Below are 57,671 nucleotides of genomic sequence, written 5' to 3' on the forward strand. Positions count from 1 at the left end.
TCCGCATAGGAACGGCGGTACAGGCGCTTGCCATGGGTGCTCCGCCATAACCGAGCTGCGCGGTAGGTCAACTGCGCCAGGATTGAACCACGGGTGCCCAGAGCGGCCACAATATCCCGAGCGGTAGCTGAGCCGCTACGGTGTGTGCTCAAAAGCACCCAGCACCGCCGCAGGTACCCCGGCGGGCCCTCAAATATGGGCAACCCGTCCAGCCGAAGATCCGCAGGTCCAGTTCCCGCACAACGCAGGCGAGACTAGACGCCCCTCCTGTTACCCCAGAGCATAACGTGCAATTGCGGCAGCACGCGCGCTTCGAACCACTTGTCGCGTGTCACCTTTTCAACGAGCCACTCCATGCGTTTCATTATTCCTTCCAGATCGACAGGCGCGCCTTCATCGCCAGGGCGCGGTGGCGTGTGATTGCCGGGTTGCAGATAGACCGGAAGGCGTGGAAATCGCGCGGCGGTGCCTTTGGCGTAGTCGTAGTCACGCTCGTCGAAAACAACGAGCTTGAGCACGACCTGCGGCTTCTCCTGCGCCGCTTCTATGCACGCCTCGAATGCAGCCCAATCGGTGCTCATTTCGCTTGATGGCGGCTTTGGGCTGAGGACCAGCACGTCAAGATCCGCAAACCAGTCCCTGACCACCGAACCTTGGGTTTCCAGCGCAAATCGGTAACCTTCACCATGGCCCCGCTCGATGAGCGCATCGAGCGGCTGAATGGCCGGATTGCCGCCTGACAGCGACACCATCACTGGCCGACCACCGGAAAGCGCAACGACGCTTTGCCACACCGCATCGATTGTCATCATCTTCCATTGGTAGCGGAATTGATTGTCCACCGCATGGAGGCTGTCGCACCAGGAACAGCGGTAGTCACACCCGCCGGTCCTTATGAAGACTGTAGGCAAACCGATTAGCACTCCCTCGCCCTGGACGGTGGGCCCAAATATCTCGCTCACACGGATTGCGGGGTGCATGTCCGTCACGGCCGGTATTCCGCCCAGGTTTTCGGGGTTTCGCTCACCCGCACGGCCGCGGTTTCCGGCAGACGTGCCTTGCACCATTCATAAAGATGTCTGGCCAGGTATTCCGCCGTGACTTGCTCATGTCCCAGCACGTCGTTGAGGTGCTGATGGTCGAGGCTCTCGTCGATATAGCGTTTGAGCGGCGCCAAATCGTGATAGTCGCGCACGAAGCCGTGTGCGTCCAGTTCTTTCGCCGAAAGCTCCACTTCGACAATGTAGTTATGCCCGTGCAGGCGCGCACACTGATGGTCCGAAGGCAAAGAGGTGAGCTGATGCGAGGCCGAGAAGTGGAATTCCTTGGTGATGCGGAACATCAGGCGCTCCTCCTCCGCAGCGCCTCGAGCCAGAAGTCGGCGTCTTCGTAGTAGGTTGGATCAGCGTGCCCCGCGAGATGAAACGCCTCGCGCCGCTCGACGCAGGTCCCACACCGTCCGCAGTGACGCTCGCCGCCCTTGTAACATGACCAGGTCTCCGCAAATGGCGTTCCGTGTCTTGCTCCATCCCCGACGATGTCCGCCTTCGTGAGGTTCACGAAAGGCGTATAAAGGCGAATCTCTGCGTAGCCGTCCAGCGCGCGGTCTTGCATCATCTGGAAAGCTTCGATGAAGGCCGGACGGCAATCTGGATAGATGAAATGGTCGCCGCCATGTACGGCCATCGCCACCGCTTCGGCCTTGTGTGCGGCGGCGAGACCGAAGGCGATTGCCAACATGATGGCGTTCCGGTTCGGCACCACCGTGATCTTCATAGTGTCTTCGGCATAGTGGCCGTCGGGCACGTCAACATTATCGGTCAGGGCTGAGCCGAAAAGGCCGCGGCCGACCTCGGAGATGTCGATGATCTGGTGCATAGTGTTCAGTCGCTCCGCGCAGAGAGCCGCGAAGCCCAATTCTTTCCTGTGCCGTTGGCCGTAATCGAAAGACAGGAGGCCGGCGAGCTCGTGCTCCGCTGCCACTCTGTGAGCAAGGGAAACGGAGTCCAATCCGCCGGAGCAGATGACGAGAGTCTTCATCGTGGTATCCTTGTTTTGACCGGGTAAGGCTGCGACCGGAGATTTCTCTGCGCTCCCCCTACCCCAGCGAGTCAACTTTGTGAACCCCGTGGAGTCTGCTGCGCTGACGTGCCGTGGTGCAGCAGGTCCCGACAGCGGGGCTAAGCCTCTTCAGTGGACGTTCAGACCCAAGCGTATGCTCAGCAGGACAAATGCGAAGCGACCTCACGACATGGCGACGAAATCTGCGTTCGAGTAGCGGATGCTCGCAGAGGCCAGGGTAGATTGGCGAAGCGAGGAAGGAATGGCGTCCACGGTCGTAGCGCAGAAGGCCAAGTTCAAGGACAGTGCGCGCGCCTCGCTTCAGGATCAGTCCTAACCGGAACTCGCAATCCATCGGTGGCCGAGCGGCAGCCCAACAAGGGATTGGTCGTGCGCCGACATCTGTGAACAAGCCGTGTGCGGCGTTGCAATCACCACTGTATTGCGCGCAATTGCCTAAATGGCGTTGGATGAACTGGATTTGGCGATTTTCCAAATGGCGGTCGAAAGCGTCCGCTCGCTCTCCCTAAGCTTCAACCAAAAAGCCGCGGAGATCGCCGCGAGGAGCCACGGTATCCTGGTTTTCGACGTGCGGGTCGACGGTGACTCGGAGGTCCAGAGGGTCGCAGCCATCCGATATCGAGGCGACCAGACTGGCGTGGTCGCGTTGGACAGACAGGGCCTTGTTATCCGCCATTGCATGGTCAATGGCACCTTCTCACATTTCATTGCGCCGTTGGAGAACTGGACTAGCATGCCCCTGTCAATGCAGGCCAAGATCGATGTCACCGTCGATGCCGGTCTCTTCCTAAGCGCCTTGCGAAATGCCGGTCATATGCTTGGCAGCTAGCATATGACCGGAATGCATCTGTGGATTTTTGCATCCTGGGCATTCGAGCGGCTGCCCACCGTGGTTCTGTAGCGCGCGGATGTGTCAGGGCCCGGGGAGAGCGCGACGATCTGTTGCTCGCGTTCGTGACATCCTCACGACATGAGCATTGCCTTCTCCTTCACGTTACACGATAAATACCGCCGGTGCTCCCTGTTCGCCGTCAGGTCGCGCTTCTATAGTTCATCGAGCAGGAAAAGCGCGCGATCGGCGCTTGCCCGAACGCTGCACCGAGACACGTCTCGCTAGTGTGCCGACGCGTTGAAGCGCCGCGTTGATTATGGGTCTTAGAGATCGAGCGCTCGGGCTGCTTCTCGAGATCAACACCGCCACCCCTTTCTGTGACTTTGCGCTGGAGCTGATTCGGGTACAGAAGCGCGACATATGTGGAACGGCTCCGTTGGCTGGCGGAAAAACAGCGTGACTGCGGACGACGCATGGTTCCAAGTTGGACCGCGGCAGCCGGTCTGACGCAATTCGGCCGGGCGCTCTATGAGCTCAACATTGACATCATCTGCGCCAACTCCCCCAGGCGAAGGGACGCGTTGAGCGCGCCAACCAGACGCTGCAGGGTAAGCGCTGTTCTCAGGCCGCGGCCCTGAGTTCGGGAGCCGGGATGTAGGCCCAGGGCAGCAGGTCGTCGATCTGGCTGTTCGGGTGGCCATTGACGATCCTGGTGAGGACATCGGCGAGATAGCCGAGGGGCTCGACGCCGTTGAGTTTGCAGGTTTATGCCGACCGCCGAACTATGCCGAGCGCCTCTTCCGAGCATGGCGGTATGAAGCGCTTTGCCCGCCATTTCGACCAAGAACCGGTCGTTGACACTCGGCATAGTTCTGATGCTCAAAGGGCGTTCAGGAACTCAAGAAGCCTGTCGTTTGGTCGAAATCGTTCGGCCTTTGCGCGTTCGTATGGCTTCAGCTTGGCAAGTGCGGATTCCTTCAGCTCAAGATGTGCGTGAAGATAGGTCAGCGTCGTTTCCATCGCCTCATGGCCCAGCCATAGGGCGATGACCGAACAATCGACGCCCGCCTGCAGCAGCTCCATGGCAGCGCTGTGCCTCAAAACATGGGGCGACACCCGCTTCGAGCGGAGGGGGACGCAGTGTTCGCGAGCCTTGGCAACATATTTGTTCAGCAGCGCCTGCACGCCGTCGGCGCTCAGCTTGCCGCCGTGCGTGTTCGGAAAGAGAGCCGTTGCGCCCCGCTTCCTGGGCTCGTTGAGCCAGCCCCGAAGGGCTTGCTGTGCAACCTTGGTGAGCGGCGTACTTCGCTCCTTGCGGCCCTTGCCAACGCATCGCACGTGGGCACCGTGCCCCAGCATCACCGAGTCCCGGTCGAGATCGATGATCTCCGAGACCCGCAACCCCGTTTGCGCGGCCAGCAACAGCAGAGTGTGATCACGCCGTCCCAGCCATGTGCTGCGATCCGGACAGGCCAGGATCGCTTCAATCTCGGGCCTGGTGAGAAACTGAAGCTGTCGCTTGTCGCATCGCTTGCTCGGGATCGCGAGCACGCGTTGAATCTGGGCGCTATGGGCCGGCTCCTCGAACGACGCATATCTGAAGAAAGACCGAATGGCCGTGAGGCGGAGGTTCCGGGTCCTCACTGAGGCGGATCGCAGGGTCTCGAGGTCCTTCAGGAATGCGCCGATGAAAGGCGCGTCCAAATCCCGCAGTGTCAACTGCGACGGAGACCTGCCAAGGCGTGTCTGCGCGAATGCAAACAGGAGCCGGAAGGTGTCGCGATAGGAGGCGATGGTGTTGGAGCTTACGCCTCGATGTCGCATGAGCCGATCGGTGAACCACCGCTCGATCAGCACGGCCAGATCGTTCGAGGCACTCATGAGCGAACCTCCCACCGCTCATCCAGCAGTCGCGCGGCATGGGTCATTAGCTCCGGCGCGGCGGATAGATACCAGTAGGTGTCGCGAACATTGGCGTGGCCGAGAAAGGTCGAGAGGACCGGCAGTTCCCGCTCGACATCTTCGCCCGCACGATACCAGTTGGTCAGGGCCTGGACGGCGAAACGGTGACGAAGATCGTGAATCCGCGGACCATTGCGCTGCCCCCGCTGCCGCAGACCGATCTGTCGCGACAGCTGCCAGAACACCCGGTGCACGTATTGGTGCAGCAATCTGCCGCCCTGCTCGGCGACCAAGAAATAGGGGCTACGAGGGGCGACGAGATGCGCGTCGCGTCGCGCGGCATAGTCCGACAGCACGGCGACCGTCGTGGCATGGAGCGGGACCAGCCGCGACTTGCCGAACTTCGTCTCCCGAATGGTGAGGATACCTTGGTCGAGATCGACGTCGTCTCGGCGCAGGTCGAGCGCTTCGGAATGGCGTAGCCCGGCGACCGCTATCAATCCGAACAGGCAATGATATGTCCAGCGACGCAGCGCGTTGGCCGGCGGCAGCGACAGTGCCGCCGCCAGAAGCGCCGTGATCTCAGCATCGGTATAGATGTAGGGCTTTGCACGCCGCGCCGGCGGCACAGCGTCTTGAGGTGGCACTTCCGTCATGGGGTCGAAATGAGCGAGGTGCTGAGCGAAGCAGCGCACATCGGTCAGGCGGATGGACCAACTCGGTTGTCGGCCGATCAACGTCACCCACTTCATCGCCAGCGCCGTGGTGACGGTCTCGGCGCCGCAAGCCTCCATAAAAGTGACGAAATCCGACAACCGTCGAGCGGGGCCATGATACTTGTATCCCAATCCCTGGCGCATGCCCACATAGCGCTCGAGCGCTGTTCGAAGACGGCTCATTGGACACCTCCCGGCCACGGCAGGCTCAGCTCGCGCAGCTTCTCGATGTCGAGCTTGGCATAGATCCTTGTGCTGTCGATGCTCCGGTGACGAAGCAACTGGCCGATCTCGGCAAAGCTGGCCCCCGACCGCAGCAGGTCGGTCGCAAGGCTGTGGCGGAAGAGATGCGCGCCGTGGTGCGCATAGCCGTGAATACCCGCCCGCTCGAGGGCCTCCTTCGCGATCATCGTAATGTCGCAGCCTGAGGCAAAGCCGACGTGCGGAGCAAGCATTCGCAGAAATAACCGGCGACACGGTGAAGCGGGTCGCCCATGCCGGATGTAGGCGACGATAGCTGCACCGACGTCGTGGCGTAGCGGCATCATCGCTTGCCGCCGCCCCTTGCCATGGACGAGGACACTGCCCGACTGCCAATCGATATCGTCAAGACTGAGCGCGGCAACCTCGCTGGCGCGCAAGCCCAGCTTGGCCAGCGCCATCAAAACCGCATAGTCGCGAAGCCCCATTGCCGTGGTCCGATCGCAGGCATCGAGAACCACCTGAACCTTCTGTGGTGGCAGGAAGGTTGGTAGGCCAGCAAGCCGCCAGCGACGGATCGACGGCACACAATTGGCCAAGGCCACCGAAATGAAGCCCTTCAGATGCAAATAGCGCAGGAAGGCGCGCACCACCCCGCACATTGCCTTGCCGCTGTCGGCGGAGCCATCGAGAGCATGTCGCTCGACATAACCGATGACGATCTCCGGGGTGAGCGCTGCAAACCCATCTGCGCCAGCCGGACAGACCTCCTGCAGAAATCGGCGCGAGAGCAGCTTGTGGCTTTCCACCGTCGAGCGGGCGAGCCCCCTCTCATTCGTGAGGTAAGCCGCGAACACATCAACAATCTGCTCGTACTCCGTGCGCTCAATCGGAAGGGCGGTTGGTATCAAACCTTCTTGCCGTAACGCGGCAAGCAAGCGCCGGAGCGCCGATCGGTCGCCCGAATCGATGCTCCAGTGCTTGGAACGGTGCTCAAGAAACCGCTCAACATGAACTTCGCTTAAATCCTGGAGATCGTGCCCGTTGCCGACATGCCAGTCTCTCAGCTCACGAAATAGGCTTAGCGATCGCCAGGTGCATTGCCGACCGAAGCCTTCGTCCGACAATCTGCCCGCATAAACGCGTGCAAACTCGCCAAATGGCCCGTGAATCAGCTTCCGATACAGTGTGCTGCGTTGCAGATAGTCACTTGCGTTCATATGTCCTCTCCTTCGCGTCTAATTGCGACGGAGAGAGCCTAAGCTATGCCGATCCAGCTACCGCTACGTTGAGGAAAGTGTTGGTAAAAACTTGCTCACTCGGCATAGTTCGGCGGTCGGCATAAACCGCCAAGATGAACCGGGTCGATCCGCACGCCTGGCTCACCCAGACCCTCGAGCGTATCGCCAATGGCTGGCCAAACAGCGATATCGAGGCGCTTATGCCTTGGAACTACCAGCGCTGAACGGCATCAGCTACCCGCTTACCCCGAACCGGCTGGAGGCAAGCCCGCAGCGTCCGCGGCGGCGCTGAACGGCCTCAGCTGCCCGCTTACGTCTGACGATTGCACTAACCGATTTTAGCGCTCGTCTGTGCTGGTTGGGTCGCCGACCCCTCCCTATTCAAGACCGCGAGTCATTGCCCTCCGATTCTTGTCGCACGCCGTTCGCCGCTAATGCCACTGCTTTGAGCGGCGACTTGTCTGCCGCCTGCAGGCGCAGCCTTTCGAGATCGTCGCGGCCAATGTCGAAGGTTTCGTCCAAGCGGCGAGTGCCGCATCGACATCCTCGGGCCGGAAGCCGACGCGCTCTACTGGCGGCCGGTCCGCGGTGCCGTGATTGTTTGTGGCGGCCACGTGGACATGCGGATAGTTGCGCCGTGACAGCGGAAAATAAAGCCGAGCGCCACCAGTACCGCCGAATTCAGCGCCACCGGCACGAAAGGGAACAGGAAGCCGGCGCTGACCACGGCCGGTCCGCCGAGCACGGGAGTCAACGCCGTCGCCCGGCGGATGCAGGCAGCGCGTGAAGACGTGGTGGCGATCGCCAGGGCCACAGCGAAGCCCGACGCGATCACTGGGTCGTGCACGAAATGCGCTACCGTCACGCCGACCAGTGCGAAGATCGAATTGCCGCCCATAATCGACCAGGGCTGCGCCACCGGGCTCGACGGCACGGCAAAGAGCAGCATGGCGGAGGCACCCATTGGGGCCACCAGCAGCGCCATAGGGGCCGCGCGGCGATTGGCCCGCAGCCAAGAGTGCTGCTTCATTGAGGCCGGACACATGGATTGCACCCGACCGTTCTGTTCAGATCGTCATTTACGGGGTCGATAGGCGCCCGGCGCCACGGATAGCCGTGACGGCTCCTCCCCCGCAAAGTTATCTTGTGCGTTCAGGGAGCCACGGCGCCTGGGTTGGTTGATGAACACCGTCCGTTCGCGCAGGTGGGGTCGAACTAGTTCGTGGCGAAGAGGAGGCAAACTCCTCACCCAGCAGTTGCCGGAGTTCCCCTGGCTCGAATGCCATCATTGGTGGGGAGGCAGGTTCATCGTCCAACAGCTGCCGGGGCTCCTGCTCGTGCGGCAAGCGCCGCCTCAGCCGCTCTTGCAGCGCCTGCCGGTCGGCGATGAGGTCGTCGAGGGGCAGCGGTCCGTGGTCCGGCCGCTGCCCGGCCATCAATTGTCCAACCAGCGCCCACGTGCCGTCCAACACAGACACGCCGCAGTCGTAATCATTCGGCTGTCGGGTCATGGGGGCTGGCTCCCAGGTGGCGTTCAGCACCCTGGCGAGCTGTGTTGCAGGCTCGTCGTTGTAGCCCCGTCGCTGGAGGGAGTCGTAATGATAGGCGACCCGCATTTCCGGGTTGCGGCGATCAACCAGCAGCAGCGACCAATGAGTGCCCGGGTTAGTCGGAGTGCCATTGTTCACTGGCACGAACAGGAAGTCGGCTGGGGCGACATTTTGATTATAGATGGCCTGCAATGTTGCTTGCGCGTCTTGCGGCGTCGCGTGACGCAGCAGATGGGATACCGACGGATCCACCAGCCGCGTCCGGGCGGCGAGCGTTGGATCGATCCCCCGCAGCTCCTCCGCCAGCAAATCGTAATCCCTCTGGATATGGGCGTCGCTCAGCCACTCGGTGGCGCCGAGCACCGATCCGTTGGGGACATTGGACAGGGCTCTCGGACCCGACGGCCCGATCTGAGCATCGGAGGAGGTGGGCGTGGACGCAGTCAAATCAACCACTGGAAGACCGCGGTACGTGTCTGGCGCCCTGGCGGTTACTGGCGAGGCAGGTTCGGAAGCCTTTGTCGGTTGTGCTGGCGCAGCTTCAGTCATCGGCGGAAGTCGACGGCGATTGACGAGATGAAAGTCACCGGGCCCTCCCGCCCCCGGGACGGCGGCGGACCCTGGCTCTTGCATCATGGGCTGCCACTCCGTCTCGCGGAGCATCCGCCGCACCAACTCCTCGCTTAGCCACGCCAAAGCCTCATCGTCCGATGACGCCGGCACGGGAGAAAGCTCCTGCAGCGAGCCGGGCTGTCGAACGCCCTGGTGATGAGCCGGTACTGGCCCGGTAAACAGCGGCTGAAAGTCAGGCGCTGCAACCCAAGCATTGAGCTCGAATGGTGTGGGCGGATTCTCATGGACCATTGCTTCCACCCCGCCGTCCTGCCGGCTCGGCAGGACGTTGCTCCCGGGCAACTCGTCCGCGGCCGACTGGTGGTCGTGGCGCCAGTTCAAAGGATGAACGGCTCCCGCGGAATCCGGCGGCTGATGATGGCTCGCGCTCGACCCGAGCGATGGCAGTGGGCCGGCCTTATCCACCTCCCCCCAAAGTAGATCCTGATCGTAATCTTCTATAGCGACGACGGATGGCAAAGCGATAGCTTCATGCGGGGCACTTTGCTGCGCAGTGGCGCCTCCGACGCCGCTAGTCTCCGCTTGCAGTGCGCCCATCTGGTAGGTGGAGGGCTGCATCGGGATGCGACCGCCTGAATTGCCGCTCTCGCCCAGTTGCTGCTGAATAGCGACGGTTGGCGGGGTATTCAGGGTCCTCTGCCGCTTCGCTGGCCTCAACAGCGTTGTGGAATGTTCTTTGTTGATGATGACCCACTCGGGCGAAACGGCGGGAATATGGCGCTCGCGCTCCATCGCTTTAACGCCGGCGTGGGATTTTCGGAGACTAGCCAGTGCGTAACCGATGGCCTGATAACCATCGGCGTTCTTCTTATAGCCCGTGACATCTCCATCCAACGCCTTACCGGAAAGCCGATCAGCAATGCCCTTCTTGTTGTTTTGACGCAGGTAGTCACTGAAGCTCCTAAGAACAGTTGCATTTCTCCTGCCGGTTTTTGTCGGTGCTTCCTTTCTGTAGCGTTCGATGAGAACCGCGTCCTGGGGACAAGGCTTCAACTCAGCGCGGCCCGCGATCGGCACGATTCCGCCCGTCGACTGCGAGGTCCGGAGATGGCCTATTGCCGCAAGCAGCCTCGAGGGATCACCCTCTCCGATGAACTCGCGCGCATCCTCGTTCAGCGACCCGTGGTCGAGCCGATCCTTGATGGGATCTTTGTTGTTTGCGAGGAGCCAGCGGCCAAAGCTGAGAAGAGTACTCAGGTGGTGCTTGGCGGTGCTCTCAGTGGCCCCGCCTTTGATGAGGGCGCCCTTAAGCCCCAAAATCAGCGGAGCATCCTCGCGATAAAGAGGCTGGTTCCGAAGCCGAACTGACTGACCCGGCCGCTGCGGCGAAGACGAAGGGCCGGCTTCGTCCATCAGCTCCAAACGTACATCCTGATCGTGGGCTGCCGCAGAAAGCTCCTTTGGCCAGCTGCCAGGTTCCTGCGACGGGCTGTGCTGCGCGATTGCCTCGCCGACCCGCCCCGGCTCCATCAGTGCTGCGCCTGCGGGATCACGAACGGGAGGAATATTTCGCTCGCGCTCCATCGCTTTAACGCCGGCGTGCGATTTTCGGAGATGAGCCAGTGCAGCACCGATGTTCCGCTGACCACCGGCGTCATTCTTATAGGCCTTGACATCTTCAGCCAACGCCTTCTCGGAAAGCCGACCAGCAATGCCCTTCTTGTTGTTTTGGCGCAGGTAGTCACTGAAGCTCCTAAGAGCAACTGCATTCGTACTGCCGGTATCTGTCGTTGCTTCCTTTCTGTACTCTTTGATCAGTGCCGCGTCCTCCGGATGCGGAGTCAACTCAGCGCGGCCCGCGATCAGCACGACGCCGCCCGTCGATTGCTCGGTCCGGAAATGACCTATTGCCGTAATCAGTCTCGTGGGATTGCCCTTTCCGACGAACTCGCGCGCATCCTCGATCAGTGACTCGGAGTTGAGCCGATTACTAATGGGATCTTTGTTGTTTGCGAGGAGCCAGCGGCCAAAGCGGCGAAGAATACGGACGTTATTCTTGACGGTGTCCTCGGCGGCATTACCCTTGTTGAGAGCCTTCTCAAGGCCTAAAATAAGGGAAGCATCCTGGGGATAGGAAAGCTGCTGGTTTCGAGGCTGCTGCTTCCTGCGAAACGGAGCTGACTGAGCCGGCCGCGGCGCCGAAGACGACGGGCCGGGTTCGTCCATCAGCTCCAAACGATCAGGAACGGGAGGAATATGGCGCTCGAGCTCCACCACTTTAAGGCCGGCTTGCGATTTTCGGAGACAAGCCAATGCGTGACCGATGTTCCGATGACCACCGGCGTCCTTATAGCCCTTGACATCTCCATCCAACGCCTTACCGGAAAGCCGATCAGCAATGCCCTTCTTGTTGCTTTGACGCAGGTAGTCACTGAAGCTCCTAAGAACAGTTGCATTCGTACTGCCGGTATTTGTCGCTGCTTCGTTTCTATACTCATCGATTAGAGTCGCGTCCTGAAGATACGGAGTCAACTTAGAGCGGCCTGCGATCGGCACGATTCCGCCCGTCGACCGCGAGGTCCGGAGATGACCTATTGCCGCAAACAGCCTCGAGGGATCACCGTTTCCGATAAACTTGCGCGCATCATCGGTCAGCGACTGCTTGTCGAGCCGACCCTCCATGGGATCCTTGTTGTTTGCAAAGAGCCAATGGCCAAAGTTCAGAAGAGTACTTACATTGTTCTCGGCGGTGGACTCCGCGGCGTTGCCCTTGACGAGGGCCTCCTCAAGGCTGAGGATAAAGTCTTCATCCCTGAAATGAACAGGGTGCTTGCTGAGCCTTCTCAAAAATTTAGTTGCCCGAGCCGGCTGCAGCGCCGAGCCGGCCGGCATTGCTCCACCACCTCCACCTGAATTGGCGATCTCGCTCAGTTGCCGCTCAAACGCCGCCGCACCTGCGGACGGAGCCGCACGTGAGCTATCTTGCAGGCCGGCTCTGTTCGATTGTCCGCACACCCGCTTGGTCGACGTGAAATCCATCCGTTCTCCCTTTCAGCAATATAAGCCCGCTTGAAGCTGGGCTTGGATCTGACATAGGCAAGCTGTCGATAACCTGACACGACAACGTGTGGCGGACGGCCCATTCGGTGAACCGAAGCTGTTCAGCGCCGCATCGCCGTCCAGCCCATGCAGTGCCAGCACGACAGCCCCGCCTCCAGCGCCCACAGTAAATGGGTCGAAACCGAGGTCTTGCCGATGTTCAGTGGCTCTGCCACCTCGCGCGGGAGTGCACCCCTGGAAAGAGACGGAGAAAATGAGCAGCTTCGGCCCCCAGACGTGCCAAACAAAAATCTCGCAGATCATTGACGCCGAATGGGTCGGGTGAAAGACCGTGGCCGTCGGTAACAGAGACCTGCATAGCCTTGGCGTGACCTGCACCTTGCCAGCCACTCACGCGCTCCGCGACAGTCGGTTGTCCTGTAAAATAACACAGCAGGGCGGCATCAGTCCTACGGGGCACCGCCTCCAAAGCTGAAATGCTCACGGGATCCACATCACCAGCCGCAACCCGGCTATCCGCTGGAACCGCGATCTGCTCAGGGCGGTGTTAGCGCTCGCGCCAGCTGCGGCCGAACCCTTGAAACGGCGTCAGCTCCCTGAAATCCTCATCGTCCATGACGAGGAAGTACTAGATCCGCGACAGGCCTCCATTGCAACCAAACACGGTGGCATTTTCTCGACAACCGCAGCACCTCAGCACGCCGGAGATTTTTGTTGAAGATCGGATTCCTTTCAGCCCACCAGGCGGCCCGTCCGACCAGCCGCCGAGCGTGCCACGGTCGAGATGGATGCCATACCCGAGAAGATCTGCAACTGACGATAGAGAGGAAGATGCCAGGCGAACTTGGAGACGACCACATGCGCCACCAGCGCCGTCGTTGCCATGCCCCCGTCCATCACTCGCGCTCGCGCCGACGCCTGGACGACATGGGCCTCGCAGGCCCGGCAGGCGTATTTGGGCCGGATCGTGCGGATCACGCGAAGCAGTGCCGGAACGATATCGAGGGCCTCACTGACATCCTCGCCGATGAGATGGAGGCAGTCCGCAACAGGAGCAGACTGTGCTCTCCGGCTCGATCATTTCCTCCCAGCGCGGCAGATGCTTCGGCAGGGCACCCATCGTGCGCGATGCCGACCGGTGCTTGCGCCGCGGACGATCCTTGTCTTCGGCGGCATCGTCATTGGTCGCGACCGGCACCTCGCAGAGGCAGCCGAGATCGAGCGCGATCTGCGTCGGATCGAGGCGGCCAGCTTCTCGGATTTTGCCCCGAAGATCATCTGCCGAAGCAGATCGGCACAGATGCGCAGCTCCGCGTTCTCGGCTTCAAGAGCCAGAGCGATTCTCTGCAGCTCGGCTCAAGGCTTCGATGAGCGCAGCCGCCCAGATCGCACGTGGCATGACGTCTCAGGACCCAAAGCTTCCTTTCGTCAACCGTCGCGGTCAGCTGGGAGCCACGACGGCCAAAGCGCCTCACTAGCGGCCCAAGATCAGCAGCTTCGTACGCGATCGCAACGCATGGTGGTTGTTTGGCACGCTCGCGTTTTGCCGGCACTGCTCTTCGTCCACTTGCGCCGAAGATCGGCTGCCGCCTTGAAACCCCTTCGGCGAGGTTCATCGGGAACGCCCCACAATCTTGGCTTCCTGATTTTTTGCCGCTGCCTCCAACTGATTTGCCTCGCCAGCTTCGCCATGGGCATGTAGTCAGCATCGGACGCGCCAATTCGCTATGCTAGAATTTGTACTGCTATCTTTCCGTTGGCTTCAGGTCGGCTAGCACGACAGGTGTAGATATACCGCTCGGCTGACGACTAGCTGACGGAAGGTTTCGTCCGACACACGACATCCGACATGGCTAAACATTTAACCATTGCTCAAAGCAGGGTTAGGCCTACACCGGCCCAGGAAGGCGCGGGTCAAGTCGTCTGGCTTGCGGACGCGCTGTCACTTCATTCAGGATTACCCGAAGTGACAAAACGCGTGATGCTCGTTTCCATCTTGAGACGGCGCGAGGTGAGGCGACGTATGTGGCATGCAGAGCTTTGGCGCGGACAGACGTCGCCCGTGCTGAGAGGGCTGCCTCTGCTGCCCTCCAAGCTCTGATCAGTTGAATTCATGCGCAATCCGCCAGCGGAACGGCGCCCTTGGATCGCGCCGGATTCGGCGGCGAGGCCGAGTTCTTATGTGGGACGAGAAGGAGGAGCGCCGCCTTGAGCCGACAGGTCGTTCCCGTTCGTCGTCGGAAAAGCGCGAATTTGGTAGTGTGACCTGGGGTGCGGTGATGCGCTCCCGCGTCCAGCTGCTAATGCAAAGTCACCGAGTGGTGTATGCTGACCAGATCATCACTGGCTTCAGCAGCATTTGCGTAAGCGCCAAGCTGACCCCATCTGGCGCGGTTTGAGGTGATGAGCGAGAGATAGTGACACTGAAGGAGCTGAGGAGCTTGCAGTGTCAATTTCTATGTCTGCGCCTATGCCTGATGATAGGAGCTTCCATGTCCTTGAGGCGGTTGCGAACCGGCTGGACGCAAGTCCGCAGCGTCCGCGGCGGCGCTGGTCGGCGGAAGCGAAGGCACGGCTGGTTGAAGAGTCTCTGAAGCCAGGGGCGAACGTGTCGGCGATCGCGCGCCAGGCTGGACTGGCGAGCTCGCAGCTGTTCGGCTGGCGGCGCAAGGCGATCAAGAGCGGTGCGGTCAGGCGGCAGCGAGATGCGGCTCGGCTCGGCTTTGTCGAGGTCACGCCGACAGCGTCTGCGTCGGTGGAGATCGAGCTGGGTGTGTGGTCATTCGCGCCGGTGCCGATATCAATGAGGAGCAGCTGGTGCGGATCATCCGGGCGGTTCGCCAGGCATGATCCCGGCCGGCGTGAAGGTGTTGGTCGCCAGTCATCCCGTCGATTTTAGAAAAGGTCCCGACGGCCTTCTGGCACTGGTGCGCGATGCCGGCTCGGATCCGTTCTTATGCGTCGGGCGAGATTATGTGGCGGAGCCGCCCTGACCCCTTTCGGGCCGGCCAAACCCAGCTTGCCTCCGCCACATAACATCAGATGGAGTTCAGCAGTTGCAGAACGGAGTCATTTGGCCGGAAACGCACGCCGTGATCGCCGGTGACGCCCGCCTTCTCGAGTCCATTGCGCATCATCTCGACATCCGCTGCGGCATAGCGGTGGGTCGTGGCGACCTGTGCGTGCCCGAGCCAGGCTTGGATCGTCAAAAGATCCACGCCGGACTGGAGAAGCTTCATGGCGAGGGAGTGCCGGAAGATGTGTGGCGATATGGGCTTGTCGGCCAAGGCCGGCCTGGTAGGCACGGCCTCAGTGGCACGCCGCACGATATGGGTCGCTCCGAAACGAGTCAGGCGCTCGTTGCGGGCGCCGACGAATATCGGTCGCGGCTCGTGATGGGCGATCCCGCGCTCGCTCAACAAGGATGTCAGCGCCCGCGCTAGGTCCTTAGCAATAGGGACGACGCGGTCTCTACGCCCTTTTCCGCGCAGCAGCACTTGTGGGTGCGGCCGCTCCAACTGAAGGTCGTTTGCGTTGACGCCGGTGGCTTCGGAGACCCGGGCGCCGGTCTGTGCCAGGAAGAGCAGAAAAGCTCGGTCGCGCCGACCACGGGGCGTCTTCGGATCGGGCGCCGCAATGAGGGTGTCCACTTCGGCCTTGGTGAGGTGGTGCGTTACCTCGATGTGCGCCCGTTTAATGGGAATCGACAGCACACGTTGGGCCACACCGAAGGACGCCGGGTCGGCGGCAGCGACGTGGTGGAAGAAAGATCGGATCGCGGCCAAGCGGGCGTTGCGCGTCGCGACGCAATTGTTCCGCTTCTCCTTGAGTTCGTCGAGAAAAGCGAAAACGAGGTCTCGATCGAGATCTTCGAGCGCCAACGCCGCCGGCTTCTTACGCAACCGGTCGGCGGCAAAGAGGATCAGCATGCGCAAGGCGTCGCGATAGCTGGCCACGGTCGCGGGAGTCGCATTGCGCTTGCTTCGTCAGGCGCCGGCGAAAGTAGGACTCCAGGAGCGGCGCAAGGAGCAGGTGTTCGCTCATGCTGCGCCTCCATCGAGGGCGGCACGCTCAGCCGCGATGGCCAGGAGCTCCGCCGAGCCCGTGAGGTAGTAGGCCGTGTCGGTGTAACTGGCGTGGCCGAGATATGTGGCCAGCAAAGGCAATAGCGCCTGAACGTCTGCGCGCTGTTGGTGCCAGAGGCTGAGGCGGGTCACGGCAAACCGGTGCCTGAGATCGTGCGGCCTTAACGGCTTACCGCCATTAAAGCCGGCGAGTTTACGGACCTCGGCAAAGCCGTTTTGCAGGCCGGTCGCCGAGAGGCGGTTGCCCCGGGAACTGAGGAAGAAGCCCTGATCCTTGGGTATGGGGAAAGCGGCGTCGCGCTCACGGGCATAGCAACCAAGGGCAGCCTGGGTTGTTGTGTGAACTGGAACGAGACGATCCTTGCGGAACTTTGTCTTCCGAACGAGGAGAACCCCGTTGGTGAGATCAACGTCGGAACGATCAAGCCCGACTACTTCGCCCGATCGCAGCCCTGAACTTGCCAACAATCCGATCAGCGTCGCCATCATCCGCCCTCGCAGAGGGATGCTAGGCGAAATGCGGGCGCATGCGTCAATGAGTGACGTCAACTCAGCCTCGTTGAGAATACGCGGAGGCGGAATCGCTCTGGATCTGGGGAAGGCTCTGCGCTCCAAGCGCTCGGTCCGGGCGTCGTAGACGGCGAGATACTCGTAAAACCGGCGGAGCACGCCATGGCGAATGGCGCGGCTGTTGGCGGCGCCGCTGAACGACAGGACGAAGTCCAGCGCCATCGTCCGGGTTGCGGGCGCATCGAGCTGAGCGCGCCCAACGTACCTCACGAAAGCCCGCAACGTGCCGGCTTGCTTGCTGAAGGCATAGCCGAGGGAGTGGCGTAGCTCGATGTAACACTCGGCCTTCTCGCCGAGGAATCGGGCAAAGGCGGTCATGCCACGCCTCCCGGAAAGGGGAGTGCGACCTCGGCAAGTTGCGAGGTCGCGACCTTTACGTACAGCGCCGTTGTGTTGATGCTGCGGTGTCCTAGGAGATCGGCGACCTCGTTGATCGGCCTTCGCTGCTTGACGAGCTGGGTGGCAAGGCTGTGGCGCAGGAGATGCGCGCCTGCTACCCGCCCGAGCTCAACCCCGCTATGTCGCAACCGCTTCCGCACGATCCTCGAAACAGGCGACGCGCATTTGAACGGTGCCACGGGCGGCGTGAAGGACAGGAACAGATACGGACTATCCACCTTCGGTCGAGCGCGCAGGACGTAGTCGGCGAGTGCGGCGCCAGTCTCCTCGAGCAGCGGCGCCACCCGATCCCGCTTGCCCTTGGTGCGCCGGACAGAAACCTCGCCAGCACGCCAGTCGATATCCTGCAGCTGAATGGCGCGTAGCTCACCGTTGCGAATGCCCGTGGTGGCCAGTAGCAGCAGGACGGCTCGATCGCGGATGTCGACCGGCGTCGTTGCGCCGATCGCATCGATCGCACGCAAAATGCGCCAAACGCCAATGAGGCGTCCTTGGGACGACGCGGTCGAGATCCTGGTCATGGTGGCCAGCCCAACATAAAAACTGAAGAAATGTTCGGATGTGAGAAGTCGCTGCCGTGCGGGTGCCGGTGGTCGCCGATAGCGACAGCCGATGCTCGACAGCAGCGAGGACGTGCTCAGCCGTCAACGCCTCGAGGTTTTGACCGGGATGGTGGTGGCGGAACCAATCCAGAAAGCGGCGGCCGCCCAGTAGAACGCCTTCGCGGGTCTTCGGCTCAAGTCCTCGCACCTTGCGCATCATCCGACCACAGCGCGTTGCGGCAAACTGGCTAAAGCGCGCGATCCGGCTCAGGTAAATCTTGGCGGACGCTCGCTGGTAACCAAGGGCGAAAAAATGCTCCGCGAGGCGATCCATCTCGCCACCGAGTGCACCGCTACGCAGGCGCTTGAGCACCCCACAATAGGAAAAATAGAACTCTAGCATTCTGCCCCTCCGGCGTTGTGGCACCAGGGAAATCCCGCGCCATGAGAGAGGCATGAAATATTATGTGGCGGAGGCAAGCTGGGTTTGGCCGGCCCGAAAGGGGTCAGGGCGGCTCCGCCACATAATCTCGCCCGACGCATAAGAACGGATCGGCGCCCATCGTCTCGCGCACAAGCGCCGCGAGGCCCTCCGCACCCTTGCGGAAGTCCACCGGCTTCGTCGCCACCATGACCTTGACCGCACCCGTCGGCCCGATCACGTCGTCGCCTTTAGCGCTCGGATTACAGCGGCCACCGTCCTGGTGTCGGCGCCACGGCCGACCCGCATAGCGACGCCGTCTATCTCCAGCTCGATCACACCGTCTCGGGCGGCTTTCTGCTTCCGCCGCCGCCTTGCCGCCGGTTCAGGCCTCGGCGCTGCAATCACCGCCGGAACAAACAACGATCCCGGTGCCGGCGCTTCCGCCAACGGCTGACGAGCGGCCCGACGCCAGGCGAACAGCTGCTGCGGGGACAAAGCGTATCGCCGCGCCACCGCGCTCACGGTCGCGCCGGCTTCGTAGCTTTCCGCCACGATCCGCGCCTTCTCCTCCGGCAGCCATTCGCGCCGCCGACCGGAGCCCGTGAACACCTCGAACCGGCGCGCGGGCTCGTGATCGCTGGATTTAAGCGTAAGCTCTGAAATCGTCATGTGTCGAAGCCCTCAAAAGCTCCGAACATCGTCCTTCACGCCGATCACCGAAAGGTGCCGTCGGGACATCGCTTACGCTGCAGGACCGGCTTGTGAAGGAGATGCGCGCTGCGGCATCAGCACGATGAGGCGGCCATGCCTATGCGGCTGAGTTCATGGCGGACTTCAAGGCGTGCCAAGAAGCGACGCAACCCGAAGGACATGCACCTTCCCTTCGCCGATCACGACAACCTGGACGGGGCCTGTGCCCCAAAGCAGGTCCGAGTTATATTTTGCGTTGAGGGAGCCACGGCGCCTGGGTTGGCTGATGAACACCGTCCGTTCGCGCATGTCGGGTCGAATTAATTCGTGGCGAAGAGGAGGCGGGCTCGTCCTCCAACAGTCGCCACAGTTCCCCTGGCTCGAATGCCATCATTGGTGGGGAGGCGGGTTCATCATCCAACAGCTGCCGGGGCTCTTCCTCGTGCGGCAAGCGCCTCCTCAGCCGGTCTTGCAGCGCCTGCCGATCGGCGACGAGGTTGTCGAGGGGCAGCGGCTCGCGGCCTGGCCGCTGCCCTTCCACCAATCGTCCAACCAGCGCCCACGTGCCGTCCAGCACAAAGACGCCGCAATCATAATCGTTCGGCTGTCGGGCCATGGGGGCTGGCGCCAAGGTGGCGTTCAGCAGTCCTGCGAGCTGTGTTGCAGGCACGTCGTTGTAACCCTCTCGCTGGCGGGAGTCGTAGTGATAGGCGACCGGTCTTTCCCGGTTGCGGCGATCAACGAGCAGCAGCGACCAATGGGTGCCGGGCCTATCGAGAGTGCCATTGTTCACGGGCAGGAACAGGAAGTCGGCCGGGGCGGTGTTTTGATTATAGATGGACTGCAATGTGTGTTGCGCGGTGTTCGACCCCACATGACGCAGGAGATGGGATACCGACGGATCCACCAGCCGTGTCCGGGCGGCGAGCTCCGGATTGCCCCCCTGCAGTTGCCCCTCCAGCAAATGGTAATCCCTCTGAATATGGGCGTCGCTCAGCCACTCGGTGGTGCCGAGCACCGACCCGTTGGCGACCTTGGACGAGGCTGTCGGATCGAACGCCCCGATCTGAGCATCGGAGGAACTGGTCGTCAGCGTCGTCACATCAACCACTGGAAGACCGCGGTAGGGGCCTGGCAGCCTGGCGGTGACTGGCGAGGCGGGTTGAGGAGCTCTTGGCGGTGCCGCTGGCGCAACTTCACCCATGGGCCGAGGTCGAGGGTGATGGATGAGCTGAACCTCATTGGGCTCTCCCGCCCCCGGAACGGCGGCGGACCCTGTCGCTTGCATCATCTGCTGCCACTCCGTATCGCGGAGCATCTGCCGCTGCGGACGCACCGGTCCAGAATGAGCATCGTCGCGCAAGTCGGACGGCGTGGGCGCATTCAGATCAACAAAAGACTGAAGACCGCCATAGGTGTCTGAGCGAGCCCTGATGGATTGCGCGGGCGCAAAGTGAGCATCGTCGCGCAGGTCGGACGGTGTGGGCGCATTCAGTTCAACAAAGGAATCAAGGCCGCCGAAAGTGTCTGAGCGCGCCCTGACGGAGTGCTCTGGCGCAAAGTGAGCATCGTCGCGCAAGTCGGACGGTGTGGGGGCATTCAGATCGACAAAAGACTGAAGACCGCCATAGGTGTCCGAGCGCGCCCTGACGGAGTGCTCTGGCGCAAAGTGAGCATCGTCGCGCAAAACAGGGGAAATATGGCCTTCAGATCCCAACTCTCCGGCGCCCGATTTCCGCAGATGTCCCAGCGCGACTTGGATCGTTGGGCAATCACCGGGATAGAGCTTGACATCATCATCCAGCGTCTTGTGGTTAAGCCGAGCGGCAATGCCCATCTTACCATTTTTCTGTAGGTAATCACTAAAACTTCTAAGAGCAGTTGTGTACCTCAGTGCCTTACCTTTGGCGTCTTTCACATACGGAGTTGCATTGTACAGTATGATGAGGGCTTCGTCCTGGGGATAGGGATTGCGGACAGGGCGACCTGCGATTGGCAGGGGGCCGCCGGCCGCCGCAATCTTGAGATGACGCATGGGCAAATCGAGGGAGGGACCACCCGATCCCAGATACTTCTTCAAATCCTGGTTCAGCGACGGCTCGTCCAGGCGAGTAGCAAAGCCCTGCTTTCCGTTGGCAACGAGCCAACGAGCGAAGTTCAAAAGTGGATTTACATTGAGCTTGATGGTGGTCTCCGGGACCTTACCCTTGCGGAGCGCTTCCTCGAGCACCCCGATAAGGGACGCATCTTTGGAATAAAGAGCATTCTTGTCGCCACCCACGGTAACCAGTGTTGCAGACGGCGTTGCATTGTTCAGTTTGACGAGGGGTTCGTCCCGGGAACGGGGATTCCGGATAGAGCGACCTAAAATTGGCACGCCGCCGGCCTCCGCAGTCTTGAGATGGAGCATCAGCGCTTCGAGGGACGGACCACCCGTTCGCGCGTACTTCTTCAAATCCTCGTTCAGCGACTTCTCGTCAAGGCGAGTAGCAAAGCACTGCTTTCCGTTGGCAACGAGCCAACGAGCGAAGCGCAAAAGAGGATTTACATTGGCGTTGAAGGTGATCTCCGTGACCTTGCCCTTGCGGAGCGCTTTCTCCAGCACCTCGATAAGGGACGCATCTTTGGAATAAAGAGCATTCTTGTCGCCACCCACGGTAACCAGTGTTGAATTTTGGGTCACATTGGTAGGACGCTTGAAGCCGTCAAGATCTGTCTTCGGCGCATCAGGGTTGTTGAGTCGACCCCGCCCGATCTGCGCTTCGTTGCTAGCGGGCCGCAGCCAGGTGGCGGCCTGCATCAGCACGCGAGCGCCTGAATTACCGCTTTCGCTCAGCCCCTGAACGGCGACCTCTTGCGGATTGTTTAGCGTCCTCTGCCTCTTGGCCGGTGCGCCATACTCATCGCCCCGATCCGCGGCACTATCGAAAGGCCGCTCCTCACCGAAACTTTGCACGGGCAAGTAGGCCGTCGGCTCTAACGGTGACCGCGAATTGCCGTTCCTTGTGCGCGAAGTTCTCACACCCATGCGCTCGCCTTGAGAGACATCAACGATCTGCCTAGGGCGGGCACCTGCGGCATTGACAAGTGGCACGTCGCGCAAGTGCTGCTCAAATGCTGCTTGCTCTTGCTTTGGCGGCTGTTGCTGCACGGAGGCGTTGTACGTAGCAGAATATCGCCTGGATGGGTCGACGTTGTTAAAACGGTCCATATGCCCCCCTGGTTGCAGCCGCTTCGCAACTCTGAGCAGGCAGCATTGTTCTCATCCTACTGGGGTTACCTTTCGAGAGGCTGACGCGGCTTGTAACTTTGCAGTGGGCGCGTTGAGCGGCAGTCTGGAGTGCTCTGCGCCAGAAGACGATGCAATGACGGGGGCGAGTCCGCTTTCGAACAAGTCTGAAATGCGGGGATTTCCTGATCGACCAACGGATTTTTGCCGTCGAGCGCCGTTTTCTGCTTTGGGAGGTGGCGGATCAGTGTGATGTCGTATTGCGCCGGCATTGCGAAGGCGAGCATCGCCAAGTCAAGCTTTGCGGAGGTTGGTGTGACGAGGCGATCAGGCGGCATGGTTCTCCGATGTGTGGCGATGGATGATCGAGCGAACCATGCTTGTTAATCGCAAATCACCGCCCGGAGAGCACGGCGACGCGAAGCTTAACGTTGACGACACATCCATACCGTGGATGGCATCATTCAAAAAATCACTTAGGCCAGCCGCTACCGAATGCGCTAACGGGCAGGTGCATGAGTTGCACAGACTTCCCGAAGGCGAGGATGAAAATTGGCCACGTTCACAGTAATCATCCCATTTTACCAGAAAGAAGCGGGAATTCTGCGTCGGGCGTTACAGAGCGTTTTCGGCCAGACTTACAAGGATTTCGACGTCCTGGTCATTGACGATGGGTCCCCTCTTTGGGCTGATGTCGAGCTGTAAGCGCTCGATAGCGATCAGAGATCGCGGATCACCGTCATAAGGCAGCCTAACGCCGGACCGGGTGGCGCTCGCAACACTGGACTTGAGAACGTTTCTTCTTCGACGCGTTTTGTCGCTTTTCTCGATTCAGACGCTGGCCGCCTGGATAGGAACAGTTTCGACACGCCGTCGCCCGAACAGCGCTCCAGCAAATCTCCTGAGGTCGAGCACATCCTCCATTCGCGCGACATACTCGGTCTCGACCTTCGGAATGCACCAACATGTCCGTCCGCCACGGCTTGAGATCGTTCTCGGCCGGGCGCTGACTCGCGCGACAGCTGGTCGCTCAGATGGCTTGACGAACGGTCCGCCAACAGCTCGTGCGGCGCGTCCCCGAAAAAGCAGGCTCCACCACGTCCCAGCGCAAGCACGGCGGGGCAATCGATCGCAACGACCGTAAGCTTCGTGACGGAGCCAGTCCGGCCAGCCTGTGCGACCGTCTGTGGCGCCCATTGGAACGCGAGCATTGGTCACGGCTGAGCTTCGTATGGCGCTATGCTGACAGGCCGAGAACCGGTCGCCACAATACCGGCCCGTTCAGACGTCCCCTCCAGCGGACACGCAAGAGGCTCGGGTGAGAAATCTCGAGAAAGCCGGCCACCGCCTCCGTTTTCCCGACGGGTCTTGGCTGTCCGATGCGCGACAATGGCCATGTTGCGAGGCGCAGGATCCGTTCCATGCGCGTATCAGTCACCGTCACGATCTCAGTAAGATTGTTGGCCAAGCCGAACTCGATCATGCCGGCGAAGAGCTCGTAGGTTGCTTGGGCCAGCCCGCCCGCCGCCTTCGGCGCTGATGGAGGGAGATCGAGTGCGAAACGACTGCTCTCCCAGATGCCGGCACTCGCGGGAGCCACAGTGTCATCCAGCAGCATCGGAAAGGTATCGCGCAACATTGTCGGTCCGGTACTCGGCAAAAGACGGACGCAGCCGCAAATTCGCCAATCGGATCCCTTCAGAAGCAGATAAACGGGGTTCAGTCTGTCAAATGCGTCTGTTTCCATTTCGCCTTCGGTCTGAACTTCCCAATTCAGCCTTTCCTTGAAGACCCGATGCCTGAGCGCGTGCATTTCTTTGAGTTCGCCTGGAAACTCGCCGTAGAGTTCAGGTGTTACCAGCTGCATCATTTGTCGCCTCCGTTCAGGACGTGTTCCCGCCATGGAAGAGCAAAGCCGACATTGATGCAGCCTGTAGACCTTTACAGCTATCCGACGAAAGGAGTCAGGATCTCGACTGACGGGAAGCAGCCAGTCGTGCTACGGCTTGGCTGATGGTTCGCACGCCAAGCTTTGCCTTGGCGTTTTCAAGATGGAAGGTCACGGTGCGTTTCGAGATGCCGAGAATTTGGCTGATATCCCAGGCCGACTTACCGCCGGCCGCCCACTTCAGGCATTCGAACTCCCGCGGGGTCACCGCTATGCCATCCACCACGCAATCTTCGGCGAGCCTGCGCCGGGCATGTATATGAAAGTTGATCGCGACCAGCTGCAAAGCTTTTTCGTAACGTGTCAGTGACCGCAAAAGAGGCGGATGGGACTGGCCGGAAGCGAAGGTCAGCGCCGCAAACCGGCCGCGACGGTCATGCATGGACATGGTCAATCCGGCGCGAATGCCAAACTGAGCTGCTTTCTCCAGAATTTGTTGCTGCGAGGCCGGCAGATACTGCCGAGGTCGATCCACGCCCCAATCAAAAGTATCCCAGCCTTGCAGCCCGCGCAGGATCACCGGGTCATGGCTGTGGTAGCGCAATTGCAGATAGTGCGATGTCCAGGATGAAGGATAATTTGAAATCAATCGCGGCGTCTGGCGGGAGACCGACGGGTAACTGAAATAGGCGAAGAGCGGGAAGTCGAAGCCGGCTGCGGCGGACGCCATTGCCTGATGGAGATCGACAGCATCGACGCTTGCAGAGAGTTGCTCGATGAAGTTTTCAAATACGCGATACATCTGCCCTTTTGCGCAACCTCCCCCAATGTTGCTCGATGCCAGGCGGAGACCTGGGTCAAACGATCGCGCATCGATACGACGCGTACGACTTGGTCGCCATCATCGCCGCTTTTGCTTTGCTGCTTCCGGTTGAAGGGAACGCCGCGAATCTGGCCACTTACCAACTGGGGATGTTGCGACGTTGTCGATGAGCCGAGTGTCGCCGAGCCAAGCCGCGACAAGCAAGCGTGCCGGTCGATCGAGCCTTGCTAAAGGCTGCAGGTCTGTTTCCCCGCGAAGTTCCAGGTACTCGACCTCGCGATAGCCTGCCGCCAGAATTGTTGCACGCGCTTCATCAAGCATGGGCAGGACAGGAGAGCCCCGTGCAAGCTGCTCAGCCGTGTCGAGCAAGACCGAAGCGAGCTTTGGGGCAATGGCGCGTTCTGCTGGAGAAAGCCGGATATTGCGCGACGACAGCGCAAGACCATCGGTTTCGCGGACTGTCGGACATGCGACCACGGTGATCGAAATATCCAGGTCCAGGACCATGCGCCTGACAAGCTGAAGCTGCTGGAAATCCTTTTCACCAAAAAAGGCGAAGTCAGCGCCGGTCTGCAGGAAGAGCTTGGCCACGACCGTCGCCACGCCATTGAAATGGCCGGGCCGGAAGGCGCCGCAGAGGCCCTCGCTGAGAGTGGACACCGAAACAGCGCTGGCAAAGCCCGCTGGATACATCTCCTCTGCATCCGGCACATAGAGCAGATGCGCGCCTGTCCGCACGAGCTTGGCAGCATCTTCGTTTTCCGTCCGGGGATACGCGGCAAGGTCGGCGGCACTGTTGAACTGCTTGGGGTTGACGAACAGCGTCACGATTACGCGCTCGGCCTTCTGAAGCGCGGCACGCACGAGGCTCAGATGACCTTCATGCAGTGCCCCCATCGTCGGCACAACGGCAATACTGGCGCCTAAGCGACGCCATCCCGTGGCAACGCCGCGGAGCTCGGCAACGGTTCGAACGATCGGCAAGCTCATGTGACGTTTCCGGCCTTCGTCTCGTTGGCGTAGAAATGCTCGGCCGCCGGAAAGCGCCGTTCCCTCACATCGGCGGCGTAAGCGGCAATCGCCGCATCGGCCTGGTTGCCTAGTTCGGCGTAGCGTTTGACAAATTTCGGCCGGAAAGAGCCGAAAAGCCCGAGCATATCGTCGCTGACCAAAATCTGGCCGTCGCAGGCGGGCGAGGCGCCGATGCCGATTGTGGGGACGGCGATCTCCGCAGTGATGCGCCGTGCGAGCGGCTCGGGCACTTTCTCCAGCACCACCGAGAAAGCGCCAGCTTCCGTGACGGCACCGGCGTCGCGCCTGATGCGCTCGGCATCGTCTCCCCGCCCCTGGACCCGGTAGCCGCCGAAAGTATTGACCGCCTGCGGCGTCAAGCCGACATGGGCCATGACAGGTACGCCGCGCGCCGCGAGGAAGCGGATCGTCTCGGCCATGGTCTGGCCGCCCTCGAGCTTCACCGCTGCACAACCGGTCTCCGCCATCAGGCGCGCAGCGTTGCGGAAGGCCTGCTCGGGGCTTTCTTCATAGGAACCGAATGGCATGTCTACGACCATCAACGCTCGCACCAGACCGCGGCGCACCGCCTGGCCGTGCATGATCATCATGTCGAGGCTGGCGCCCAGCGTCGACGAGAGGCCGTGCAGCACCATGCCGACGCTGTCGCCGACGAGAACGATGTCGCAGTGTCGATCGGCCAAACTGGCGATCGGCGTGGTATATGCCGTCAGGCAGACGAGTGGCGTCTGGCCTTTCCGCATCTGAATATCGGGTGGTGCAATTCCCTTTGGGTGACCAGCTGCGCTCAATCGACCCCTCCTTCCCTAGCGTTACTCGCCGCAGGTGTCGCGTTTGGCACATTTTTGTGCAAGTGCGAAGAGCTAAAAAATGGGGATGCAGCTGTGCGGTGTTGACGTGCGGGCAGCTACCCTTACACTAAATCGATTAAGCGTCCGAGCTCAGGTCAACCACTTTCAACGAACATGGACGATCAGGGAACAGGAACCAGGAAAGACAGAGCCGGCAGGGCAGACGAAGTCAAACTGGACCTGATCGCCGTTGTCGTGGCAGTGGACGAAAGTGAACCCTGTCTCCTCACCATCGGCCAGGCTGACACCCTGCCCTCCGGACCATTTGCGCTTGAGTACCGATCGCCGCAATCCGGTTTGAGGGGGTGGGTCGAGCAGCAGACCGGCCAGCCCCTGGGGTACATCGAGCAGCTCTACACTTTCGCCGATCGGGACCGAATCGGCGCCGAACGCCAGCAGCGCGTCATCTCCATCAGCTATCTCGCATTGACCAGCAAAGAAAAGGCAACGGGCTCATCCAAGTGCGGCTGGCGAAGCTGGTACGACTATTTTCCATGGGAGGACCACCGCTCCGGCCCCCCGCCGGTGGTGCTGGATGTTGTGCGACCGCGCCTGATCGTTTGGGCAGACGGAGCCAGCGATGCGGCCACGCGACGCGAACGCCGGCAGCGGGCGGCGATCGCGTTTGGCTTCGACGACCGCTATTGGAACGAGGAGCTCGTGCTTCAACGCTATGAGTTACTTTATGAAGCAGGCCTGGTCCAAGAGGCCGGAAGCGGACGGGAGGCGACTTCGCCTCCCCTGGTGCCTAGCAAATCCATGGTCGCCGATCATCGCCGTATCGTGGCAACCGGCATTGCGCGGCTGCGCTCAAAGATCAAATACCGGCCCGTCGTTTTCGAGCTTATGCGCCCGACTTTCACGCTACTCCAGCTGCAGCGAACCGTGGAGGCGCTCGCCGGCAGGCTCATCCACAAGCCGAACTTTCGCCGCCTGATCGAGCAACAGGAACTGGTCGAGGAGACCGGCGAGACCACTGCGGAGACCGGCGGTCGGCCGGCGAAGCTCTACCGCTTCCGCCACGCCGTTCTCGACGAAAGGGCTATCGCCGGCACAAAATTGCCGCTGGCGCGGGGTTGACATCCCTTATACTCACGGCAAGTATATGCCGGTTATTTTCAGCTTGAGTATAAGTGGGGGGGCATTAATGAGCGCCGTGCTGCCAACGGCCGCGTTCCTTTACGAGCGCGTCCGGCGCGTGATCCCGCCGATTGAATGGCCGGCTTTCGTAGAGGATATCGAAGCCATCCTCGCGCTCAAGCGCGAGCGCAACGCCATCATCCTGGCGCACAACTATCAGACGCCCGAGATCTACCATTGCGTCGCAGACATTGTCGGCGACAGCTTGGCGCTGGCCCGCAAGGCAGTGACAGTCGAGGCGCAAGTCATCGTCCTTGCCGGCGTACATTTCATGGCCGAGACCGCCAAGCTGCTTAATCCGAACAAGACCGTGCTCATCCCGGACATGGGCGCCGGCTGCTCGCTTGCCGACTCGATCACGGCACAAGACGTGCGGTTGATGCGAGAGAGTTATCCCGGCGTGCCCATCGTCACCTATGTCAACACCTCCGCCGCCGTGAAGGCCGAGTCTGACATCTGCTGCACCTCGGGCAATGCAAAGGCGGTGGTGGAATCGCTCGGCGCGCCGCGTGTGATCATGCTGCCCGATGAATATCTCGCTAAGAACGTCGCCGCCGAAACGAAGGTCGGGATCATCGCCTGGAAGGGTCGTTGCGAGGTGCATGAGCGCTTCACCCCGGCCGACATTCGCGAACTGCGCGCTGCACATCCAGGCGTCATCGTGCTGGCCCATCCCGAATGCCACCCGGAAGTTGTCACAGAGGCGGATTTTTCGGGTTCCACCGCCGCCATGTCGGATTATGTCGAGCGGGAGAAACCACCCCGCATAGTGTTGATGACGGAATGTTCGATGAGCGACAATGTCGCGGTCGCACATCCGGACGTCGAGTTCGTCCGCCCCTGCAATCTTTGCCCGCACATGAAGCGCATTACGCTTGCCAATATTCGCGCCGCGCTCGAGGAGAACCGGCACGAGATCCGGATCGATCCAGGGATAGCCGGCCCCGCCCGCCGCGCGGTCGAGCGTATGCTTTCAATATGAGTCTCGACGTTCACGACATCGCCGGGGCGCCAGTCATCATCGGCTCCGGTATCGCCGGTATGATGACGGCGCTTCGTCTGGCGCCCGAACCGGTTGTGCTTCTGTCCAATGCGCAGCTCGGAACCGGGTCCTGCAGCGAGCTCGCTCAGGGCGGTCTTGCGGCGAGTCTCGGCCGCGACGACGGCCCAGAACTTCATGTCGGCGACACACTCGCGGCCGGTGACGGGCTCTGCGAGGAGACGACTGTGCGGCGAACGGTCCGAGCTGCACCGGAAGCGATCAAGACTCTTGAGCGCTTCGGTGTCGCATTCGACCGCCGCGCTGACGGCGCGTTGCGGCTCGGGCTTGAGGCGGCGCACTCGCAACGGCGGATCGTGCATGCGGCGGGCGACGCCACGGGGCGCGAGCTGGTCAGCGCGCTCATCGCCGCGGTGCGGCGCACACCCTCGATCACTATCCTCGAAAATGTGGAGGCCCGGCGGCTGATCGTGGAAGGCGGGTCGATTGTCGCCGTCGTCGCGGCCGGGCACACGGGCGCGGTTGCTTTGCCCACGCGCCGCGCGGTGCTGGCGACGGGGGGCATCGGCGGCCTGTTTTGCTATTCGACAAATCCGCCTGGATCATGGGGACACGGGCTGGCGCTCGCCGCCTGGGCCGGGGCGGAGCTCGCCGACTTGGAATTCGTGCAGTTCCACCCGACTGCCCTCGACGGTCCGCGCCGGCCGATGCCGCTGGTGAGCGAAGCGGTGCGCGGCGAAGGCGCGGTGCTCATCGACGAGCGAGGAGAGCGTTTCCTCGCTGAAACGCCTGGCGGCGAGCTTGCACCTCGCGACGTGGTTGCGCGTGCGGTTTGGCGCCAGCTTGCTGCCGGACGCCGCGTGTTCCTGGACGCGCGGCAATGCCTCGGCCCGAGATTTGGCGAACGCTTCCCGGCCATAGCCGATTTGTGCCGCAAGGCAGGCGTCGATCCCGCGACTGACCCGATCCCCGTGCGCCCGGCCGCACACTACCACATGGGCGGCGTTGCTGTAGACGCGACCGGCCGCAGCTCCGTCGAGGGATTGTGGGCCTGCGGCGAGGTCGCACGTACCGGGCTGCACGGCGCCAACCGCCTCGCCAGCAATTCGCTCACAGAGTTGGTAGTAACAGCGAGTTGGGTTGCTGAGAGCGTCGCCGGCGCATCGTTGACCCGGCGGCGGCACATTTGCTCCACGTTCGTCCCTCCAAGGCCAGATCCTTCTGCCATCCGGGCCGTCGTCTCCGCCGCGCTCGGCATAATCCGCCACGGCGAGACGATGCACGAGGCGGTAACGACCCTGCTGCCGAGCGCAGCTCACGACAGCGCTGGCTCCGGGCCGGCCTTGGTCGCGCTGATGATCGCCATAGCGGCCCTGCGGCGCGAAGAGAGCCGCGGTGCGCACTGTCGGTCGGATTTCCCCTCGCGCGATGCAGACGCGCGCAGTTCGCGGCTGACACTGAGCAGCGCATTACAGGCCGCCGCCGCACTGAGTTGCCGGGCACCGGTTCGGAGCACCTGACATGAATTCATTCTCACCCCTTCCCTCGGCCCTAATCGAGCCGATCGTGCGCAGTGCCCTTCTGGAAGATCTGGGCAGATGCGGCGACCTGACCAGCGATGCGGTGATCCCGCATGATTGCACGGCCACGTTGGTGCTCAAATCGCGACAGTCAGGAATCGTTGCCGGGCTCGATATGGCGGCCTTCGCCTTCATGCTCGTCGAGCCTGCGATCGACATGCACATCTGGCGAGCTGACGGCAGCGATGTCGCGGCGGGCGAGACCATCGCCAAACTGTGCGGACCGGCGCGAGGCCTGCTCACGGCCGAGCGCACGGCACTCAATTTTCTGTGCCGCCTGAGCGGCATTGCCACTGCCACAGCGACGATGGTCGAGGCCGTGCGTGGCCATAAGGCGAGGATCGTGTGCACGCGAAAGACCACGCCCGGCCTGCGCGCGTTGGAGAAATACGCTGTGCGCGTCGGCGGCGGCGCCAATCACCGCTTTGGGCTCGACGACGCCGTGCTGATCAAGGACAACCACATCGCAATCGCCGGCGACATTCGCACGGCAATAAAGCGGGCACGGGCCGCCGCAGGCCACGTGGTGAAGATCGAGGTCGAGATTGACACGCTGGAGCAGCTCGATGCAGCACTCGAGCTGGGGGTCGACGCAGTGCTGCTCGACAATATGTCGGTTAACGATCTTGCCCGCGCCGTGGCACTGGTCGGTGGCCGCGCCATCACCGAGGCTTCCGGTCGCGTTACACCGAAAACGGCTCCGTCGATTGCTGCAACGGGGGTCGACCTCATCTCAGTCGGGTGGCTGACACACAGCGCGCCTATTCTCGACATCGGCTTGGATATGCCGGCGCATCGGCGCGCGCTTGAACTGATGGAGATGGAATGAAAAGCATTCCCACCTCCGCTGGTGCGCGCCGACGCAGGAGCTGCTCAATGCGAGCCTGCATCGTTGTGCGGCGCACCCTCCAACTAGTTCAGGCTCATCGGTCTGATCGACGGATCATCAGCGAACCCGAGGAGGTTTGACAGACGCCTGCACACGCTGTCGGACCAGCGACAAAAAGCTTTTGACGATGACGATTGGAATGAAGGGGATCAGATGTGAACCAGGAGATGAAACCGATCGAGGGGACACTATCCCGATGGAACCGCAAAGAGGCCGAGGCTATCCACGGCATGCCGTTCAATGACCTGCTCTTCCTGGCTCAGACAATCCACCGCCAGAACTTCGATCGCAACCGGGTGCAGCTATCGCGGCTGCTCAGCATCAAGACCGGGGGATGCCCCGAGGATTGCGGCTATTGCAGCCAGTCTACACATTACAAAACCGGCCTGAAGGCGTCCAAGCTGATGGAGGTGGAGCGTGTCATTGCCGAAGCGATCAAGGCGAGGGACGCCGGCGCCACTCGCTATTGCATGGGCGCCGCATGGCGCAGCCCGAAGGGACGCGACATGGACTCCGTGGTCGCCATGATCGAGGGAGTGAAGGCGCTCGGCATGGAGACCTGCATGACGCTCGGAATGCTGGACCTCAGTCAGGCGCAGCGGCTGAAGGCGGCCGGTCTCGACTACTACAACCATAACATCGACACGTCCGAGCGCTACTACGGCCAGGTTGTTTCAACCAGGACCTTTGCCGACCGGCTGGAAACACTTGGGCACGTGCGCGAAGTTGGGATGAAGGTCTGCTGCGGCGGCATCGTCGGGATGGGAGAGGAAAAGGCCGATCGCATCGACATGCTGGTCACGCTCGCGAACCTGCCCGAGCCGCCGGAAAGCGTGCCGATCAACATGCTGATCCCTATCGAAGGCACGCCACTTGCCGAGGCCGACCCCATCGATCCCATCGATTTCGTCCGCACAATTGCGCTCGCCCGCATCATGATGCCGAAGTCCTATGTAAGGCTCTCCGCTGGACGGACGGCGATGAGCGACGAAACCCAGGCGCTGTGCTTCTTTGCCGGCGCCAATTCCATTTTTGTCGGCGACACGCTGCTGACCGCGGACAATCCCGGCGAGGACAAGGATACTCGTCTATTTAGACGTCTCGGCATCGAGCCGATGCAATGCGAGGCACAATGAACGAGCCACCGCTTGCCCGCTATGAAGCAACCTTGCAGGGACTGGCACGAAAGGGCCGGCTGCGGACACTGGCGCCGCGCATCGGGTTCGACTTCTCGTCCAACGACTATCTCGGGCTTGCCGCCTCGAAGAGAATTGGCGATGCAGTCGCGGCGGCAATCGCGCGTGGGACCCCGGTCGGCGCCACCGGATCGCGGCTTCTGCGAGGCAACGCGCCGGAGCATGAGGCGTTGGAGTCGGATGCGGCGGCGTTCTTCGGGGCCGAACGGGCGCTGTTCTTCGGCAGCGGCTATATCGCCAACTTCGCCCTGCTGACCGCCCTGCCGCACAGGGGCGACCTGCTGATCCTCGACGAACTCGCCCATGCCAGCATGCATGAAGGGGCGCGGGCCGGCCGCGCCGAGTTCAGGCTGGCCACGCACAACGACATTGATGTTTTTGAGGATGCGATCAGGCGCTGGCGCGCCGAAGGTGGCATGGGGCGTATCTGGATCGCAGTCGAAAGCCTGTATGGGATGGATGGCGACTGCGCGCCGATGGAGAGCCTGGTCGCCCTTGCCGATCGGCACGACGCATTCATAGTGGTCGACGAGGCACATGCCACCGGCGTCTGGGGATCGGACGGCCGCGGCCTCGCCTCTGCTTTCGAGGGCCGCGACAACATCATGGCTCTCCATACATGCGGCAAGGCGCTCGGTGCATCCGGCGCGCTCGTTACCGGGCCGGGTGTGCTGTGCGACTATATTGTCAACCGCTGCCGGCCCTTTATCTACGCCACCGCGCCATCGCCGCTGATGGCCGTTGCGGCGCGCGAAGCGCTCGCAATACTGGTCGACGAGCCGATGCGCCGCGTTCAGCTGCATGAGCACGTTGCCTTCGCAAGCCGGCAACTGGCCGAGCGTTGCGGAGCAAAGCCCAACGGCTCGCAGATCCAGCCAATTGTGATCGGCGAGGTGACGCGCACCATGGCGATAGCGGCGGACCTGCAGGCCCGCGGCTTCGACATACGCGGCATTCGTCCGCCCACCGTCCCGGAGGGCACGTCGCGGCTGCGAATTTCGCTGACGCTGAATGTCAGCAAGGCTGACATTTCGGCCATGGTCGAGACACTCGTCGAGGTGTTGGCCACGGCATGAGCAAGCGTATCGTCGTCACCGGAACAGATACCGGAATTGGCAAAACGGTGTTTTCGGCGGGGCTCGCGGGCCTGCTCGACGGCTTTTACTGGAAGCCGGTGCAATCGGGTCTGTATGAGGAGACCGACAGTGAGGTGGTTGAACGGCTCGCCGGCCTGCCGTCGGGGCGCGTGCTGCCGGAAGCCCACCGCTTGAACAACCCTCTGTCGCCTCATCGTTCAGCCGAAATCGACGGCGTCTCGATCGAGGCAGCCGATCTTTCATTTCCTGTCCTGCCGACACCGCTCGTCATTGAAGGCGCTGGCGGACTAATGGTGCCGATCAACCGACAGACAAGTTTCATCGACATCTTCGCTGAATGGCGGCTGCCGGTCATTTTGTGCGCCCGCACCGGGCTCGGCACGATCAACCACACTCTGCTGTCGATCGAAGCCCTGCGGGCTCGCTCCATCCCGCTGATCGGCATCGCCTTCATCGGCGAAGAGGTAGCCGATACGCAAAGGACAATCAGCGAATTCGGCGCGGTCCGTCAACTCGGCAGGCTGCCACACCTAGCTCCGCTGACGAGCGAAACGTTGCGGAAGGCGATGGTTGCCGGCTTCGACCTCGCCCAGATTGGCGGAGGCGAATGATGTCGCGGTCGCCGGTCTGGCACCCATTCACCCAGCACGCGATCGAGCCGGCCATGCCGTCCGTTGTCCGCACTGAGGGGGCTTGGCTACAGACGAATGACGGAAAGCGAATCCTCGATGCAATCTCCTCCTGGTGGGTGGTCACTCACGGCCATCGCCATCCCCGCATCATGGAAGCAATCCGGAATGCGACCGAGATGCTCGACCAGGTGATCTTCGCGGGTCTCACCCATCAGCCGGCAGAGCAATTGGCCTTGGCGCTGATCGAAATAGCGCCCGAAGGCCTCAACTGGGTCTTCTATTCCGACAGTGGATCGACCTCCGTCGAAGTCGCGCTGAAGATGGCGCTCGGCTATTACCGCAACATCAGCGCGCCGCGTTCGCGCATCGTCGTCATGGAACACAGCTATCATGGCGACACAATTGGCACGATGAGCGTCGGAGCCCGCGGCGTGTTCAACGCCGCCTACGAACCGCTGATGTTCGAGGTCGTTACCATTCCCTTTCCGGCCGCAGGGCGCGAGCAGGACACGTTAGATCGGTTCGAGGCAGTCTCCCGCGACCGGCGGGCAGCCGCGCTGATCGTCGAACCGCTCGTGCTCGGCGCCGGCGGCATGCTGATGTATCCGGCCTGGGTTCTGACCGAATTGAAAAAGATCGCCGAAGCCTCCGGCACGCTGCTGATTGCCGACGAGGTGATGACCGGCTGGGGGCGCACTGGGACCATGTTCGCCTGCGAGCAGGCGTCCATCTCTCCGGACATCCTGTGCACCTCGAAAGGCCTGACCGGTGGCGCCATCCCGCTGGCGGCCACGCTCGCCACCGATGCCATTTTCCAGGCCCATTACTCCGAAGACCGGCAGAAGACCTTTTTCCACTCGAGCTCCTACACCGCCAATCCGATCGCTTGCGCGGCCGCACTCGCCAATGTCGAGATTTGGCAGGACGAGCCGGTGACCGAGCGGATTACGGCCTTAAGCGCCGGGCAGGCCGCCGGGCTTCGACGCTTTCGCAACAACACCAACTTCACAGATTGTCGGGCGACCGGCACGATCGCAGCTCTCGATCTCTGCGCCGCCTCGGCCGGCTATCTGGCCGAGATCGGACCAAAGCTGCGCGCTTTCTTCCTGGAGCGCGGCCTGCTCGTGCGCCCGCTGGGCAATGTGCTCTATGTTCTGCCGCCCTATTGCATCACCGGAGAGGAGCTCGATGAATTGTATGACGCGTTCGAAGAGGCCGGCGAACGCTTCGGTCCGAGGGCATGAGCAGATCGTCGCGTTTTCTCGGGTTCGGCCATCATGCGCCGGCCCGAAAGGTGGAGAACCCGGAAATCGAGACCCGTCTCGGACTCGAACCCGGCTGGATCGAACAGCGCACCGGGATCCGGTCGCGCTTCTGGGCAACGGATGAAGATACGCTGTCGGGCCTTGCGGCGCATGCCGGCGACATGGCGCTGGCTAACGCCGGCATCAACCGTGGCGACATCGGCCTGCTGTTGCTTGCGACGTCGACGCCCGACCATCTCCTGCCGCCGAGCGCGCCACTGGTCGCACATCAGTTGGGACTAGGCCGCGCCGGTGCGGTCGACCTGACAGGCGCCTGCGCCGGCTTCATCTATGCGCTGATGTTCGCGGACGGGTTCACCCGCCTGCATGGCAAAGCGGCCCTTGTCATCGCTGCCAACATCCTCAGTCGCCGCATAAATCCTGCCGAGCGCGCAAGCGCCGTGTTGTTTGCCGATGCCGCTGGCGCCGTGGTGATTAGTCCGTGCGAGGAGTCGGATCGGGGCATTCTCGGCGCCGCGGTGGCTTCGGACGGCTCGCGTTACGGGCTGATCCAGATTCCCGCCGGAGGAAGCAACACACCGTTCCACGGCGGCCTGGACCTCGAGCAGACCCGCATGACGATTGCCGACGGCCGCGAAGTGTTCGCCAAGGCCGTGGAGATGATGTCTCGCTGCTCGCAGGACGCGCTCTGTGCTGCCCGAATGCAGTCGCAAGACATCGATCGGTTCGTGCCACACCAGGCCAATATCCGCATTTTCGATGCCGTCGGGCGCTACATTGGGATCGCCGACGGTGCTGTCGTCAAGACAATCGCCGAATACGGCAACTCTTCCGCCGCGACGATCCCGCTCTCGCTCTCGCTATCGCATCGGGCGCAGCCATTTCGGCCCGGCGAAAAAATTCTCCTTGCGGCGGCGGGTGCCGGTCTCAGCGGAGGCGCCCTCGTCGTTGGAATTTAGCCGTACGGCCATGAACAGGATTGGTCACGAATGACATTAGCAAAACGGGCCCAATGCGAAAAAGTAACCGCCGGCAAGCCCATGGGTGCTGGTTCGGTGACGCGAGAGCGATGATTTTGCCGGCGATTATTTTCGAGCAGGACGATCGGCAAGGCTACCTTGTTGGGCGCGAGGACTGGTTGGCCAGTCTAGGGGAGCGGAGGTGACCGAGCTCATGCGCGGCTTCTTCATTGCCATGAAGTCATCCTAAATCGATAGGCTGCCCCTACCCATCCATTGATCAACATCGTAACGGCAGTAGTGGCAGCCGTGAATTGAGTAACAGGTCCCTCGAAGGCAATCGATCGTCATGCAGTCCGAAACAAATACTCATATGCCCATCTCAGCGACGCTCGCTCCATTTCGAAACCAAGCGTTTCGCTCGATCTGGACGGCCACCCAAATATCCAGCCTCGGGTGGCTCGTGCAAACGGTTGCCATCAGCTGGCTGATGGCCACCATTTCAGCGTCCGATCTGATGGTTGCACTCGTGCAGGCCGCATCCACATTGCCGGTATTCTTCCTCTCAATCCTTGCCGGAGCCATCGCCGACAACTTCAGCCGCCGACGGGTGATGTTTGCGGGGCACTGCCTGATAGCGTTGGCATCAACGACGCTGATGATTTCTGTTGGACTGGGATTTGCCGGTCCCTGGCTAATTCTCGGATTAAGTTTCCTGGCCGGCTGCGGCTTTGCCGTGAATGATCCAGCCTGGCACGCTTCTGTTGGCGATATCCTTCCCAAGCGCGACATCCCGGCTGCGGTGACGCTTATGTCTGTCGGATACAACATTGTGCGCAGCGTTGGTCCGGCTTTGGGGGGCGTGGTCTTGGCATTTTTTGGACCCCTGGCCGCTTTCGCCCTGGCTGCGCTGAGCGATCTGGCGCCTCTAAGCGCAATATGGCGCACTAAATGGAAAGTTCGCTCTTCGCCTCTCCCTCGTGAGCGAATGACGATGGCAATTCATGACGGAGTGCGCTTCACGGCGATGTCCTTGGAGATCAGGGCCGCGATTGTCCGTGCAACGCTTTTCGGGTTGGCAAGCATCTCCATCCTTGCGCTGCTCCCGCTCGTCGTCCGGGATCAGTTGAAGAGCGGGCCGATTGTCTACGGCATTTTATTGGCCGGTTTCGGAATAGGGGCTTTCATCGCGGGGATGAGCAATAGCTTTCTAAGGCGGATCACGTCTCAAAACAGGCTGATCGCATTCGCCTCTGTCGCCTGTGGGGCATGTTGCCTTTGCCTTGCACTGACATCGTCGGTCGCTGTGGCGGCCATTTCGCTGGCACTCGGTGGGGCGGGTTGGCTTATCACCTGGACGGGCATTGACGTGTCGGTGCAGCTGGCAAGCCCAAGGTGGGTCGTCGGCCGCACACTCTCGATATATTATGCCTTGAGCGCAGGCGGTATGGCGGCCGGCAGCTGGATCTGGGGTACTGTAGCACAGAACTACTCCTTAACCTGGGCTTTGGAGGGCGCCGCAGGCGCTCTGTTGCTGGTTGCAGCTGCTGGGATACTGTTGCCGGTCCGTCCGTGGGAAGAAACGGATCAGGAAAGTTCGGATTTTCACCCGCCGGAGGTGGCACTCGAGTTGAAGCCCAGGAGTGGCCCCATCGTCGTCAAGGTCGAATATTTTATATCCGAACAGAATATCGAGACCTTTCTGGGCTACATGCGCGCAAGGCGCCACGTTCAGAGCCGTGCCGGTGCACGAAACTGGACACTCCAGCGAAACATTCAAACGCCTTCCATTTGGACGGAGACATTTCGCACGCCAACCTGGATGGATTTTCTTCGGCTGAATCATCGGCTCACGGCAGCTGATCAGGAAGTCGCACAGCGTCTCCTGGCACTGCATGATGGAGAGCTTCCTCCGCAGACAGTGCTTTCGATTGAACGAACGACTGAGGCAGCTCGTACCCGTCCCTCAACAATTTTTTCTCGTCCTCCGAGGTGAGGTCACGACGAAGAGAGCAAATGGTTCACAATGTGCCCAAGCGGCGACGAAAAGGTCGTGCCAGAACCAGGCCTTAACCCACTAGACTAAGAACCATAACGCCGTAGACGGCCAGGGGCGGCCCCGCTGCCGTTGTTCTGAGGGCCGGCCAGCTTTCCGCCCTGGCTGATAATTCCATCGGGTTCCCCTTGGCCTTTGCTCAGCGATTCGCGAGAAAAGAATCGAATGCGGCAGCAACAGCACGAACCACAAAGCGATGTTCCTGCCGCACGCGGATGAAACCATCTTCGATGTCCACAATCCCATCGTTGGCCAGCATCGCCAAGCGTTCAGCGGAATCGACAAAACGGAGCGGATCAAATTGGTGGGCGGCACAGATGGCCGGCACGTCGGCCTCCAAATCGCACATCAGCCGCTCGATGATTGCGGCTCGCACGCGATCTTCGTCGGTAAGACGATAGCCCTTTGACGTCCCCGGACGGCCCGCCGCGATGTGCCGGGTATAACGATCCCGTGTGACCTCGTTCTGGACGTAACCCCCGCCGATTCGGCCGATAGCGGACGCGCCGAAACCGATCAGAGTTTTGCACGTATCGGCCGAATAACCCAGCGAGTTGCGGCGTAGGCGACCGGCTTTCTGCGCCAGGGCAAGTTCGTCGTCCGGCAAGGCGAAATGGTCGAGCCCGATCTCTCGGTAACCGGCGGCAATCAGCGTCTCGGCCACGGCTCCAGCCTGTTCGGCACGGGCATCGCTATCCGGTAGAGCTGCCTCCTCGATCAGGCACTGATTCTTTATCACGGACGGAATGTGCGCATAGCCGAACACCGCGACCCGGTTGGGGCGCATGGCGACCGCCGCCGTCGCGGTCTGGACACAGGACTGCACAGTCTGTTTAGGGAGACCGAAGATGAGGTCGAAATTGATACGGCTGATTCCATGCCCGCGGAGATTTTCGACGGCGGCCGCGGTCTGCGCCTCACTCTGGACCCGGTTGATCGCTTTTTGAACTTTGGGGTCAAAGCTCTGCACGCCAAGGCTTGCCCGGTTCACGCCGGCTACTCCTAAGGTTTCGGCCATCTCGGCCGTGAACGCGCGTGGGTCGATCTCGACTGCGACGGCGGTCGCTTCCCTGAACGCGAAGCGGCGGCGCAGGAGTACCATCAAGTCCAAGAACTCCGCTGGCCCGATGAGGGTCGGTGTTCCGCCGCCGAAATGGACGTCGCTCACGGGCAGCGCCTGCGGCGCTTGCTCAGAGACCAAACGAATCTCCTCACGCAGCACCGTCAGATAGTTAAGAACCGGCCCATCCCGGCGGGTGATTGTGGTAGGGAAGCCGCAATACCAGCACATCGATCGGCAGAACGGAATGTGGACATAGAGCGACACCGAATCGCCGACAGGCAGGCCCCTCAGCCATTTCTCATAATCCTCCGCACCGACCGTCGTGGAGAAGTCCGGCACAGTCGGATAGATGGTGTACCAAGGCAGTCGGGCCTCGCGATATTTTGTCAGGATCGAGGTCTGCAATAGCTATCGCCCCATGCCGCGGACCAACATCCTTGTCGCTGCACTCTCCTTCTGTCTTTGAGCTATGTCAGTCCGTCCGGCTTTTCGCCGGTTAATGAGTCCTGAACACGGCGATTTACCACCGCTTCCCCTTCAGGCTGCCCCTTTCTCGACAAGACGCCGTAGCGCGGAATCGCCATATGCTGGGAGATGACCGGGACCACTTTGCCTTGCTCTCCGACTGGTAGCGCGCCCTCGGGTGGCGATTACCCGTATCTGGCGAGCTCTTTTTTCGATTGCCCGCCAAGACCATTTGGCTCTCGCGCGCTGTCTATCAGGGGATGTGGTCGACGTAATCAGCAGGTCCGCCGCGATCCTAAGGGCCTGCTGACCGGTCGCTGAGCTGAGCCCCTAGGCGCATGATCGACGCCAGATCGCGCTCGGCGCAAAGCGCCAGGTGAGTCGCACAAGGCGAGAATTCGCATGTGCCGCTGCAAACGGAACGCGCCATGCTCGGCACCGCGCAACGGGGCTCCCGCCTGACCTACCAACCGGCGGGGGGATGATGTTTCGACCCAGAGGCTTCACGGCGAACAAATGCTGTCGGAATCCAACAAAGTGTCACAGATCGAACAGACGAACCGTGCCCCTACGTCTGCTTTCGCGCGCAGCCTGCCCCCCAATCAAAAGAAGGGAGCGCGACGAAGTTGCGCCGGCCATCCAAGTGTCAGCACGGAGTTACGTCTTCAGGATGGCACGTCGCTTGCTGCTCTGCATTGAAGACCGACGGATGCACATCTTTTTTTGCTCGCGAGATGGCCAACGGCTCGCCCTTTGACGCTCTCCGCATTTAATCTTTGATTGGAGATCCAGAATGAATGTAAGGAGCCTTTTTCTCGGCTCAGCTGCGGCCCTGATCTCCGTTTCGGTCGCTTGCGCAGCTGACGAAGTCTCCGCGCCGGACCCGACCGAATACGTCAAGATCTGCGACGTCTACGGTTCGGGATACTTTTATATCCCCGGCACCGAGACCTGCCTGCGCATCGGCGGCTACATCCGTTACGACATCGGCCTCGGCGATGTCCGATCGTATGACGGGGCAAGAACCTCCGATCTGAGAACTGGCGAGGCTCAGGGGACTTGGCGAAAGAACGCTCGTTTCACGTTCAAAACTTGGACCGACCAAGAGACCGAGCTCGGCGCGTTGAAGACCTATACCGAAACCGGCATCAACTTCGGCAACCGCAACGCTTATTCGGGTCCGGAGAGTCCTCAGAACCATGCCTTCAACAGCGGCCTCACGTTGGCGTCCGCCTGGATGCAGCTTGGTGGCCTCCGAATTGGTAAGGACGGGTCGGCCTTCGACACGTTTACAGGCTACGCTGGTAACGTCCTCGATAACATACTCGTTCCGTACGGCGACTTCGATGCCAACGTGGCTCAGTACTACTTCGATGCCGGTAACGGCTTTTCGGCTGTGGTTTCACTCGAACAAGGATCGGGTGTAGTCGGTACTATCGACAGTCATGTTCCGCACGTCGTGGTCGGCGTGAAACAGACGCAGGGGTGGGGCGCGATCACCGGCGTGATCGCTCGTGATAGCAACTACGAAGCGTTGGCCGGCAAGGTCCGCGTTGACGTCCAAGTCACAGATGACCTGTCGCTATTCGGAATGTTTGGCTATGGCTCCATTGGCAATCTCAACGATGACCCAACCAACGCAGTCGCCGCTCATGGTCGCGGCTTCTACAAAACTTGGGGCGGCAACTGGGCTTTCTGGGCCGGCGCCACTTACGAGTTCGACGAGAAAACCTCGTTCAACCTTCAGGTATCGGGTGATCAGCTCAGGAACGCTGGTGTGGCTGCAAACATCGCCTATATGGTCGTTCCAGGTTTCACAGTCACAGCCGAAGTCGACTATTACCATTACGGCAACTTCGGCCTCGGCACGGCCGACCGTTCCGGAGTGAATTGGACTGGCGCCGGCAAAAAGAACAGCCTGGCTGGCATACTGCGTTTCCAAAGCTCATTTTAACCGAACGGAATCTGCGTCTTGGTGGTTGACGGAAAGCTGCAAGTCCTAGTGCAAGCACCACGGCAGCAATCCAACGACAAAGCAGCGTGTGAGTGATCACGTTCCGTCGAGCGCTGCCGATCTCGTTCGAGATTGACAAGTCTGCCTTCATGCGCCGGCGTTGCATGCCGACCTGGGCGATCGTCGCAAAGCCGGGATATCAGAACACTTCAAAAACCACTGTCCGACATTGGCTGTTGCCCGTCCACTCTATCGACTAAGCCGAATTTGGGGCCTCAATCTCCTCGTTGCGTTCGACGCTCTGAAAGTGAACGCGCGCACACGGCCGCGGCACGAAGCAAACCTGGGTGAGGTGGTTGTGAGTGCGGCCATCGCGCGGCTACTCACCTACCCGCGCAGTCGGCGCAGGGTCCTCCCTTATTGATGAATCGATCTCCGCTCCAGTGTGTCAGTCTGGCAGGAGGTCGGAGACGATCTTGGACAACAGTCGCAGGTGTCGCGATCGAGCCGCCCTTTGGTGCGAATGTCTCGTCCAACGGCAGCTCAGGGAATGTGCTGAATGTATCCATGATTTGGATGATCCAGTTCCAAACAATCTATTTGTTCAATTTATCAGCCTTCGCGAAAAGCTGACCGCGGTACCACAGCGTTGCAGGCGCAGATACGCACGCAGGTGGCGCCTCAGCCACTCGAGAGCGTCTTAGTTGCGGCCCGGGCATTCTGGGTGCGTTCAACGCTGGGGGCCGTGCACCTCTGCGCCCGCGATTGTCCAGCGTTCATAATTGGAGAAAGAATTTGCGACCAAGTACGACACTGGCCGGACTGGCATTCTTGATTATAGCGACTGTACCGCTCTCCTCGAACGCTTCGGCCGAGAGCATTTTGGGAGCCCTATCGAAGGCATACGAGAACAATTCTTCTCTGAATTCGGCCCGCGCCAATGTTCGCGTCACCGACGAGAGCGTGGCAATCGCAAAGTCAGGGTGGCGCCCGACGATCGAGGGTTTCGCGACCATCGATCAGTCCAGCAGCCATGTTAACGGGAAGAATAAAAACAAGCGCACGACGACCGGCGAATATGGCGGGCAGGTCAAGCAGACGCTGTTCGACGGTTTTCAGACTAGGAACAATGTAGCGGCCGCCGAATCGCAGGTAAGAGCTTCGGTAGAAAGCCTGCGCGACACCGAAGAGAACATCCTGTTCAAAGCAGCCCAGGCCTATATGGACGTCGTTCGCGACCGGCAGGTAGCGGTGCTAACGCATCAAAACGTGCGGTTCCTGACCGAGCAGGCGCGAGCTGCGCGTTCACGCTTCAAGGTCGGCGAAGTCACGCGAACTGACGTCGCTCAGGCCGACGCTTCGCGCGCCTCTGCCGTGGAGCAATTGGCCGCCGCCCGCGAGCAGGTCCTGGTAAGCGCGGCGACTTATCGTCAGTTAGTCGGCCACGAGCCGGGGAGACTCAGGGCCGCTTCGCCGCTGTCGAAGCTGTTGCCGGCGAGCCTCGATGCGGCACTCGTGACTGCATCACGCGAGCACCCCACCATCCTCGCCTCGGAACATCTGGTCGACGCGGCAGCGTTTTCGGTGAAATCGGCCGAAGGTGTGCTGCTGCCGCAGCTATCCGCTTCCGCCGGCGTCTCGAGCGCCTATAGCAACACCTCGCCTATTGCCAGCCAGCAGGACGGTACGACCAATTCAGCTACTATCGGCGCGAAATTGACCATACCGATCTATTCGGGTGGCCGCACTTCGGCGCTTGTACGACAGAATAAGGAATCGCTCAGTCAGGCCCGGATCGATATCGAGGTCGGCCGAGATCTGGTGCGTCAGCAAGTGACTGCAGCGTGGACCACGTATACCGCAGCCCGGCAAACTCTAGCGGCCAACAGGCAGGTGATTGCCGCTGCGCAGCTTGCCTTGAATGGCGTCGTCGAGGAACGCGATGTCGGCCAGCGCACCACGCTCGACGTTCTCAACGCCCAGGCCGCAGTCATCACCGGGAAGATCAATCAAGCCAAAGCCAAACATGACGTGGTGGTGGCGAGTTATGGCATCCTACAGGCAATCGGTCACCTGTCGGCCGAGTGTCTCAACCTGCAGGTGATAAAATACAGGCCGGAAGAACACTAAAACAATGTCAAAGACAAGTGGATCGGCCTACGCACGCCGGGTGTGCGATAAACTGCCGAGGGGATGTACCCACATGCACTTAGGGTCCCTCCACCGATCCGAGCACAGGGGCGTCGTCAGCAGCGCCGCGGATGGTCGTGAATGCATCCATATCGTCGATGTAGCAATCGATTTCTCTAGTTGTCCGATGATGAATATGAAGGCGTAACTTGGCGTGGTGGGCAACATCGGAGTAGTTGGAGGCCCGGGTGCCGAGACCATCTTCGGAAGAGAGGTCGTATGATTTGGATTGCCAGGGCAAACGGTGGTCGTGGAGGCAACGACCACGTATTCGGCACAGATAGCTGGGACCATCTAGCGGGCGACAATGGCCGCGACAAACCGCATATTTCGGTGAGGATGGCGGTCCCGGCGACGATGTCCTGTATGCGGTGACGTGAAGCCCTGCGCGACGCGCTGGTCGTATACCGAGCTGTTCGGCGCAATTGCGACGATGTTGCCACATGATAGTTGCGACTGCAGCTCCCGCCATAACAACCTCAATTAAAAGCTCGGTTCAAATCCAGGAGCGAAGCAATATGCATCGTCGTAATCTGATCAAAGGGTTCATTGCACTCGGCGGGTGTGCCATTTGCGCTGAAGCCGCGCGGGCGGCCAGTAACCATTGGGGATATGCCGGCCCGGCAGGACCCGAACACTGGGGCGATCTGGATGAGAGGAATTTCGTCTGCTCGGCGGGCACGCAGCAATCGCCGATCGATATCAAGGGCGCCATCAAGGCGGATATTCCCTACATCGCCATAGGTTGGCACAAGGGCGGCGGCAGGATGGTGAACAACGGCCACACCATTCAAGTCAACCTGCCGCAAGGCAGCACGCTCACCCGCGGGGATCGTGTCTACGACCTGCTACAGTTCCATTTCCATGCGCCGAGCGAACACCACGTCGCGGGCAGGAGTTTTCCGATGGAAGCGCATTTTGTCCATAAAGACGCCGACAGCGATACTGTGGGTGTGCTGGGCGTGTTTCTGACGCCGGGCGCGACAAATGCCAGCTTTGCCAGCCTTGCCGCAACATTTCCCGCAAACTCAGGCGAGGAGACAGCGGTCGACGAGGTCGACCCCAACGAGCTTCTACCGGCTTCGCTTGGCTACTGGACATATGAAGGATCATTGACGACGCCGCCATGCACCGAAAACGTCGAGTGGATGGTGGCAATGGAACCGGTTGACGTCGACCCAGCAGACATGGAGCGATTTACCTCACTCTATCCATTGAACGCGCGGCCTATCCGTTCACCCAATCGGCGCTTCATCCTAGGCCTGGGCTGAGGTCCCGCCACCGTCACGGGGCAATGCCCGGCTGACGCGCTAATATCGACGTCTATCGCTCCGCGTCACAGAGGCCCTTTGGGAGCTCAGCCACACCGTGGTGCGGACCAAGACCAAGTTGGTCGGTCGCGCTGTGATGTGTGGGCAAGCGCGGCAGGAAACGCCCGAAAACGATCTAATTTCTGGGCCTGGGACTACGCACTGCACGCGTAACCCGAAGATTTTGATCGGCGCGTCGATATCGTTGGTGTAGTAGAGCCGGTCGACCCCGATCGCAAGCTTCGCGCCATTGAGTTTCTTCTGCAGGACGAGATGTAGGCGTCCTGTTTCTCACGCGACTCCGAAGCACATTGTGCGACCTGCCTGGGATCGATACCGGTCGGAATTTTTGGCAAACGCGTATGCACCAGTCCAAAACGGCTGGCAGGCATGGAAGTTGTTGAGGTGCCAAATGGGGGGTGATGCATCAGACGACCTCCCTCCCCTGCAACCTCTCTCTGCCGTTGTCTCACGCGGACCGACCTCGATTGCAGGACACCGAGACGAACTCTTCCATCTACGGCACTTTGCTTTCCTATCATCGCGGTAACGATGCGGCGGTATCAGTACGCCCGAAATGGAGTTCGTCGCCGTCCGCGAGAACCTCGGCCTTGAAGATTTGAACGCAAGCTGCAGCACGACGGGGAGCCGTTCGGCGCGATGCTTCCTTATTCGCCGCACCCGAATTGGTGCCGTGCGAAATGCGCCGGTGCCGATTGGTACCGTCCAGCTTTACCAGGGCTCGAGTCGAACCTGACCAAGACCGGCGTCAGCTTGCTTTTGATGCCGATCGACTGGCCAATCCGCTTCAGAGCCTGATTGCGACGGCCAAGACGAACGATATCGACCCGTAGGTCTGGCTCGCCCACGTCCTAGCCCGACTGCCCGCCTAGCCGGCCCATCGGATCGATGATTTGCTGCCGTGGAATCGGCGATCCGCAAAACTGCGGGCCCACCAGCGGCGGCCTGATTATGCAGCGCAATAAGGTGCATCACGTTCTACACCGTCGAACGTGTCGCCAGGGACCTCGGCGACCGCGAAGCGCTCATCCAGGAACTGACCCTCGGTCTCGAGCCCGAGGACGGGGTCATCTGGGTGTACGGCGCCAACGATGACGACGGGGATCTTGGCCCTCACCGATGAAGGCATCGAGGAGATCAAACTCCTCCTCGAAGAATATCATCGCGTCTCCTCATCGAAAGCTTGACCCAGCACCGCGGTGCTCAGGTGCTCATGGCCACCGGATACGCACGTCTGCGTATTCACCGGCTTCACCGGATGCGTACGGCTCAAAGCCGCGGCACGAAGCATCAGCCTCACAGCGCGAGCTGGGTGAATAAGCGCACCCATCCAGCATGTGGATGCTTACGATCCGAACAATCGATTTGTTCAAGTCACTTGTCGAAAGCTAACCCGTCCTAGGATGGAATCATGGACCCTGGAGGCGCCGCTGGTCTGACCAATGCAGGGCCGCAGTTAGAGATCAATGCGCAGACACATTGCAAGCAGAGTTGGTGGCATTTTCGGCTGGCCAAACGGCGTTTCAGCCCAGCAATACGATCTTCCGACGTTCTATCCCCGCCTGCTGCAGGCGTGCAGGTCGCATGCTCCTGCGACTGCCCGTCCCAAAGAGGACTACGAACACTGCGACGAGTGCGCGACTTCTGCTGCCGCCGGTCTCAACGGTGCTCGGTGACCTGTCCTACCATTGATAGGAGATGAAAATGCGAACGCTATTCGTTGACCACCATGCGGATCTTACGCAAGCCGTGGGAGTTGCACTCGGGGATGGGGGTTTCACCGTTGATGTCGTTCGCACACTGGAACAGGCATCGAGTGCTTTCTTTTGCGCCAGTTATAAAATTCTCCTGCTGGAGTTGGCTCTGCCGGATGGCGATGGCCTGGATTGGCTGAGGCAGCTAAGGAGTGAAGGACATTCAGTTCCTGCTCTCGTTATGAGTAACGTTGACGATCTTGAGATGCGAATTGCGATCTTCAATGGTGGCGCGGACGATTTTCTGCTCAAGCCCGTGTATACCAATGAACTCATTGCCAGAATGAGAGCCGTTCTGCGCCGGTCGACACAGATGACCGACCCCATCATTGTATTTGGCAATCTCCACTTCGATCCGATCGGCCGACAGGTTTCCGTCGCTGGTCATCCGCTGGCGGTCGCACGCCGTGAATTATGTATTCTAGAGCATCTGCTCAACCGTGCAGGCCGCATCGTGCCGCGTTCGCAGTTGGAAGATCACCTCTATTCGTTCAACGATGAAGTATCGGCCAACGCGCTTGAAGTCGGAATTTATCGCTTACGTGGGTATCTGAGCAGGTCAGGCGCAACGCCACGGATAAAAACGGTGCGTGGCATTGGTTACATTCTTGAATGTGACTAGAGCCACATTCGTAATTGGCCGAACTTGAAAGAAAAGACCGCCTTGAAAATCATTCCAACTCATTCTGACACCGATCGGCGGCCCCCGCACATGGTATGCCCGAGACGTGCTATTGTTTCTCCTTACTTGAGCCGCCTCCTCTGCGCGGTAATTCTGTCATTTCCAGTTTCTGCCCCGGCCCAAAACATGGAGGATAAAGGGGCGCCGCGTGCCGCTTCCAATAGCATCGACGGCACGCTGGACCTTTCCTCTTCGCTCGGCAAGACGGTTCATTTGCCCGCGCCAGCCAAGACCATCTTCGTTGCTGACCCGACGATCGCTGATTATCAGGCAGCCTCGAACACAACCATCTTCGTCTTTGGGAAGAAATCCGGGCGGACCAGCCTGTTCGCCTTGGACGATAAGGGCGAGGCTCTCGCCGCGTTGCGTATTGTCGTTACGCAACCCATCGAGGAATTGCGCGCCATGTTGATGGACCAGGTCGGCGACTCTTCAATCCATGTGAGCTATACGCCGCGCGGCGCAATCCTTAGCGGTACAGCGCCCAACGCGGAGGTCGCCGACACCGCAAAAAGGGTCACCGAGCAATATCTCGGTGACGGCGCGCAAGTCGTCAATAACATTAAGGTCGCTGGTTCCTTGCAAGTTAATCTCAGTGTGCGCGTAGCGGAGGTCTCCCGCAGCGCCATGAAGGCGCTCGGCGTTAACCTGTCCGCCTTTGGTCAAATCGACAATTTCAGAGTGGGCTTGTTAAGCGGCGGAGGCGCTGGGTCTGGTGCAGCGCAGGGTGGCGGTACAGCAGAAATCGGATTCAACAATGGTTTCGTCAACATCGGTGCGGTTCTCGACGCGCTCGCCAAAGAGCACATAGCTTCCGTTTTGGCTGAGCCGAATCTCACCGCGATGTCCGGTGAAACTGCCAGTTTTCTCGCTGGCGGCGAATTTCCCATCCCTGTCCTGCAGGAAAACGGGCAAGTGTCGGTTGAATTCCGTAACTTCGGGGTCAGCCTGGAATTCGTGCCGACCGTTCTCAGCAACAATCAAATCAACATTCGCGTAAAACCGGAAGTCAGTGAACTAACGTCCCAAGGTGCCGTCCAAATCAAGGGTATCTCCGTACCGGCGGTTTCCACGCGCCGGGCCGACACAGTCGTCGAACTCGCCAGCGGGCAGAGCTTTGCAATTGGCGGTCTCATCAGGCGGAACGTCAATAATAACGTCAATGCCTTTCCCTTTCTCGGCGAAATTCCGATCCTTGGCGCCCTGTTTCGTTCCTCCTCCTTTCAAAAGGAAGAATCAGAACTGATAATTCTGGTTACGCCTTACATCGTAAGACCAGGCTCCAGCCCCAAGCAGATGAGCGCACCCACGGACCGGATGGCGCCGGCTTTGGACGGAGCAGGCACTCCGACGAATTCGCCGGCAAGTCCGCGGCGAGGCCGCGCTGCTGCCAGCACCGGCGCGCCAGGGGCCAAGCGCAATCTCGGCTTCATAATCGAATAGGGTGATCGAATGACTTTGCGGATCAAAGTTCTCCTGATTGCCCTGACGGCCAGCGCAAGTGGCTGCACAAGCACTGCGCCGATCTATGTCGAGCCATCGGCTCCAATCGTTATCCGACCGGAGACCACCGTCCTGACATTAGAGAGTCTTCGCGCTTCCGAACGGCAACGCTTGCGTGTCTTCCTTAACAAAGCCAGTCGCGGCCGGCGCGATGCCCTTCACCTCCTTATCAGCGGGTCGTCCCGGCTCAGCGCAGAGGCAGTCCATCAGGCTAGGCAGATGGGCATCGACGCTTACAACATCCATTTGCTCGATCAACAGGACGCCGGCGCGGTGCGAATAGAGGCGATAGTCTACCATGCCCGCCCGCCTGTCTGTCCGTCGTATCCAGGTTCTCTGCTCGATGATAAATCCTTCGAACATCCGCTTGGCTGTTCGACACGACGTAACCTAGCCGTAATGGTCAACGATCCGCGCGATTTGCTCGATAATAAGGCCGTCAAGCCAAGCGATGGTGATCGTGCGGCCATCCCGGTTGCCACATACAGGACATTCGCGACGGGCAAAAGTGACTGACATGGATCCTATGGTTTTGCTCGATAAAGCCCGCCACCCGCTCCAGCATGTAAGCATTGCCAATCGTTCGGATCTGGTGATGCACGGGCCGTCACAAAACACGATTAGATGGGTATTCGGCTTGAGCCCTGTCTGCGACGGCAATAGTTAGGGAGCAGCGCTTCGAGTTGATTGATAGCGTGAGGGTGTCGCCTCACAAGCATCAGGAAAGGAAGGCTGCATGAGGCACTGCGCTGGACTGGACGTCTCTCTCAAAGAGACTCGCATCCCTGCCGGGAGTCGAAGGTGCCAGCCACCCGGAAGAGACCCGCCACATGAAGGCGTTCCTCAATGCGCAGGTGAACAAGACCGACCGCAACGATGCCGCGGCATCGCCAAAATTACTGCGGGTCACCTGTTCCGGCCAGTGCAGGGCAGTGACGAGCCAGCGGCGCCGAGCTCTGCTAATCGCTCGAAAGCTGCTGCAGGATAAGGCCATCGCGATCGAGAACGACATCAGCGCGTTGCTACGTAACTTCGTCCTTTGTAAAGGCCCGGACGGCCAGCCACCAGTTCGTGGACGCGTCCGGCAGCCGCGCGGCCCGAAGCCGCGAAGGATGCCGCGCACTCCTCCCTCAGCTTAGATTGAATGAGCTTGCGCGCCAGCACCGCCCGCAACTCTTGCGCGGCCAGCGACTTGCAATGCAACCGGTCGGAACAGCCAAGCCGCATCAGCTGCGCGATCCGTCGCGCGTCACTGCGGTCCGACTTCACCGGTATCACCTTGAAGGCTTCGCGCACGTGCCACGTCTCCAGCAGTTCCATCGCCAGCCCCGTTTGCCGCATTGCCGCACAGAGCCATGCGACAGCGTCCCGGCTTCGAGGCCAATCCGAACCAGAGAACCAGAGGAAGGCCGAGCGAAGCAACCATGAGATCAACGCCTCCGGTTCGCTTGCCACTTCTTGCCGCTTGCATCGACAACGCACACGCTCGAGTTTTCGGATGACACGTCGGCACCGACATGATGGTCCCTAGTCGTCTCCCCTGTTTGGCGCTGGCTTCGGCCAAGACGCAGTTCACACCATCCGTGTGAGGGACGACCGCTGCTGGCCAAGCAGGCCGCGAGCGGAGCGCGCCACTCACAGCGCCGTGGCGCCGCGAGCGGCTCTGCTTGGCGGCCCGTTACCTCACCGCGGTTATGGGTCGGCGTGATACGAAGTTCCACCTCGGGTGGAACTGGCATTTGATGAAGACGGCGGCCCCCGCCTCGACATTGGCGGTGGTCAGCAGCTCTGCGATGGGCTGGGCCTCCGCCGCGGGAGCGGCCGTTCCGCCTTCGGCGGGCTCGGTCGAAGTGCGGAACGGCAAGGTCCCCGCAAGGTGATTGCTTGAACAATGACGCCTGGCGGAAATCCGCCCATTTGTTTGTCAGGCCACGTTCTGGATAATGGCCTGCCCATCTGGCTGGGCAGGCCGGCGTGTTGCACAGAGTTGGCGAACTGAGAAACTGCCTCCCCAATCTCCAGTTCGCCCAAGGGTCAAATCCTCACTTCCCTTGAGATGGCCGCAAGGCGTGCCTGCAGCTTGTACATATTTTCTGCATCGGATGGCGCCATGGAAATCGGTAGATTGATCTCGGTTGTGGCGGCCACGTTCTGGGACAACGGCACGCCCAACTGGCTGGGGAGGCCGGCCGCAAGGCGTTCTTGCAGCTTGTACAATTGGTCGCCGGGGAGGCCGTCCGTTTGCACAGGTTCGGCCGCAAGGCGTGCTTGCAGGTTGTACAAATAGTCTTCTGCATAGCCTTTCGCCATGGAAATCGGCAGATCGATCCCGGCCGTGGCGGCCTCCTCCAGCGCCTTCTTCACGAGCCCGTTGCGAATTGCAAGCTTGACCTGCGGGCCTGCGATAAGGCTGAGCGCCTGCGCTCCGATATTGATGCCAGCTTCTATCAGTGCCTGTTTCATATTACCTCCGGTAATGGCTGTGCGGAGAAGATTTGCCGCTTGCGCCTGGAACGCGAGCGTCATCGACACGGCATCGGCCACTTGGCCCACGACCGGAATGAAGCTCAACAGACCCACCGCCGTCGCAGCCCAATCAAGCACTGGCGAGGCCACCTTGAGCACGTCGCCGACTGCGTGGATGAAGGCCCCCCCGTTTCTTTTGGATGACTTGGTATCAGGCTGGTCCGCCCGGCCCATCATCATGTCGGAAGCGGCGTCTTGTTCTGCAGCGGTTTCGGGCGGATGGGTCTTTGGCTGCTGAACGGTGCGGTTGGCTGACGACATGCTGCCGTAAAAGCGAGCAAAGTCTTTTTTGCTGATGTTGCCAGAATCGACCGTGTGTCCGCCGCCAAAGTCGAAGAACGAATTGTGGGTCTTATAGCCCGTAATCGAATTGTTTAGCAGACCGAACAGTAGAGGATCCGAGAGCAGCTGGGAGGCCGCTTCCCGTATGTTCGGCTTGAGGCTCTCGTCTTCTGCCATGCTCGCGAGCTTGTCACGAGTCAGGACACCGCTCCCAAAAAAGGCTCTCTGATTGCTGTTGATAGTCTTAAGGGTATTCAGCTCAGTCTGCGTGAGGCTCATCGACGATGAAGCGGCTTGCAGAAAATCCTCTTTGTGGACCTTATCTGAAGTGCCACCGCGCAGCTGCTTCCACTCATCTGGGTGATCGATGAAGTATTGAGCCGCTGCAATGACCTGGGGGGGACATTTGCCGGTTTTCGCTTCGCCGTGGACGATCTGCTTGAAACTGTCCTGACTCAGCTCCTTGGGCAAGTTTTCGGAGTACCGGTAAAACTCGCGCAAGGCATCGCTCCGGGTCATTAGCGAAGGCGGAACGTTTTTGGTGCTGTCGGATGGTATGTAGTTCTGGACGTAGCTTTGCGCCTGGCTTTCCTGAAATGCGGCAACTTGCGGATGACGCTTAGAGAATTTAGACAAATCCCCGGCGGTGATCTTACCCCCGCCATCCCGGCCATGGCCCTGACAGTTGATGGCCTGCAAAAGTTCTGGATCCTGCTGCAGCCCCTCAATCGCCTGTTTCAGATCCGGTGGTGTGGAGGGATCGTTGGCTTTCTCCGCCAGCGAATGCGGACTGAGGGGCATATGGTCCTTGTGACGGTTCAGCACCGCCACGATTTGCAATTCGGCCTGGGTCAGCTCCCCGCCCTTCCGCGTGACGCTCGGGCTTGAGGGTTCGCGCGTGCAATTGCTCAGCATTGCTTCGAAGGGCGATGCGCTTTGCTGGGGCTGCAGAAAAGCTTTCGAGAGCAGCAGGGGTCCGGACAGTCCGGGATTGGCGTTGATGATAAAGGAAGATATCGACATTTGTACATCCTCAAACGATGTGAAAATCCCCACAAGAGCCACTCGGGAGCTCTTGTGTTCACGAGCTTTGACAGTTCAGAGCTCGGCCGGGACCAATACCCCTGCTGTGCTTTAAATTGCCTTGTTCCGCGCCAGCTCCACGTGCATTCCAGCACAGTGGCCGGAGATATCGCTGAAGCTGCCGGTTCTCACCATGAGCGGCTTAGCTTTCGGCAAACTGACGAGTTCAGAAGAATTCACAATTTGGGGTGGCCGCTGTGATGTTTTGTCCCGAAGCTGCGGCCGCAGATATCATTTTTGGCGTGGCTCAGGCTTCCCGCCAACCCCATCCTTTTGCGGCACGTCAGACGAATAAGCGGCTTCAGGTAAGCCGTCGCGGACGACCATGGTGGAGGAGCCCCGAAACAATGTTAGGACCGATTCGCTTGGCGGCGTTTCAGGGGCGCGAGGCTGCGCCTGTGCCTCCGCGACGAGGCCATTGAAGGTCTGCTCCACGAGCGCGGTGAAGCGCGGCGGACCGGAAACTAAAACGAGGCCATTTCCCGGCGCGGGTCTCACGACGTAGCGGTCATCGGAGATCTCAAGCTCATCAAGTGCACCCTTGAACGCGTCGAAACGAATCGAAGTCAACACAAGCATGCGAGTTTGCGATTCTTTCGCGGCTGACACGTAGAGGACAAGCCCATCGAAGTACCATTGCAAACCGTACAGGTTGGCCAAGCGGTCGAGGAACTCGCGCGGTGGCAAATCCGGCATGTTCCCGCGGATCCGCCCCTTCACCTCAGCGCTAATATTGACTCGTATATTCATGTTGTTGCCGAATTCCTGCAGCGCGGCAGAGAGATCCTGATCGAGAACCGTATACCTGTAGGGTGTCTTGGAGAGCGATAAAGGGACGCCGAGAGTTCCGTGGGTTCCGGTGGCGAGAAAAAACCCCGCACACAGAAGTCTCAAGACGTGCAGGGTGACGGATTGGATGAGCGCTTTCAGCATCTCGCACTGATAAACCAGAGTCTGAAATTTTCACAAGTGACTAAGTCGGTCAGCATGATTTTTTTAAGACGAAACCAGGCTTAGTTAGTCAGCTTGTCGTCAGCTCGGCCCCCTAGACGTAGAACCACTAGCTAATGATGAACGGGCGGGGTTCGCTCGGTCAAAGAGGAAGTAATCGAGTCCTTGCATGATGATACCTATCACGTCGATCACTACCACTGTAACGGACTGTCTCCCCGGGACTGGGTCACCGTCGTTCAGCAAGCAGGCCCAGTTTGAGCGCGCTCTAGCGCAGGCGTCCGACTCGCTGAAAAACGATGCCGCCTCGGCGCCACCGAGGGCGCCAGTTGCTCCGGGCATAGATGTTCAACGCGCGGGTACGCAGACGGGTGCCCTCGGCGACCGCGTGTTGCAGACGATTTCTTCGATGTACCCCGACAATACTGTTAGTTCGGCCCCGCTCGACCATCAGGTAGGGCTTTTGAAGGGTGCTCTACCTGGGCCGTTGCAGAAGCTTCCTGCCGAGGGTGCGGGTGGAATGTCGGGCGTTCCGCACGGGGAGCATAGTTTCGAAGCGATGATTGCTGGTCTGCGGGATCTCTACAACGGCGTCACCCAGGTTGCTCTTGTTTCCAAAGGTGTCAGCGGCATCACCTCGTCCGTGAATAAACTTCTAAAGGAAGGCTGAACCGCGCGCATGATTGGCTCAGCCAAACAAATCATGCGTGGCGCGTCTGGTCGGAGATCACTTCGCCTTTTCGTGCTGCCACTTCTCGTGGCCCTCAGCAGTTGCAAGGTCGATCTCTACACGCAACTGCAGGAGCGCGAGGCGAATGAGATGCTCGCCCTTCTGATGGACAATGGGGTTGATGCGGTCCGGGTGGCCGCCAAGGATGGGACCAGCACGATCCAGGTTGACGAAAAGCTGCTCGCTTACTCAATCAACCTCCTGAATGGCAAGGGATTGCCGCGCCAGTCCTTCAAGAATCTCGGCGACATATTCCAAGGATCAGGCCTGATTGCCTCGCCAACCGAGGAACGTGCCCGTTACGTCTATGCGCTCAGCGAAGAGTTGTCCCGCACGATCAGCGATATCGATGGGGTGTTCTCTGTACGTGTCCATGTGGTTCTGCCGCATAATGACCTTTTGCGAGCAGGCGCCACGCCGTCCTCGGCCTCGGTTTTTATCAGACACGACGCCAAAGCTGAACTCTCGGTTTTGGTGCCGAAGATAAAGATGCTCGTGGCCGACAGCATAGAAGGGTTGTCCTACGACAAGGTCGAAGTGGTTTTGGTGCCGGTGGAACGTTCCGCGCCTGAGCAACGCTCCGTGCCGGCGACTGTTTTGGCCCAGCCATCCAAGCCTGTTGCAGCGCCACTTCTAGCGGCCGCGATCGGTATTGCCGCAGCTGTATTCGCAGTGGCGTCCTATCTCTTAGCCAGCGCCCTTAACCGCCGGCGCAGGCAATCATCGGGCGAATTTTCCAACATCGAGCGGCAGTCGGGTATTTCCGTTCTCGAGGCCGTTCGCAAAAAGATCCCGGCGATAGCGCCTAAATGACATGTCAATGCCAGTGCCAATAGAGACCCCCCAACTCGACGGTTTGTTCCAATTGCCTGCCTTGGGCCGGAGCGGACTTGCTGCCTCGGTCCACCCGACTCGTCTTGCCGCGCGTCTTGATCCGGCGTTATCGGCTGCAACGTTGGCTAAGTTGCAGAAATGTCCCAGACTGCAGCGAAAACTTACAGAATTGTTGCTCGACAATGATTCGGAGTCGAATGGCGTTGACTGGGGGCCGGACCTTCTGCGCGGTAACGATCCGCATCGGGCTGCCCTCCTTGCAGGTAGTGTGTGGCATGCCCGTTCGCTGCTTAAGCTTGTCTCTCAGCCTGACCTCACAGTGCTTATTGAACGTCTCGGCGCTGATGCCCATGCGTTTGGAATCCGACATCTGGCGCATGCCATTGCGGACAGATTGATCGCTGATCCGGAAAAACTCGCGCGCCAAATCGAACACGATGGACACGCCTGTCTTGGTGCCTGGCTTCATCACAGTCCAGTGATGGAGCGCAACCGCGTGCTTCTACGCTTGCCCGTGGGAACCGCCGCCGACAATCCGGAGCCTAAGCACGGGAACGCCGCAGGCCAGTTGTTTTCGCTTGTGGTTCGCCATTTTGAGGCGGAGAGCCCGCTGATATGACAGCCGATATTTCCCTGGCGCCCGCAGCGCCGCAGATACGCCCAGTGGGGCCACTGATACCGGCGAGCGAGCTCGAAATCTGGAATAGTGCCGCAGAAGCGCGTGCCGCCGCAGAACGGTATCAGCAGCGGATTCGCAGCTGGGCACGCGCCGCGTATAAGCGTGAGTCAGCGCGCGGCCATACCGAGGGCTTGAATGCTGGCGCCGAGGAAATGGCAGCGCTGATTTCACAGGCAGTCGCCGAAGTCGCGCGACGAAAGGCGGTTCTGGAGCAGCAATTACCGCAGCTTGTGATGGAAATACTAAGCGATCTCGTGGGAGCGTTCGATCCGGGCGAAATGTTGGTTATGGCTGCTCGTCACGCCATCGAGCGCCAATACAGTGGCGCGGAAGTTTGCCTTCATGTGTGCCCGTCGCAAGTGGACATGCTTGCGCGAGAGTTTTCGGGATGCGACGGACAGGATGGTCGTCCAATGGTTCGGATCGAACCGGATCCGACGTTGTCGCCGCAACGGTGCGTGCTGTGGAGCGAGTACGGCAATGTCGATCTGGGGCTTGATGCGCAGATGCGCGCGTTGCGCCACGGCTTCGGGTCGCTCTCTGAAAAAGGCGAGCTGTGACCACGCAGGTATCAGAATATGATGACGACGCTGTGATCTGCCCTGCAGATCCGGCGATCTCGTCTTTGAGAGCTACAGCAAAGCGGATCGACACGCGCGGTGTGCGTGGCAGGATCACGCGGGCTGTCGGCACACTGGTCCATGCCGTCATGCCAGACACTCGTATTGGGGAACTTTGCCTCCTACAGGACCCGCGAACCGGACTGTCGCTCGAAGCCGAGGTGATCGGCCTGGTGGATGATGGCGTATTGCTGACGCCGATCGGTGACTTGGTCGGCCTCTCCAGCCGCGCGGAAGTCGTGGCTACTGGACGAATGCGTGAAGTACCCGTCGGCGGCGACTTACTCGGCCGAGTGATTGACAGTCGTTGCCGTCCACTGGACGGCAAAGGCCAAATCAAAACCGCCGAGACTCGGCCGCTGCACGGCAGAGCCCCAAATCCAATGACAAGGCGCATGATTGAGCGGCCCTTCCCGCTCGGGGTCCGTGCCCTGGATGGTCTCCTGACGTGCGGCGAGGGCCAGCGGATCGGTATTTACGGCGAGCCAGGTTGTGGCAAGTCGACGTTATTGTCACAGAT

The 57,671-nt window shown here is 60.5% G+C and carries 46 protein-coding genes and 8 pseudogenes (2 of these 54 running past the window's edge); 27 read left to right on the top strand and 27 right to left on the bottom strand.

Translation table 11 applies throughout. The features are described from left to right. The 4 genes from IHQ72_RS32660 to queC all read right to left on the bottom strand — a co-directional run. Nucleotides 1-110 carry the start of a GNAT family N-acetyltransferase gene (locus IHQ72_RS32660; RefSeq protein ID WP_258119876.1) on the bottom strand. 376 nt of this gene lie to the left of the window's left edge, so the window shows 110 of its 486 coding nt (coding positions 1-110); it begins with the start codon at nt 108-110; its stop codon lies beyond the left edge, outside the window. A 144-nt stretch (nt 111-254) separates the two neighbouring features. Then, nucleotides 255-980 (bottom strand): 7-carboxy-7-deazaguanine synthase QueE, encoded by a 726-nt coding sequence (gene queE, locus IHQ72_RS32665; RefSeq protein ID WP_258124006.1) that lies wholly within the window; start codon nt 978-980, stop codon nt 255-257. Nucleotides 981-985: 5 nt separating this feature from the next. After that, nucleotides 986-1,342, bottom strand: a complete 357-nt coding sequence (queD, locus tag IHQ72_RS32670; RefSeq protein ID WP_258119877.1) for a 6-carboxytetrahydropterin synthase QueD — start codon at nt 1,340-1,342, stop codon at nt 986-988. After that, nucleotides 1,342-2,040, bottom strand: a complete 699-nt coding sequence (queC, locus tag IHQ72_RS32675; protein WP_258119878.1) for a 7-cyano-7-deazaguanine synthase QueC — start codon at nt 2,038-2,040, stop codon at nt 1,342-1,344. The genes queD and queC overlap by 1 nt, the downstream gene beginning before the upstream one ends. A gap of 481 nt (nt 2,041-2,521) precedes the next feature. Here queC and IHQ72_RS32680 point away from each other — a divergent pair, with 481 nt between their 5' ends. Next, nucleotides 2,522-2,911 carry a hypothetical protein gene (locus tag IHQ72_RS32680; RefSeq protein ID WP_374120296.1) on the top strand — a complete coding sequence of 130 codons (390 nt, stop codon included), beginning with the start codon at nt 2,522-2,524 and terminating at the stop codon, nt 2,909-2,911. A gap of 624 nt (nt 2,912-3,535) precedes the next feature. On the opposite strand, the pseudogene IHQ72_RS32685 reads toward IHQ72_RS32680, so the two are convergent. From IHQ72_RS32685 to IHQ72_RS32700, 4 genes and pseudogenes are all read right to left on the bottom strand, one after another. Further along, nucleotides 3,536-3,679: pseudogene (locus tag IHQ72_RS32685) on the bottom strand (transposase domain-containing protein); the annotation flags it as partial. Between the two features lie 114 nt (nt 3,680-3,793). Beyond that, nucleotides 3,794-4,795, bottom strand: a complete 1,002-nt coding sequence (locus IHQ72_RS32690) for a tyrosine-type recombinase/integrase (protein WP_258119880.1) — start codon at nt 4,793-4,795, stop codon at nt 3,794-3,796. Then, nucleotides 4,792-5,715, bottom strand: coding sequence for a tyrosine-type recombinase/integrase (locus IHQ72_RS32695; protein ID WP_258119881.1), 924 nt, complete (start codon nt 5,713-5,715; stop codon nt 4,792-4,794). The genes IHQ72_RS32690 and IHQ72_RS32695 overlap by 4 nt, the downstream gene beginning before the upstream one ends. Next, complete coding sequence (locus IHQ72_RS32700) at nt 5,712-6,953, bottom strand: site-specific integrase (RefSeq protein ID WP_258119882.1); 1,242 nt, start codon at nt 6,951-6,953, stop codon at nt 5,712-5,714. The genes IHQ72_RS32695 and IHQ72_RS32700 overlap by 4 nt, the downstream gene beginning before the upstream one ends. Before the next feature lie 125 nt (nt 6,954-7,078). On the opposite strand from IHQ72_RS32700, the pseudogene IHQ72_RS32705 reads away from it, so the two are divergent. Continuing rightward, a pseudogene (locus IHQ72_RS32705) lies at nt 7,079-7,198 on the top strand (transposase domain-containing protein); the annotation flags it as partial. A gap of 157 nt (nt 7,199-7,355) precedes the next feature. Here the strand turns inward: IHQ72_RS32705 and IHQ72_RS32710 are convergent. The 4 genes and pseudogenes from IHQ72_RS32710 to IHQ72_RS32725 form a co-directional block, all read right to left on the bottom strand. Next, the gene (locus IHQ72_RS32710; RefSeq protein ID WP_258119883.1) at nt 7,356-7,496 is read right to left on the bottom strand and encodes a hypothetical protein; all 141 of its coding nucleotides are present in this window, start codon (nt 7,494-7,496) and stop codon (nt 7,356-7,358) included. Between the two features lie 46 nt (nt 7,497-7,542). Then, complete coding sequence (locus tag IHQ72_RS32715; protein WP_258119885.1) at nt 7,543-7,938, bottom strand: HPP family protein; 396 nt, start codon at nt 7,936-7,938, stop codon at nt 7,543-7,545. Between the two features lie 175 nt (nt 7,939-8,113). Beyond that, nucleotides 8,114-12,136, bottom strand: a complete 4,023-nt coding sequence (locus IHQ72_RS32720; RefSeq protein WP_258119887.1) for a Ulp1 family isopeptidase — start codon at nt 12,134-12,136, stop codon at nt 8,114-8,116. A gap of 752 nt (nt 12,137-12,888) precedes the next feature. After that, nucleotides 12,889-13,507, bottom strand: a pseudogene (locus IHQ72_RS32725) (transposase domain-containing protein); the annotation flags it as partial. A gap of 1,120 nt (nt 13,508-14,627) precedes the next feature. Between IHQ72_RS32725 and IHQ72_RS37260 the strand changes: the two are divergent. Next, on the top strand, nt 14,628-15,056 hold the full coding sequence (locus IHQ72_RS37260; protein WP_374120418.1) for a transposase: 429 nt from the start codon (nt 14,628-14,630) through the stop codon (nt 15,054-15,056). A gap of 139 nt (nt 15,057-15,195) precedes the next feature. On the opposite strand, the gene IHQ72_RS32730 is transcribed toward IHQ72_RS37260, so the two are convergent. The 5 genes and pseudogenes from IHQ72_RS32730 to tnpA all read right to left on the bottom strand — a co-directional run bounded on the left by IHQ72_RS32730 (nt 15,196) and on the right by tnpA (nt 18,846). Further along, on the bottom strand, nt 15,196-16,113 hold the full coding sequence (locus IHQ72_RS32730) for a tyrosine-type recombinase/integrase (protein ID WP_258119888.1): 918 nt from the start codon (nt 16,111-16,113) through the stop codon (nt 15,196-15,198). Nucleotides 16,114-16,197: 84 nt separating this feature from the next. Continuing rightward, nucleotides 16,198-17,130, bottom strand: coding sequence for a tyrosine-type recombinase/integrase (locus IHQ72_RS32735; RefSeq protein WP_258119891.1), 933 nt, complete (start codon nt 17,128-17,130; stop codon nt 16,198-16,200). Then, complete coding sequence (locus IHQ72_RS32740) at nt 17,127-17,675, bottom strand: site-specific integrase (protein ID WP_258119893.1); 549 nt, start codon at nt 17,673-17,675, stop codon at nt 17,127-17,129. The genes IHQ72_RS32735 and IHQ72_RS32740 overlap by 4 nt, the downstream gene beginning before the upstream one ends. Before the next feature lie 623 nt (nt 17,676-18,298). Beyond that, nucleotides 18,299-18,415 (bottom strand): annotated as a pseudogene (tnpB, locus tag IHQ72_RS32745) (IS66 family insertion sequence element accessory protein TnpB); the annotation flags it as partial. Then, the gene (tnpA, locus tag IHQ72_RS32750) at nt 18,412-18,846 is read right to left on the bottom strand and encodes an IS66-like element accessory protein TnpA (RefSeq protein WP_258119894.1); all 435 of its coding nucleotides are present in this window, start codon (nt 18,844-18,846) and stop codon (nt 18,412-18,414) included. The pseudogene tnpB and the gene tnpA, both read right to left, overlap by 4 nt. A 74-nt stretch (nt 18,847-18,920) precedes the next feature. Here tnpA and IHQ72_RS37265 point away from each other — a divergent pair. Beyond that, nucleotides 18,921-19,116, top strand: a pseudogene (locus IHQ72_RS37265) (ISNCY family transposase); the annotation flags it as partial. Here IHQ72_RS37265 and IHQ72_RS32755 read toward each other — a convergent pair. Beyond that, on the bottom strand, nt 19,112-22,078 hold the full coding sequence (locus tag IHQ72_RS32755) for a Ulp1 family isopeptidase (RefSeq protein ID WP_258119895.1): 2,967 nt from the start codon (nt 22,076-22,078) through the stop codon (nt 19,112-19,114). The pseudogene IHQ72_RS37265 and the gene IHQ72_RS32755 sit on opposite strands and share 5 nt — an antisense overlap. A gap of 570 nt (nt 22,079-22,648) precedes the next feature. Here IHQ72_RS32755 and IHQ72_RS32760 point away from each other — a divergent pair. Continuing rightward, nucleotides 22,649-22,933, top strand: a pseudogene (locus tag IHQ72_RS32760) (glycosyltransferase family 2 protein); the annotation flags it as partial. Nucleotides 22,934-23,333: 400 nt separating this feature from the next. Here the strand turns inward: IHQ72_RS32760 and IHQ72_RS32765 are convergent. The 4 genes from IHQ72_RS32765 to panB all read right to left on the bottom strand — a co-directional run bounded on the left by IHQ72_RS32765 (nt 23,334) and on the right by panB (nt 26,582). Then, entirely contained in the window at nt 23,334-23,966 is a 633-nt protein-coding gene (locus tag IHQ72_RS32765; RefSeq protein WP_258119896.1) for an acyl-homoserine-lactone synthase, read from the bottom strand. A 94-nt stretch (nt 23,967-24,060) separates the two neighbouring features. Then, complete coding sequence (locus IHQ72_RS32770) at nt 24,061-24,786, bottom strand: LuxR family transcriptional regulator (protein WP_258119897.1); 726 nt, start codon at nt 24,784-24,786, stop codon at nt 24,061-24,063. 99 nt (nt 24,787-24,885) lie between these two features. Further along, complete coding sequence (panC, locus tag IHQ72_RS32775) at nt 24,886-25,797, bottom strand: pantoate--beta-alanine ligase (protein ID WP_258119898.1); 912 nt, start codon at nt 25,795-25,797, stop codon at nt 24,886-24,888. Next, nucleotides 25,794-26,582 carry a 3-methyl-2-oxobutanoate hydroxymethyltransferase gene (panB, locus tag IHQ72_RS32780; RefSeq protein WP_374120297.1) on the bottom strand — a complete coding sequence of 263 codons (789 nt, stop codon included), beginning with the start codon at nt 26,580-26,582 and terminating at the stop codon, nt 25,794-25,796. The genes panC and panB overlap by 4 nt, the downstream gene beginning before the upstream one ends. Nucleotides 26,583-26,804: 222 nt before the next feature. On the opposite strand from panB, the gene IHQ72_RS32785 reads away from it, so the two are divergent. The 10 genes from IHQ72_RS32785 (at nt 26,805) to IHQ72_RS32830 (ending at nt 38,444) form a co-directional block, all read left to right on the top strand. After that, complete coding sequence (locus IHQ72_RS32785; RefSeq protein WP_258119901.1) at nt 26,805-27,770, top strand: NUDIX hydrolase; 966 nt, start codon at nt 26,805-26,807, stop codon at nt 27,768-27,770. Nucleotides 27,771-27,837: 67 nt separating this feature from the next. Continuing rightward, nucleotides 27,838-28,812, top strand: a complete 975-nt coding sequence (gene nadA / locus IHQ72_RS32790; protein WP_258119902.1) for a quinolinate synthase NadA — start codon at nt 27,838-27,840, stop codon at nt 28,810-28,812. After that, entirely contained in the window at nt 28,809-30,350 is a 1,542-nt protein-coding gene (locus IHQ72_RS32795) for an L-aspartate oxidase (protein ID WP_258119903.1), read from the top strand. The genes nadA and IHQ72_RS32795 overlap by 4 nt, the downstream gene beginning before the upstream one ends. 1 nt (nt 30,351) lies before the next feature. Then, on the top strand, nt 30,352-31,239 hold the full coding sequence (nadC, locus tag IHQ72_RS32800; RefSeq protein WP_258119904.1) for a carboxylating nicotinate-nucleotide diphosphorylase: 888 nt from the start codon (nt 30,352-30,354) through the stop codon (nt 31,237-31,239). A gap of 227 nt (nt 31,240-31,466) precedes the next feature. After that, nucleotides 31,467-32,435: a biotin synthase BioB gene (bioB, locus tag IHQ72_RS32805; protein ID WP_258124008.1), complete on the top strand. Its 969-nt coding sequence runs from the start codon at nt 31,467-31,469 to the stop codon at nt 32,433-32,435. Beyond that, nucleotides 32,432-33,571, top strand: a complete 1,140-nt coding sequence (locus IHQ72_RS32810) for an 8-amino-7-oxononanoate synthase (protein WP_258119906.1) — start codon at nt 32,432-32,434, stop codon at nt 33,569-33,571. The genes bioB and IHQ72_RS32810 overlap by 4 nt, the downstream gene beginning before the upstream one ends. Next, complete coding sequence (bioD, locus tag IHQ72_RS32815; protein WP_258119908.1) at nt 33,568-34,203, top strand: dethiobiotin synthase; 636 nt, start codon at nt 33,568-33,570, stop codon at nt 34,201-34,203. The genes IHQ72_RS32810 and bioD overlap by 4 nt, the downstream gene beginning before the upstream one ends. Beyond that, complete coding sequence (locus IHQ72_RS32820; protein ID WP_258124009.1) at nt 34,203-35,468, top strand: adenosylmethionine--8-amino-7-oxononanoate transaminase; 1,266 nt, start codon at nt 34,203-34,205, stop codon at nt 35,466-35,468. The genes bioD and IHQ72_RS32820 overlap by 1 nt, the downstream gene beginning before the upstream one ends. After that, nucleotides 35,465-36,448, top strand: coding sequence for a 3-oxopimeloyl-[acyl-carrier-protein] synthase BioZ (gene bioZ / locus IHQ72_RS32825; RefSeq protein WP_258119910.1), 984 nt, complete (start codon nt 35,465-35,467; stop codon nt 36,446-36,448). Before IHQ72_RS32820 ends, bioZ begins: the two co-directional genes overlap by 4 nt. Nucleotides 36,449-36,797: 349 nt before the next feature. Beyond that, nucleotides 36,798-38,444, top strand: a complete 1,647-nt coding sequence (locus IHQ72_RS32830; protein WP_258119911.1) for an MFS transporter — start codon at nt 36,798-36,800, stop codon at nt 38,442-38,444. Nucleotides 38,445-38,643: 199 nt separating this feature from the next. Here the strand turns inward: IHQ72_RS32830 and hemN are convergent, their stop codons facing one another. Next, complete coding sequence (hemN, locus tag IHQ72_RS32835; RefSeq protein ID WP_258119914.1) at nt 38,644-39,972, bottom strand: oxygen-independent coproporphyrinogen III oxidase; 1,329 nt, start codon at nt 39,970-39,972, stop codon at nt 38,644-38,646. Nucleotides 39,973-40,825: 853 nt separating this feature from the next. On the opposite strand from hemN, the gene IHQ72_RS32840 reads away from it, so the two are divergent. The 4 genes and pseudogenes from IHQ72_RS32840 to IHQ72_RS36980 all read left to right on the top strand — a co-directional run. Continuing rightward, entirely contained in the window at nt 40,826-41,986 is a 1,161-nt protein-coding gene (locus IHQ72_RS32840) for a porin (protein ID WP_258119915.1), read from the top strand. 882 nt (nt 41,987-42,868) lie between these two features. Further along, nucleotides 42,869-44,116: a TolC family outer membrane protein gene (locus tag IHQ72_RS32845; protein ID WP_502572795.1), complete on the top strand. Its 1,248-nt coding sequence runs from the start codon at nt 42,869-42,871 to the stop codon at nt 44,114-44,116. Nucleotides 44,117-44,694: 578 nt separating this feature from the next. After that, nucleotides 44,695-45,447 (top strand): carbonic anhydrase, encoded by a 753-nt coding sequence (locus IHQ72_RS32850; RefSeq protein ID WP_258119916.1) that lies wholly within the window; start codon nt 44,695-44,697, stop codon nt 45,445-45,447. Between the two features lie 845 nt (nt 45,448-46,292). After that, nucleotides 46,293-46,456: pseudogene (locus tag IHQ72_RS36980) on the top strand (transposase domain-containing protein); the annotation flags it as partial. On the opposite strand, the gene IHQ72_RS32860 reads toward IHQ72_RS36980, so the two are convergent. After that, a complete protein-coding gene (locus IHQ72_RS32860; RefSeq protein WP_258119917.1) occupies nt 46,457-46,636 on the bottom strand; it encodes a hypothetical protein in 180 nt (59 codons plus the stop codon). Nucleotides 46,637-47,211: 575 nt separating this feature from the next. On the opposite strand from IHQ72_RS32860, the gene IHQ72_RS32865 reads away from it, so the two are divergent. The 3 genes from IHQ72_RS32865 to IHQ72_RS32875 all read left to right on the top strand — a co-directional run bounded on the left by IHQ72_RS32865 (nt 47,212) and on the right by IHQ72_RS32875 (nt 49,962). Beyond that, a complete protein-coding gene (locus tag IHQ72_RS32865; RefSeq protein ID WP_258119919.1) occupies nt 47,212-47,883 on the top strand; it encodes a winged helix-turn-helix domain-containing protein in 672 nt (223 codons plus the stop codon). 90 nt (nt 47,884-47,973) lie between these two features. Further along, nucleotides 47,974-49,386, top strand: a complete 1,413-nt coding sequence (locus IHQ72_RS32870) for a type II and III secretion system protein family protein (RefSeq protein ID WP_258124011.1) — start codon at nt 47,974-47,976, stop codon at nt 49,384-49,386. A gap of 9 nt (nt 49,387-49,395) precedes the next feature. Further along, nucleotides 49,396-49,962: a CpaD family pilus assembly lipoprotein gene (locus IHQ72_RS32875; RefSeq protein WP_258119921.1), complete on the top strand. Its 567-nt coding sequence runs from the start codon at nt 49,396-49,398 to the stop codon at nt 49,960-49,962. A 580-nt stretch (nt 49,963-50,542) separates the two neighbouring features. Here IHQ72_RS32875 and IHQ72_RS37270 read toward each other — a convergent pair. From IHQ72_RS37270 to IHQ72_RS32895, 3 genes and pseudogenes are all read right to left on the bottom strand, one after another. Further along, nucleotides 50,543-51,017: pseudogene (locus IHQ72_RS37270) on the bottom strand (IS110 family transposase); the annotation flags it as partial. A gap of 463 nt (nt 51,018-51,480) precedes the next feature. Further along, nucleotides 51,481-53,277, bottom strand: coding sequence for an HrpF/NolX family T3SS translocon protein (locus IHQ72_RS32890; protein ID WP_309508718.1), 1,797 nt, complete (start codon nt 53,275-53,277; stop codon nt 51,481-51,483). Nucleotides 53,278-53,568: 291 nt separating this feature from the next. Continuing rightward, nucleotides 53,569-54,270: a secretin N-terminal domain-containing protein gene (locus IHQ72_RS32895; protein WP_258119924.1), complete on the bottom strand. Its 702-nt coding sequence runs from the start codon at nt 54,268-54,270 to the stop codon at nt 53,569-53,571. Nucleotides 54,271-54,460: 190 nt separating this feature from the next. Between IHQ72_RS32895 and IHQ72_RS32900 the strand changes: the two genes are divergently transcribed. From IHQ72_RS32900 to sctN, 5 genes are all read left to right on the top strand, one after another. Beyond that, nucleotides 54,461-54,958, top strand: coding sequence for a nodulation protein NolB (locus IHQ72_RS32900; RefSeq protein WP_309508980.1), 498 nt, complete (start codon nt 54,461-54,463; stop codon nt 54,956-54,958). Between the two features lie 9 nt (nt 54,959-54,967). Next, nucleotides 54,968-55,831, top strand: a complete 864-nt coding sequence (sctJ, locus tag IHQ72_RS32905) for a type III secretion system inner membrane ring lipoprotein SctJ (protein ID WP_258119927.1) — start codon at nt 54,968-54,970, stop codon at nt 55,829-55,831. A gap of 142 nt (nt 55,832-55,973) precedes the next feature. Further along, nucleotides 55,974-56,471, top strand: coding sequence for a nodulation protein NolU (locus tag IHQ72_RS32910; protein WP_309508719.1), 498 nt, complete (start codon nt 55,974-55,976; stop codon nt 56,469-56,471). Next, nucleotides 56,468-57,091, top strand: coding sequence for a type III secretion system stator protein SctL (sctL, locus tag IHQ72_RS32915; RefSeq protein ID WP_258119930.1), 624 nt, complete (start codon nt 56,468-56,470; stop codon nt 57,089-57,091). Before IHQ72_RS32910 ends, sctL begins: the two co-directional genes overlap by 4 nt. Next, on the top strand, nt 57,088-57,671 hold the beginning of the coding sequence (gene sctN, locus IHQ72_RS32920; RefSeq protein WP_258119931.1) for a type III secretion system ATPase SctN. It continues 775 nt past the right edge of the window; only the first 584 of its 1,359 coding nucleotides appear in the window; its start codon is at nt 57,088-57,090; its stop codon lies off the right edge, out of view. The genes sctL and sctN overlap by 4 nt, the downstream gene beginning before the upstream one ends.

This window comes from Mesorhizobium onobrychidis (assembly GCF_024707545.1).
GTDB classification, from domain to species: domain Bacteria; phylum Pseudomonadota; class Alphaproteobacteria; order Rhizobiales; family Rhizobiaceae; genus Mesorhizobium; species Mesorhizobium onobrychidis.

What these genes read in the sequence shown, in the direction of transcription:
- queE (WP_258124006.1), bottom strand. Translation starts at nt 980, where the DNA reads ATGCACCCCGCAATCCGTGTGAGCGAGATATTTGGGCCCACCGTCCAG.
- queD (WP_258119877.1), bottom strand. Translation starts at nt 1,342, where the DNA reads ATGTTCCGCATCACCAAGGAATTCCACTTCTCGGCCTCGCATCAGCTC.
- queC (WP_258119878.1), bottom strand. Translation starts at nt 2,040, where the DNA reads ATGAAGACTCTCGTCATCTGCTCCGGCGGATTGGACTCCGTTTCCCTT.
- IHQ72_RS32680 (WP_374120296.1), top strand. Translation starts at nt 2,522, where the DNA reads ATGGCGTTGGATGAACTGGATTTGGCGATTTTCCAAATGGCGGTCGAA.
- IHQ72_RS32690 (WP_258119880.1), bottom strand. Translation starts at nt 4,795, where the DNA reads ATGAGTGCCTCGAACGATCTGGCCGTGCTGATCGAGCGGTGGTTCACC.
- IHQ72_RS32695 (WP_258119881.1), bottom strand. Translation starts at nt 5,715, where the DNA reads ATGAGCCGTCTTCGAACAGCGCTCGAGCGCTATGTGGGCATGCGCCAG.
- IHQ72_RS32700 (WP_258119882.1), bottom strand. Translation starts at nt 6,953, where the DNA reads ATGAACGCAAGTGACTATCTGCAACGCAGCACACTGTATCGGAAGCTG.
- IHQ72_RS32715 (WP_258119885.1), bottom strand. Translation starts at nt 7,938, where the DNA reads ATGGGTGCCTCCGCCATGCTGCTCTTTGCCGTGCCGTCGAGCCCGGTG.
- IHQ72_RS32720 (WP_258119887.1), bottom strand. Translation starts at nt 12,136, where the DNA reads ATGGATTTCACGTCGACCAAGCGGGTGTGCGGACAATCGAACAGAGCC.
- IHQ72_RS37260 (WP_374120418.1), top strand. Translation starts at nt 14,628, where the DNA reads ATGCCTGATGATAGGAGCTTCCATGTCCTTGAGGCGGTTGCGAACCGG.
- IHQ72_RS32735 (WP_258119891.1), bottom strand. Translation starts at nt 17,130, where the DNA reads ATGACCGCCTTTGCCCGATTCCTCGGCGAGAAGGCCGAGTGTTACATC.
- tnpA (WP_258119894.1), bottom strand. Translation starts at nt 18,846, where the DNA reads ATGACGATTTCAGAGCTTACGCTTAAATCCAGCGATCACGAGCCCGCG.
- IHQ72_RS32755 (WP_258119895.1), bottom strand. Translation starts at nt 22,078, where the DNA reads ATGGACCGTTTTAACAACGTCGACCCATCCAGGCGATATTCTGCTACG.
- IHQ72_RS32765 (WP_258119896.1), bottom strand. Translation starts at nt 23,966, where the DNA reads ATGATGCAGCTGGTAACACCTGAACTCTACGGCGAGTTTCCAGGCGAA.
- IHQ72_RS32770 (WP_258119897.1), bottom strand. Translation starts at nt 24,786, where the DNA reads ATGTATCGCGTATTTGAAAACTTCATCGAGCAACTCTCTGCAAGCGTC.
- panC (WP_258119898.1), bottom strand. Translation starts at nt 25,797, where the DNA reads ATGAGCTTGCCGATCGTTCGAACCGTTGCCGAGCTCCGCGGCGTTGCC.
- panB (WP_374120297.1), bottom strand. Translation starts at nt 26,582, where the DNA reads ATGCGGAAAGGCCAGACGCCACTCGTCTGCCTGACGGCATATACCACG.
- IHQ72_RS32785 (WP_258119901.1), top strand. Translation starts at nt 26,805, where the DNA reads ATGGACGATCAGGGAACAGGAACCAGGAAAGACAGAGCCGGCAGGGCA.
- nadA (WP_258119902.1), top strand. Translation starts at nt 27,838, where the DNA reads ATGAGCGCCGTGCTGCCAACGGCCGCGTTCCTTTACGAGCGCGTCCGG.
- IHQ72_RS32795 (WP_258119903.1), top strand. Translation starts at nt 28,809, where the DNA reads ATGAGTCTCGACGTTCACGACATCGCCGGGGCGCCAGTCATCATCGGC.
- nadC (WP_258119904.1), top strand. Translation starts at nt 30,352, where the DNA reads ATGAATTCATTCTCACCCCTTCCCTCGGCCCTAATCGAGCCGATCGTG.
- bioB (WP_258124008.1), top strand. Translation starts at nt 31,467, where the DNA reads ATGAAACCGATCGAGGGGACACTATCCCGATGGAACCGCAAAGAGGCC.
- IHQ72_RS32810 (WP_258119906.1), top strand. Translation starts at nt 32,432, where the DNA reads ATGAACGAGCCACCGCTTGCCCGCTATGAAGCAACCTTGCAGGGACTG.
- bioD (WP_258119908.1), top strand. Translation starts at nt 33,568, where the DNA reads ATGAGCAAGCGTATCGTCGTCACCGGAACAGATACCGGAATTGGCAAA.
- IHQ72_RS32820 (WP_258124009.1), top strand. Translation starts at nt 34,203, where the DNA reads ATGTCGCGGTCGCCGGTCTGGCACCCATTCACCCAGCACGCGATCGAG.
- bioZ (WP_258119910.1), top strand. Translation starts at nt 35,465, where the DNA reads ATGAGCAGATCGTCGCGTTTTCTCGGGTTCGGCCATCATGCGCCGGCC.
- IHQ72_RS32830 (WP_258119911.1), top strand. Translation starts at nt 36,798, where the DNA reads ATGCAGTCCGAAACAAATACTCATATGCCCATCTCAGCGACGCTCGCT.
- IHQ72_RS32840 (WP_258119915.1), top strand. Translation starts at nt 40,826, where the DNA reads ATGAATGTAAGGAGCCTTTTTCTCGGCTCAGCTGCGGCCCTGATCTCC.
- IHQ72_RS32850 (WP_258119916.1), top strand. Translation starts at nt 44,695, where the DNA reads ATGCATCGTCGTAATCTGATCAAAGGGTTCATTGCACTCGGCGGGTGT.
- IHQ72_RS32860 (WP_258119917.1), bottom strand. Translation starts at nt 46,636, where the DNA reads ATGCCTTCATCGGTGAGGGCCAAGATCCCCGTCGTCATCGTTGGCGCC.
- IHQ72_RS32865 (WP_258119919.1), top strand. Translation starts at nt 47,212, where the DNA reads ATGCGAACGCTATTCGTTGACCACCATGCGGATCTTACGCAAGCCGTG.
- IHQ72_RS32870 (WP_258124011.1), top strand. Translation starts at nt 47,974, where the DNA reads ATGGTATGCCCGAGACGTGCTATTGTTTCTCCTTACTTGAGCCGCCTC.
- IHQ72_RS32875 (WP_258119921.1), top strand. Translation starts at nt 49,396, where the DNA reads ATGACTTTGCGGATCAAAGTTCTCCTGATTGCCCTGACGGCCAGCGCA.
- IHQ72_RS32890 (WP_309508718.1), bottom strand. Translation starts at nt 53,277, where the DNA reads ATGTCGATATCTTCCTTTATCATCAACGCCAATCCCGGACTGTCCGGA.
- IHQ72_RS32895 (WP_258119924.1), bottom strand. Translation starts at nt 54,270, where the DNA reads ATGCTGAAAGCGCTCATCCAATCCGTCACCCTGCACGTCTTGAGACTT.
- IHQ72_RS32900 (WP_309508980.1), top strand. Translation starts at nt 54,461, where the DNA reads ATGATACCTATCACGTCGATCACTACCACTGTAACGGACTGTCTCCCC.
- sctJ (WP_258119927.1), top strand. Translation starts at nt 54,968, where the DNA reads ATGATTGGCTCAGCCAAACAAATCATGCGTGGCGCGTCTGGTCGGAGA.
- sctL (WP_258119930.1), top strand. Translation starts at nt 56,468, where the DNA reads ATGACAGCCGATATTTCCCTGGCGCCCGCAGCGCCGCAGATACGCCCA.